Here is a 56,243-nt window from a genome sequence, read left to right as displayed (position 1 = left end):
TCAGCATCCGGCATTCATGTCGGTGGTTGACGCGCACACGGGGGAATCGCACGGGGGAGCCGCGTACGGGGAGGCCTCGGGGGAGCGCCGCTCGCTGACGGAGGCGGAGTTCACCGCCTACGTCCAGGAGCGCCGCGCCTCCCTGTACGCAACCGCCTACCACCTCACCGGTGACCGCTACGAGGCCGAGGACCTGCTGCAGAGCGCGCTGTTCTCGACGTACAGGGCGTGGGACCGGATCAGTGACAAGGCGGCGGTCGGCGGATACCTCCGCCGCACCATGACCAACCTGCACATCAGCGCCTGGCGGCGCCGCAAGCTCAACGAGTACCCGACCGAGGAACTGCCGGAGACGCCCGGCGACACGGACGCGATGCGCGGCACCGAACTGCGCGCGGTCCTGTGGCAGGCGCTGGCCCGGCTGCCCGAACTCCAGCGCACCATGCTGGTCCTGCGCTACTACGAGGGCCGCACGGACCCGGAGATCGCGGAGATCCTCGACATCAGTGTCGGCACGGTCAAGTCCAGCATCTGGCGGTCGCTCCGCCGGCTGCGCGAGGACGAGGTCCTCAGCTTCGGCCGTGACGAGGAATACGCCTTCGGGGAGCTGGTCGCCTGAAGGTGGGTGGGGGGAACGGGGGAGTTCCACCCGGGGGGAACAAGGGGAAACACGGGGGAAGCACGGGGGATCGGGGGACAGCGGGGAACTCCGTCACGGGGGACGTGGACGGAGTGCGGGACTGGAGGGCCGGGGGGTCCGTCCAGTCCCGCTTTCTCGTGTCCGGCTCCGTGCGCGTGCAGCGGGTCGGACGACAACAAGTGGTCTTCGCACTGCTGGACCGGATCGACCGTGGGCTGTCCGGGCGGCTGAGCCACCCGGACAGGCACGGCCAGTCCTCAGGCCGCCGTCGGCCGCGCCACGGCGCGGCCGGCCGCGGCCGCGGTGGCCAGCCGGCCCAGTGCCTCGTCGCGGTCGCACGCGTGGGCCCCCAGTGAGACCTGGCGGGCGACGATCGACCGCTCCGCCCGCATCAGCCGCCAGCCCCGGCGCAGCAGGAACGGCACCGACTTGCGGCCCTCCTTGAGGTCCCGCAGGAAGCGCCGCCGGAAGGTGGTGACCGGCCCGCGGGTCAGGCAGAGCGCGTCCGCCAGCATCCCGAGCTCACGGCAGCGGCCGACGATCTCGGCGGCGAAGATGCCCTCCGCGATGAACAGGGGGGTACGGCCGATGTGCAGCGTCTCCTCGCCGGTGCGGGCGCTCAGTGCGATGTCGTACACCGGTACGGACGTCGACCCCGTGGCGCACAGCCGGGCGATGGCCTCGACCGCGACGTCCGCGTCCCACGACAGCGGATGGTCCCAGTCGATGTCCGAACTCCCGTCCACCAGCGGCAGCGTCGGGTCGTCGCCCTCCTTGTAGAAGTCGTCGAGGCGCAGGACGGGGAGCCCGGAACGGGCGGCGACCAGTGACTTGCCCGAGCCCGAAGGGCCGCAGAGCAGCACGACACGGGCGGGGGACGGGGGATGAAGGCTCACGGAACACCAGTTTGACGCATGGTGGGCCCGCTGCCGACCCCGCGGGCCGGCTTTGGAGCGCGCGTCACACCGTAACCACCCTCCGCGTCGGCCGCATTACCCCGCGTACCGGAATATGGCGCCGCCGATGGCACGACACGCGCCCCCCCGCGATCCGCGGGGCGGCACGCCCTGATCGTCCTCGCGGCCACCGAAGCGGCCCTGGCGCGGGCGCGGCCCACGGCGTCCAGGTCGCTGACTTCCGGCCGGTGAGCCCGTAGTCGCCGACCGGGCCGGTGACCCGGGCGTGGTCGGTCGGTCGGCTCCGTGCCGGTGGTCCGGCAGGTCGCGGGTGCGCCCGGCGGTGGACGGGGCTGACGCCCGCGCGGCCGGCACCTCGTCGCCGCCCTTCCTCGGCGGAGGGGGCGCGGCTGCGTCTGCGCCGGCCGGGAAGGCCCTCGGTCGGTCGGGTCGGCGGCCGCGCGACGAAAGCCGCGCCTCTCCCGGAGGGGGAAGCGCGGCTCCCGTCTGTGCCGGCCGGCCGTCAGTAGGACGAGCCGGACGCGCCGAGCGACCCCGTCGGGTGCCAGACGGTCTTGGTCTCCAGGAACGCCGTCATGCGCTCGGTGCCCGGAACCGCCGACCAGTTGTCCACAGGCTGTGGACGTAGGACGCGCTTGAGGTTGTCCGCCGCCGCGATCTCCAGCTCCTTGGCCAGGGCCTCGTCGGCGCCCGCGAGGTCGATCGCGTTGACGTCCTGGTGCGCGGCCAGCGGCGCGGCGATCTCCGCCGTGCGGCCGGACAGGACGTTGACCACGCCACCGGGCACGTCGGAGGTGGCCAGCACCTCGCCCAGGGACAGCGCGGGAAGCGGGGCCTTCTCGCAGGCCACGACGACCGCCGTGTTGCCGGTCGCGATCACCGGGGCGACGACGGAGACCAGGCCGAGGAAGGACGACTCCTGGGGCGCCAGCACGGCGACCACACCGGTCGGCTCCGGGGAGGACAGGTTGAAGAACGGGCCCGCCACCGGGTTGCCGCCGCCGACCACCTGGGCGATCTTGTCGGTCCAGCCCGCGTACCAGACCCAGCGGTCGATGGCCGCGTCCACCTGGTCGGCGGCCCTGGACTTCGACAGGCCCTCCGCGTCGGCGACCTCGTGGACGAACTGCGCCCTGCGGCCCTCCAGCATCTCCGCGACGCGGTAGAGGACCTGGCCGCGGTTGTACGCCGTCGCGCCGGACCAGCCGCCGAACGCCTTGCGCGCCGCGACCACGGCGTCCCGGGCGTCCTTGCGGGAGGAGAGGGGCGCGTTGGCCAGCCACTTGCCCTGTGCGTCGGTCACCTCGTACACCCGGCCGCTCTCGGAACGCGGGAACTTCCCGCCGACGTACAGCTTGTAGGTCTTGAACACAGTCAAGCGGTCAGACATCGAGGTACGCCTCCAGGCCGTGGCGGCCGCCCTCGCGGCCGAAGCCCGACTCCTTGTAGCCGCCGAACGGCGAGGCCGGGTCGAACTTGTTGAACGTGTTGGACCAGACGACACCGGCGCGCAGCCTGCCCGCGACGGCCAGGATCCGCGACCCCTTCTCCGTCCAGATGCCCGCCGACAGCCCGTACTGCGTGTTGTTGGCCTTGGCGACCGCCTCGTCCGGCGTGCGGAAGGTCAGCACCGACAGCACCGGGCCGAAGATCTCGTCGCGGGCGATGGTGTGCGCCTGGGTGACGTTCGTGAAGAGCGTCGGGGCGAACCAGTAGCCGGAGGAAGGGAGTTCGCAGGCGGGCGACCAGCGCTCGGCGCCCTCTGCCTCGCCCTGGTCGGCGAGCGCGGTGATCCGGGCCAGCTGCTCGGCGGAGTTGATCGCGCCGATGTCGGTGTTCTTGTCGAGCGGGTCGCCCAGACGGAGGGTGGAGAGCCTGCGCTTGAGGGAGTCGAGGAGCTCGTCGTGGACCGACTCCTGGACCAGCAGGCGCGAGCCCGCGCAGCAGACCTGGCCCTGGTTGAAGAAGATGCCGGTGACGATGCCCTCGACGGCCTGGTCGACCGGTGCGTCGTCGAAGACGATGTTGGCGCCCTTGCCGCCCAGTTCGAGGGTGAGCTTCTTGCGGGTGCCGGCGACCGTGCGGGCGATCTCCTTGCCGACCGCGGTGGAACCGGTGAAGGCGACCTTGTTCACGTCGGGGTGCGCCACCAGCGCGGCGCCCGCGTCGCCGTACCCGGGAAGGATGTTGACGACACCCTTCGGCAGGCCGGCCCGGCGGCAGATGTCCGCGAAGAACAGCGCGGACAGGGGAGTGGTCTCGGCGGGCTTCAGCACGACCGTGTTGCCGGTCGCCAGCGCCGGGGCGATCTTCCACGCCAGCATCAGCAGCGGGAAGTTCCAGGGGATGACCTGGCCGGCGACGCCCAGCGGCCTGGGCGACGGTCCGAACCCGGCGTGGTCCAGCTTGTCCGCCCAGCCCGCGTAGTAGAAGAAGTGCGCGGCGACCAGCGGGAGGTCCGCGTCGCGGGTCTCCCGGATGGGCTTGCCGTTGTCCAGCGTCTCCAGGACGGCCAGCTCGCGGCTGCGCTCCTGGATGATGCGGGCGATGCGGAACAGGTACTTGGCGCGCTCCGGGCCGGGCAGCGCCGACCACTTCTCGAAGGCCTTGCGGGCGGCCCGTACGGCACGGTCCACGTCCTCGGAGCCGGCCCGCGCGACCTCGGACAGGACCTCCTCGGTCGACGGCGACACCGTCTTGAAGACCTTGCCGTCGGCCGCCTCGGTGAACTCGCCGTCGATGAACAGCCCGTACGAGGGCGCGATGTCGACGATCCGGCGGGACTCGGGGGCGGGTGCGTAGGCGAATGCCGGAGTCTGCAATTCCATGTCCATGGGGTCTCAGTCCACCGTCACGTAGTCGGGGCCGGAGTAGCGTCCGGTGGCCAGCTTCTGACGCTGCATCAGCAGGTCGTTCAGGAGCGAGGAGGCGCCGAAGCGGAACCAGTGGTTGTCCAGCCAGTCCCCGCCGACGGTCTCGTTGACCAGCACGAGGAACTTGATCGCGTCCTTGCTGGTCCGGATGGAGCCGGCCGGCTTCACGCCGACCTGCACCCCGGTCTGCGCGCGGAAGTCCCGCACGGCCTCCAGCAGGAGCAGGGTGTTGGCGGGCGTGGCGTTCACCGCGACCTTGCCGGTGGAGGTCTTGATGAAGTCGGCCCCCGCCAGCATGCCGAGCCAGCTGGCGCGGCGGATGTTGTCGTACGTCGACAGCTCGCCGGTCTCGAAGATCACCTTCAGCCGGGTGGAGGTCCCGCAGGCCTCCTTCACCGCGGTGATCTCGTCGTACACCTTCAGGTACCGGCCCGCGAGGAACGCCCCGCGGTCGATGACCATGTCGATCTCGTCGGCGCCGGCCAGCACGGCCTCGCGGACGTCGGCCAGCTTCACGTCGAGCGCGGCACGGCCGGCCGGGAAGGCGGTGGCGACCGAGGCGACCTTCACGCCCGATCCGGCGACGGCCTCCTTCGCGACGGCCACCATGTCGGGATAGACGCACACGGCCGCGGTCGCGGGGGTCGTACGGTCGGTCGGGTCGGGGCGGACGGCCTTGGCGCCGAGCGCCCGGACCTTGCCCGGGGTGTCCGCGCCTTCCAGCGTCGTCAGGTCGACCATCGAGATGGCGAGGTCGATGGCGTACGCCTTCGCGGTGGTCTTGATGGAACGGGTGCCGAGAGAGGCGGCGCGCGCCTCCAGGCCGACCGCGTCGACGCCGGGCAGCCCGTGGAGGAAGCGGCGCAGCGTGCTGTCGGACGCGGTGACGTCGGCGAGAACAGCGGGTGCAGTACTGGGCATGGTCACCAGCCGAGCATATCTACGCGCGTAGCGGCTGTATACCCCCGGGGTGCTCCTACGCGGCTCCTCGCTGCGGAGCAGCCCCGCGGAGGAACCGCGTACGAGCACCGCCGGGGGCGTCGTGCACAATCGGGACCATGACGACCCCCGACCACCGGTCACCCGCGCCGCAGCCCCCGGAGCCCACCGCCAAGGACCGGATCCACCGTTCCCCGATGGCGATCGTGGGCGGCGTCCTGCTGCTCGGCATCGGCGCGTGGCTCGGCATCGACGCGCTGGTCAAGGGGGACGGCCGCACCCCGTGGGTGGCGCTCGCCGGGCTCCTCCTCGTCGTCCCCCTGGTGATCGCCTTCACCCTGCGCCCGGCGGTCTTCGTCAACGACGACCGGCTGCGCGTGCGCAACCCCTTCCGCCTGATCACGCTGCCCTGGGGGCAGATCGCCGTCCTGCGCTCCGGTTACTCCCACGAGGCCGTCACCAAGTCCGGCGCCACGTACCAGCTGTGGGCCCTCCCCGTCTCCCTGCGCGCCCGCAAGAAGGCCACCCGGCGGCAGGCCCGGGCCGAGGCGGAGGGGCGCACGGGCGCCAGGCCCGAGGGGCCGGGCCGCGGTCGCGGCGCCGGCGGCCTGTGGGGCCCCACCCTGACGGACGGCCCGACCCGCGCCGAGAGCGACCAGATCATGGACGGCCTGCGCAGGCTCCAGGAGGACCGCGAGCGGGCGGAGACGGCCCAGGGAGAGGTCACGGTCCGCTGGGCGTACGAGATCGTGGCACCGGCGGCGGCCGGAGCGGTCCTGCTGGCGGTCCTGCTCGCGATGGGCTGACGGGGGCGGATCGGCGGGGCCCCTGCCCAGTGCCTCTGCCACTGATGGCAGAGGCATCGGTGGCAGAGGCACCGATGGCGGAGGCACCGGTTGCGGAGACACCCCGCCGGGCACGACGTGCGTACGGCTCAGATGCCGGCGGCCGCCGAGAGGTCGCGCTTGAGGGCCGCGAGCAGTTCGGCTGCCCGGATCCGCGCGGCCGGCAGTTCGGCGTGCGCGGCGACCGGCACGACGACCTCCAGGTAGCACTTCAGCTTCGGCTCCGTACCGCTGGGCCGGACGATGACGCGGGCGCCGTCGAGGGTGTACCGCAGACCGTCGGTGGGCGGCAGCCGGTCGGTGCCCCGGGTGAGGTCCTCGGCCTCGGTGACGGCGAGCCCGGCCAGCTCGCTCGGCGGCCGCTCGCGCAGGCGGCGCATGGCGGCGGAGATGACCGACAGGTCCTGCACCCGGACCGAGAGCTGGTCGGTGGCGTGCAGACCGTGCTCCACGGCGAGGTCGTCGAGGAGGTCGAGGAGGGTGCGGCCCTCCTCCTTCAGCCCGGACGCCAGCTCGGTGATCAGGAGCGCGGCGGTGATGCCGTCCTTGTCCCGTACGCCGTCCGGGTCGACGCAGTAGCCGAGGGCCTCCTCGTAGCCGTAGCGCAGCCCGTCCACGCGGGCGATCCACTTGAAGCCGGTGAGGGTCTCCTCGTACGGCAGGCCCGCCTTCCGGGCGATCCGGCCGAGCAGGGAGGACGACACGATGGACTCGGCGAAGGTGCCGGTCGCCCCGCGCCGCACCAGGTGGGCGGCGAGCAGGGCGCCGACCTCGTCGCCGCGCAGCATGCGCCAGTCGCCCCCGTCCTCGACGGCCACGGCACAGCGGTCGGCGTCCGGGTCGTTGGCGATGACGAGATCGGGCCGCGTCCGCCGGGCCTCGGCGAAGGCCAGGTCCATCGCGCCCGGCTCCTCCGGGTTGGGGAAGGCGACGGTCGGGAAGGCCGGGTCCGGCTCCGCCTGCTCGGCGACCAGCACCGGCTCCGGGAAACCGGCCCGCGCGAACGCGGCCAGCAGCACGTCCTTGCCGACGCCGTGCATCGCCGTGTAGACGGCACGGGCGGTCCGCGCGGAGCCCTCGGCCAGGACGGCGTCGGTACGGGCGAGGTAGGCCTCCAGGACGGAGTCGTCCAGGGTCTCCCAGCCGGACTCCGGCCGGGGCACGTCGTCGAGCGAGGCGACGCGGTCGATCTCCGCCGCGATCTCCGCGTCGGCGGGCGGCACGATCTGGGAACCGTCGCCCAGGTACACCTTGTAGCCGTTGTCCCGGGGCGGGTTGTGGCTCGCGGTGACCTCCACGCCGGCCACCGCGCCGAGGTGCCGTACGGCGAAGGCCAGGACGGGCGTCGGCAGCGGCCGGGGCAGCACGACCGCGCGCAGACCCGCGCCCGTCATCACGGCGGCGGTGTCCCGGGCGAAGTCCGCCGACTTGTACCGGGCGTCGTAGCCGATGACGACCACTTGGCCGGTCCGGCCCTGCTCCCTCAGGTACGCCGCGAGTCCGGCGGCGGCCCGGATGACCACGGCCCGGTTCATCCGCATCGGCCCCGCACCCAGCTCGCCCCGCAGCCCCGCGGTGCCGAACTGGAGCGTCCCGCCGAACCGCGCGGCGAGCTCCTCGACGTCGGCGGCGTCGAGCAGTCCGGCGAGTTCCTCACGGGTCTCCACGTCGGGATCCTCGGCGAGCCACGCCTTCGCCCGTGCGATGAGATCGTCGTGCACGTCGGGTCAACCTCTCGTTCGTGTCTGCTGGTCGCCGGGGGTTGTCGCCCCCGGACCCCCGCTTCGGCCCTGGACGGGCCGCGTCCTCGATCGCCGGACGGGGTGGAGAGGGCCCCACGGGCTACGAGGGGCGAAGCCCGACGGGGGTGCGGGGGCGGTGCCCCGCCGGGTTTGAGGGGGTCCTCGCCGGGGTGCCGGGGCGGAGCCCCGCGGGGTGCAGGGGACGCAGTCCCCGCCGGGGTCCGGGGGGAGCCCCAGTATGGGCGCACGTTCCGGTCGGCCCGCACGGGTGGGTGGGTGGAAAACCCCCGGGGTCCGGGGCGGAGCCCCAGAAGGCGGCAACCTTCCGGTCGGCCCGCACGGTCGGGTGGGTGGGAAACCCCCCTACAACCGCCCCAGCACGCGCGCGAGCAACGTACCCATCCGCGCCGCCGAGTCCCGCCCGGCCCGCAGCACCTCCTCGTGGTTCAGCGGCTCCCCGGTCATCCCGGCGGCGAGGTTCGTCACCAGGGAGATCCCGAGCACCTCCGCCCCGGCCTCCCGCGCCGCGATGGCCTCCAGCACCGTGGACATGCCCACGAGGTCCGCTCCGATCACCCGGGCCATCCGGATCTCGGCCGGCGTCTCGTAGTGCGGGCCGGGGAACTGCGCGTAGACGCCCTCCTCCAGGGAGGCGTCGATCTCCTTGCACAGCGCCCGCAGCCGCGGCGAGTACAGATCGGTGAGGTCCACGAAGTTCGCCCCGACGATCGGCGAGGTCGCCGTCAGGTTGATGTGGTCGCTGATCAGCACCGGCTGCCCGGGCCGCATGCCCTCGCGCAGACCACCGCATCCGTTGGTGAGCACCACGGTCTTGCAGCCCGCGGCCACCGCCGTACGCACGCCGTGCGCCACGGCGGCGACACCGCGGCCCTCGTAGTAGTGCGTACGTCCCAGGAAGACCAGCGCGCGCTTGTCACCGATGACGTAGGAGCGGACCTTGCCCCCGTGGCCCTCGACGGCCGGCGCCGGGAACCCGGGCAGCTCGGTGACCTGGAACTCGGCGTCGGGAGCACCCAGGGCGTCGACGGCCGGAGCCCAGCCGGAGCCCATCACGAGGGCGACGTCGTGGGTCCCGGCGCCCGTGAGCTCGCGCAGGCGGGCGGCGGCCGTGTCGGCGGCGGCGTGGGGATCGCCCTGGATGTCGTCCGGAAGAAGAGATGCGTTCACGCGGACGAGGGTAGCCGGTCCGGGCCTACGCGCGTAGATGACGGAGCGCACGGGAATGCGATCGTTGTCTTGTCGTTTCCGACGGGCCGGGCCGGCCCCCGCCCGGACACGGGGCGGGACACCGGGAGGAAGGGGCCACGGGCCGGGACGCCCGCTCGGCGAACCGCCTCAGCAGGGCCGCTTCCGCAGCTCCATCACGTAGTCGTGGGGCGCCCCCGCCGACTCCGCCGCGTCCGCGATCTCGCCGAGGTAGCGGGCCGACGGCAGCCCGCCCTCGTATCCGTTCAGCACGTACACCCAGGCCGACTCCGAGCCGTCCAGCGTGTGCACCCGTACCCGCATCCGCCGGTAGATGCCGAGGCCGACGCCCTCCCAGCGGTCCATGGACTCCTCGTCCATCGGCGCGATGTCGTACAGCGCCACGAAGACCTGCGAGATGGGGTCCTCGACGAGCGTCGCGAGCGCGCCCTCCCAGCCCAGTTGCTCGCCGCCGAACGTGAGCCGCCATCCGTTCAGCCAACCGGTGGCGCGCAGCGGCGAGTGCGGGGCGCGGCGGGACATCAGCCGCGCGTCGAGATTGCCGGCGTACGCGGCGTAGAGCGACGACATGGGTCGAGGGTACGGCAGTGGCAACTCCCGCCTCTGTCACCCCGGCAGCAACCACGCGAGCGGGTGCCGCACGCCCCCGGGCGGAAGCACCCGGGGGCGTGCGGGACAATGGGGTACGTGACTCGGATCGTGATCATCGGTGGCGGACCCGGCGGCTATGAGGCGGCGCTGGTGGCCGCGCAGCTCGGCGCGGAGGTGACCGTCGTCGACTCCGACGGTCTGGGCGGAGCATCGGTGCTGACCGACTGCGTGCCGTCGAAGACGCTCATCGCGACGGCCGAGGTGATGACCACCTTCGACTCGTCGTACGAGGAGCTGGGCATCATCGTCGCGGACGACACGCCGCCGCTGGAGCAGGCGGCCCGGGTGGTCGGGGTGGACCTGGGGAAGGTCAACCGCCGGGTGAAGCGGCTCGCGCTCGCCCAGTCGCACGACATCACCGCCTCCGTCACGCGGGCCGGCGCCCGGGTGCTGCGCGGGCGCGGCCGGCTGGAGGGCATGCAGGCCCTCGACGGCTCCCGGAAGGTCGTCGTGCGTGCCGCCGACGGCACCGAGGAGACGCTCACCGCCGACGCCGTCCTCATCGCCACCGGTGGTCACCCGCGCGAGCTGCCCGACGCCCAGCCCGACGGCGAGCGCATCCTCAACTGGACCCAGGTCTACGACCTCACCGAGCTGCCCGAGGAACTCATCGTGGTCGGCTCCGGTGTGACGGGCGCCGAGTTCGCCGGCGCCTACCAGGCCCTCGGCTCCAAGGTCACCCTCGTCTCCTCCCGCGACCGCGTGCTGCCCGGTGAGGACCCGGACGCCGCCGCCGTCCTGGAGGACGTCTTCCGCCGCCGCGGCATGAACGTCATGGCCCGCTCCCGCGCCCAGTCCGCCAAGCGCGTCGGCGACCGGGTCGAGGTCGCCCTCGCCGACGGCCGCGTCATCACCGGCTCGCACTGCCTCATGGCCGTCGGCGCCGTGCCCAACAGCGCCGGGCTCGGCCTGGAGGAGGCGGGGGTACGGCTGCGCGACTCCGGGCACATCCGGACCGACAGGGTGTCGCGGACCAGCGCGCCCGGCGTGTACGCGGCCGGCGACGTCACCGGTGTCTTCGCCCTCGCCTCGGTCGCCGCGATGCAGGGACGTATCGCCATGTACCACTTCCTCGGCGACGCGGTGACCCCGCTGAACCTCAAGACGGTGTCGTCGAACGTCTTCACCGACCCCGAGATCGCCACCGTCGGCCACAGTCAGGCCGACGTCGACGCGGGCAAGATCGACGCGCGGGTCGTGAAGCTGCCGCTGCTGCGCAACCCGCGCGCGAAGATGCAGGGCATCCGCGACGGCTTCGTGAAGATCTTCTGCCGTCCGGGCACCGGGATCGTCGTCGGCGGTGTGGTCGTGGCGCCGCGCGCCTCGGAACTCATCCACCCCATCTCGATCGCGGTCGACAACAATCTGACGGTCGAACAGATCGCGAACGCCTTCACGGTGTACCCGTCCCTCTCCGGCTCGATCGCGGAAGTGGCACGGCAGTTGCACACCCGCAAGACGGGGGCGGAGGCCTGACGGCCGGATCCAAGTCCCCGCTGGTCACGGTGAGTTGCCGACCATGCGGGTGGCATAGGCGGGACGGATAGGCCCTATACCACTTCCGGCCCTGCCGTGCGAACAACTTCTGTTATTCTGCGCAAACTCCTGAAACCAGACGTTCGCCCGCGTTACTGTCAGTTTCGTGTTCGCTGCAGAACGTCGCCAATTGATCCTCGAAATGGTGCGAGCGAACGGGGCCGTGTCGCTCCGTGAGCTCGCCCGCGTCGTCCAGACCTCAGAAGTGACCGTACGACGGGACGTGCGGGCACTGGAGGCAGAAGGACTCCTCGACCGCCGCCACGGCGGTGCGGTGCTGCCGGGCGGGTTCACACGGGAGTCCGGCTTCCCGCAGAAGTCCCATCTCTCGACCGCCGAGAAGACGGTCATCGCCGACTTCGCGGCGGGGCTCGTCGAAGAGGGCGAGGCCATCGTGGTGGGGGCGGGGACCACCACGCAGGAGCTGGCCCGCCGGCTCGCCCGGGTGCCCGGCCTGACCGTCGTCACCAACTCCCTCCTCGTCGCCCAGGCCCTCGCCCACGCCAACCGGGTGGAGGTCGTGATGACGGGCGGAACCCTGCGGGGCTCCAACTACGCCCTCGTCGGCTCCGGGGCCGAGCAGTCCCTTCAGGGGCTCAGGGTCTCCAAGGCCTTCCTCTCCGGGAGCGGCCTGACCGCCGAGCGCGGACTGTCCACGTCCAACATGCTGTCGGCTTCCGTCGACCGCGCGCTGGTGCAGGCGGCCGCGGAGGTCGTGGTCCTCGCCGACCACACCAAGCTGAGTACGGACACGATGTTCCAGACGGTCCCCACGGACCTCATCACCCGTCTGGTCACCGACGAGCCCCCCGCACACGACGAGCGTGCCGCCACCGAACTCCAGGCCCTCGCCGACCAGGGGGTGCAGATCGCCGTGGCCGGGGCGTCGGGAAGCCCGGGGGGTGACCAGGTCCCGGCGCGCCAGCAGCGCCGGGACGTCCCCCTCCCCGGTCCCCGCCGCAGCCAGGTCGCCGGCCCCGGGCTCCGCTCGGCCACCGCCCTGGGCACCGAACAGCCCACGACCGCGGACCGCCCCCGAGTGGCGGACCTGCGCCGCCGCTGACGGTGGCCGTGGGGCGGGCGATGGTTCCCCGCGCCGTGCGCGCCCGGGGGCTGCCTGGCCGCCGGCCGCCGTACCGTGGCGGGCGTTCCCCGCGGCATCCCGGCGGTGTGCCGGGATGCCGGCGGCGTGTACGCGCCGTCTGAGGCCGGTGTCCGTGCCGCCGTGCGCGTGCAGGTGCTCCAGGGGGACACGTGCCGGGGTGGTTCCGCGCGTCGCGGTGGGTGCGGGTGCCGGGGGAGGCCGGAGGCGGTCCGTTCGCCGCCGTGTCGCGTGTGGGTGCCGCCGTCGGGGGCGCTGCCGGCCTGCTGCCGCCGCCGTCGTGCGGGGCGTGTCGTGGTGAGGTGCGCGTGTTCGGGGGCCCGGGGCCCGTCTGCGTGCCGACGCGGGGGGCTCGTCTCCGTGCCTGGCCGGCGAGACCCCGGCCGGGTTCGTCCGCTACCGGGACAGCGCGGCTGAGCCGGACGGTGGACGGTCAACGGAGGTCCGCGCTGCGCACCGGACCGCCGGCTGCCGTACGCCGAGCCGACGAGTGTGTGCCGGGGGCAGGACTAACCCCTCAGGCCCTTGAGGGTCAGCCGTAGCAATCGGTCCGCCAGGTCGGGGTCGGCCGGGGATTCCTCGGCCGCGAGGGCGATGGCATGGGTCAGCTGGAGGAGATCGCCGATGGAGACGTCGGCCCGTACGGCGCCCGACTCCTGAGCCCGGGCGAGCAGCGCGCCGCCCGCCTCGCGGATCGGGGTGCTGCAGCGGGCCAGCGCGGAGGAGGGCTCGGCGGTCACCGCCATCAGCGCCCGCGCCAGGCCGCGGTACTCACCGGCGTGGGTGACCATCTCGCGCAGCCACGTCACCAGGGCGGCGCAGGGCTCGGGGGAGTCGAGGAGCTCACGGGCGCGGGTGAGGAGCGCGTCCACCGCGTCCTCGAAGACCGCGCTCATCAGGGCGGACCGGTTCGGGAAGTGCCGGTACAGCGTGCCGATGCCGACGCCCGCGCGACGGGCCACGTCCTCCAGGGAGGCGTCGGTGCCGTGCGCGGCGAACGCGGCGCGGGCCTCGGCGAGCAGCCGGTCGTGGTTCCGCCGGGCGTCCGCGCGCATGGCCCGCGCGGCGACGGGCGACGCCGCCGTCTCCCCGGCCCGGGCGGCCTCCTCGGCCCTCGCGCCCCCCATGCTCTTCACCTGCCCTCCCTCTGCCCTCTCCCGCGCCCCGACGCGCCTCCAGGATGCCACCGGGGCCACAGACGCGAGGCGCCCGGCGGACGAGTGCTTCGTCCGCCGGGCGCCTCGGGTCCCGTACACGTTCCGGCAGATCAGTCCTTGATCTCGCAGATGGCCGCGCCGGAGCTGATGGACGCGCCGATCTCCGCGCCGAGGCCCTTGACGGTGCCGGCCTTGTGGGCGTTGAGCGGCTGTTCCATCTTCATGGCCTCGAGGACGACGATCAGGTCGCCCTCCTTGACCTCCTGGCCCTCCTCGACGGCGACCTTGACGATGGTGCCCTGCATCGGGGAGGTGAGGGTGTCGCCCGAGGCGACCGGGCCGGACTTCTTCGCGGCGCGGCGCTTGGGCTTGGCGCCCGCGGCCAGCCCGGTGCGGGCCAGCGTCATGCCCAGCGAGGCGGGCAGGGAGACCTCGAGCCGCTTGCCGCCGACCTCGACGACGACCGTCTCACGGCCCCCGTCCTCCTCCGCCTCGGCATCGGCCGGAGCGGTGAAGGGCTTGATGTCGTTGACGAACTCGGTCTCGATCCAGCGGGTGTGGACGGTGAACGGGTCGGTGGAGCCGGTCAGCTCGGGGGCGAAGGCGGGGTCGGTGACCACCGCGCGGTGGAAGGGGATGGCGGTGGCCATGCCCTCGACCTGGAACTCCTCCAGCGCGCGGGCGGCCCGCTCGAGGGCCTCCTTGCGGGTGCGGCCGGTGACGATCAGCTTGGCCAGCAGCGAGTCCCAGGCCGGGCCGATCACGCTGCCCGCCTCCACGCCGGCGTCCAGGCGCACGCCCGGACCCGAGGGGGCGTCGAAACGGGTGACGGTGCCGGGGGCGGGCAGGAAGTTGCGGCCGGGGTCCTCGCCGTTGATGCGGAACTCGAAGGAGTGGCCGCGCAGGACCGGGTCGTCGTAGCCGAGGGCCTCGCCGTCGGCGACGCGGAACATCTCCCGCACCAGGTCGATCCCGGCGACCTCCTCGGTGACCGGGTGCTCGACCTGGAGGCGGGTGTTGACCTCCAGGAAGGAGATCGTGCCGTCCTGGCCGACCAGGAACTCGCACGTACCGGCCCCGACGTACCCGGCCTCCTTCAGGATCGCCTTCGACGCCGTGTACAGCTGGGCGACCTGCTCCTCGGACAGGAACGGGGCGGGGGCCTCCTCCACCAGCTTCTGGTGGCGGCGCTGCAGGGAGCAGTCGCGGGTGGAGACGACGACGACGTTGCCGTGGGTGTCGGCCAGGCACTGGGTCTCGACGTGGCGGGGCCGGTCGAGGTAGCGCTCGACGAAGCACTCGCCGCGGCCGAACGCGGCGACGGCCTCGCGGACCGCCGACTCGTACAGCTCGGGTACTTCTTCCAGGGTGCGGGCGACCTTCAGGCCGCGTCCGCCGCCGCCGAAGGCGGCCTTGATCGCGATGGGCAGGCCGTGCTGCTCGGCGAACGCGACGACTTCCTCCGCACCGCTCACCGGATCGGGCGTACCGGCGACCAGGGGCGCGCCGGCGCGCTGGGCGATGTGGCGGGCGGCGACCTTGTCGCCGAGGTCGCGGATGGCCTGCGGGGGCGGACCGATCCAGATCAGGCCCGCGTCCAGGACGGCCTGGGCGAAGTCGGCGTTCTCCGACAGGAACCCGTAGCCCGGATGGATGGCGTCGGCGCCCGACTCACGGGCGGCGCCGAGCACCTTGTCGATGTCGAGGTAGCTGGTGGCCGGGGTGTCACCGCCCAGAGCGAACGCCTCATCCGCGGCGCGGACATGCAGAGCGTCCCGGTCCGGGTCGGCGTAGACGGCAACGCTCGCGATACCGGCGTCCCGGCACGCCCGGGCCACGCGGACAGCGATTTCGCCACGGTTGGCGATGAGCACCTTGCGCACGATTGAGGCTCCCTCCTTGAAACAAGCCGAGTTTAGGGACTGCCGACACGGCACTTCGACCCGTCCCCAATGGTGAGCTTGCCCACACGGAGCGTGATTCGAGGCTCGCTCGACCCGCGAAAGCCCATGTCGCACCGAGGTGCGCAGGACTCCACCGGGAAACCCTAGTCCTGTCATGTGGTCAAGGTCTCTGTGAGAGCGTGCCGCGCCCCACTCGGTTTCTTTGTCGAGTTCCTACGAATGGCTCAACGTTTCTTTGCTGCCGACCGGACCCTTGTCCCCTGGTTTACCCGTTAGTAGCGTTCGCGTTGACTCGAACGTACTTCAGGTAACGGCAGCTCTGCTCGGGCTGTGGTCGAAAGTGGGTGGGGCCGGTGGTACGCAGACCGGTGGCGTGGGTGGTGGCGGTCGTACTTCTGGCCGAGGCGCTCGGTATCGCGGCACTGAACTGGTTCCTCGGAGTGGTGGTGGACCGTCAGGACATGTCCCTGGCCGGTCTCGACCCGGACAAGATGGCCCTGTCCTCGAAGCTCGGCGGAGTGCTCTTCGGCCTCTACTTCGCGCTGTGCGCCCTGGTCGCGGTGCTGGTCGCCGTCCGCGACCGCGCCCCGGCGGGCTTCGGCCGCGTCCTGCTGATCAGTGTGGCGGTGGTGCACGGACTGCTGGGCGCGTTCGCCTGGGGTCTGGTCGGCTGGCCCGCGTTCCTGTCCATGGTGGGGGTGCTCGCGCTGATCGTGCTGCTCCTGATGACGTACGACCGTCAGGAGGGCCCGGCCCGGCCGGTGGCCGTGGACCAGCCCGGCGCCGGCGGCGGGCCCGGCGGCGGCCCCGCTCCGGACCCGGCCCCGGAGCCGCAGGACGACGTGCCCCCCGCCCCGGTCACTCCGCCGGCGCCCACAACTCCGTGATGCCGACACCCAACTCGCTCAGCAGCCGCCGCACCAGGGGCAGGCTGATGCCGATCACGTTGCCGTGGTCGCCGTCGATGCCCTCGATGAAGGGCGCGGAACGTCCGTCCAGGGTGAAGGCCCCGGCCACGTAGAGGGGCTCGCCCGAGGCGACGTACGCGGCGATCTCCTCGTCGCTCGGCTCGCCGAAGCGGACCACGGTGGAGGCGGTGGCGGACACGTACCGCTCGGCTTCCGTGTCCCACACGCAGTGCCCCGTCTGGAGGGTCCCGGCCCGCCCGCGCATCGCCTTCCAGCGGGCGGTGGCCTCCTCGGCGTCCGCGGGCTTGCCCAGCGCCCGGCCGTCCAGCTCCAGCACCGAGTCACAGCCGATCACGAGGGCGCCCCGGACCTCCGGCCGGGCGGCGACCACGGAGGCCTTCGCCTCGGCCAGGGCCAGCGCCAGCTCCGCGGGGGTGGGCGCGGTGACGGCGTCCTCGTCCACCCCGCTCACGATCACCTCGGGTGCCAGCCCGGCCTGCCGCAGCAGACCGAGCCGGGCGGGGGACTGGGAGGCGAGCACGAGTCGCCTGCGCGGCTTGGCAGTCATGCGGTCAGATTAGCCACCCCGGTGTGCGGCCCTCACCTCAGCCCGATCACGACCATCGCCAGCACCATGGCCAGCGCTATGAGGAGGCCGAGCCGCCGCAGCATGTCCTGCATGTCGCGCAGTTCTTTCGGCGGCTCGTTCTCCGGGTCGGACCACAGCATCTCCCCATGGTCCGGCGCGGCGCCGGACCGGCGCCTGAGTACGCGTACTCAACTTGGGCGCGGGGAATCCGCCGGTACGGCTCACCCCGGCCAGTACGTGCGGGTCCACGCCGCCGGGCCCGGCCACGGCAGCCGGTGCGCGGCGATGCGGGCCGGGTCGGACCAGGAGTCGCGGGGTCCCTCCGCGCCGGACGGCGTGTCGGCCGCCGCCGCGGCGCGGGCCCGGACCACCGCCAGGGCGGCGGCCAGCTCCTCAGGGGTCGGATTGCCCCGTACGACCTTGATCGTCATGTCAGCTCCCAAGGGTTCCCCAGGCCTACAGCGGAATGTTCCCGTGCTTCTTCGGAGGGAGGGATTCCCGCTTCGTGCGCAGCTGACGCAGGCCCCGTACCACGTGCCCGCGCGTGTCGGACGGCATGATCACCGCGTCGATGTAGCCGCGCTCGGCCGCGACGTAGGGGTTGAGCAGGGCGTCCTCGTACTCCTGGATGAGCCGCGCCCGGGTGGCCTCCGCGTTCCCGGCGGCCTCCGCCTCGGCGATGGTGCGGCGGTGCAGGATGTTGACCGCGCCCTGTGCGCCCATCACGGCGATCTGTGCGGTGGGCCAGGCCAGGTTGAGGTCCGCGCCCAGGTGCTTGGACCCCATGACGTCGTACGCCCCGCCGAACGCCTTCCGGGTGATCACGGTGATCAGCGGGACGGTGGCCTCGGCGTAGGCGTAGATCAGCTTGGCGCCGCGCCGGATGATGCCGGTGTGCTCCTGGTCGACGCCCGGCAGGAAGCCCGGCACGTCGACGAACGTGATGACCGGGACGTTGAACGCGTCGCAGGTCCGCACGAACCGTGCCGCCTTCTCGCTGGCGTCGATGTCGAGACAGCCCGCGAACTGCATCGGCTGGTTGGCGACGATGCCCACGGGGTGGCCCTCGACCCGCCCGAAGCCGGTCAGGATGTTCGGCGCGAACAGCGGCTGGGTCTCGAGGAACTCGGCGTCGTCGAGGATGTGTTCGATCACCGCGTGCATGTCGTACGGCTGGTTGGCGCTGTCCGGCACCAGCGTGTCCAGCTCGCGGTCCTCGTCGGTGACGGCGAGGTCCGCCTCCTCCGGGAACACCGGGGCCTCGCTGAGGTTGTTGGACGGCAGGTACGACAGCAGCTGCTTGACGTACTCGACGGCGTCCTTCTCGTCGCCCGCCATGTGGTGCGCCACCCCGGAGGCGGTGTTGTGGGTCCGGGCCCCGCCGAGCTCCTCGAAGCCGACGTCCTCGCCGGTGACCGTCTTGATGACGTCCGGGCCGGTGATGAACATGTGCGAGGTCTGGTCGACCATCACGGTGAAGTCCGTGATGGCGGGCGAGTAGACGGCACCGCCCGCGCAGGGGCCCACGACGAGCGAGATCTGCGGGATGACGCCGCTGGCGTGGGTGTTGCGCCGGAAGATCTCCCCGTACGCGCCCAGCGAGGCCACGCCCTCCTGGATCCGCGCGCCACCGGAGTCGTTGATCCCGATGACCGGGCAGCCGGTCTTCAGGGCGAAGTCCATGACCTTGACGATCTTCTGCCCGTAGACCTCGCCCAGCGCCCCGCCGAAGACCGTGAAGTCCTGCGAGAACACGGCGACGGGGCGCCCGTCGACGGTCCCGTACCCCGTCACGACGCCGTCCCCGTAGGGCCGGTTCTTCTCCAGCCCGAAGTTGGTGGACCGGTGCCGGGCGAACTCGTCCAGTTCGACGAAGGAACCCTCGTCGAGAAGTAGTTCGATCCGCTCACGGGCCGTCAGCTTGCCCTTGGCGTGCTGCTTTTCGACGGCGCGTGCGGAGCCGGCGTGCGTCGCTTCCTCGATGCGGCGCTGGAGATCCGCGAGCTTGCCCGCGGTCGTGTGGATGTCGATCCCTTGGATCTCTTGACGCTCTTCCGGCTCGGACATCGGGATGCGGCTCCCTGCCTGCTCAAAAGGGGGGACGGTTACTCATCCGTAGCGTAGTGGCGGCCCCCTCGATCGGCAGTGCGGTCTTTGCCACACCTAGGGTGGCTTGCATGACGCCACGAGATGCAGCAGACGGCAGCCGCTGGTCCGACCTGGAGCGCCCGCCCCTGAACGCCGCGGCACTGCGGCGGGCGCTGGTGCGAGACGGCGGGCACGGGGGGCTCTACTGCGACGTCCAGGTCGTGCAGCGCACCGGCTCCACCAACTCCGACCTGGTGGCGCTGGCCGACGCCGGGAACGCCGACGAGGGCGCGGTCCTCGTCGCCGAGGAACAGACCGCCGGCCGTGGCCGCCTGGCCCGCCAGTGGACGGCGCCGCCCCGCTCCGGGCTGTTCTTCTCGGTCCTGCTGCGCCCCGCCGAGGTGCCCGTGCAGCGCTGGGGCTGGCTGCCCCTGCTGGCCGGGGTCGCGGTGGCCACCGGGCTGTCCCGGGCGGCGGGCGTGGACACGGCGCTCAAATGGCCCAACGACCTGCTGGTGACCGTCGACGGCGCGGAACGCAAGGCCGGCGGAATCCTGGCGGAACGGGCCGGGGAGGACGGGGTCGTCATCGGCGTCGGCATCAACGTCTCGCTGCGCGCCGGGGAACTGCCCGTCCCCCAGGCCGGTTCGCTGGCGCTGGCCGGAGCGGTGACCACGGACCGGGACCCGCTGCTGCGGGCGGTACTGCGGTCACTGGAGGACTGGTACGGCCGATGGCGGTCGGCCGGCGGCGATCCGGCGGCCAGCGGGCTGCAGGAGGCCTACGCGGCGGGCTGCGCCACGCTCGGGCGGACGGTACGGGCCGAGCTGCCGGGCGACCGGTCGGTCGTCGGGGAGGCGGTGGCGGTCGACGGCGACGGACGGCTGGTGCTGGCGACGGAGGAAGGGGTACGGCAGCCGGTGGGGGCGGGGGACATCGTGCACCTGCGGCCGGCGTGAGCAACCTCGCGGCGCCGGGCAGGCATGTCTGAGCCCAGGCCGAAAACGGGGCCCGGGGGCGGCGGCCCCGGCGGACGGCAACATCGGCAGGGGCCACCTCACCAGCGCCGGTCAACGGACCCCCGCCAAACCCGACGGAGTGAGCTGGCGCACACCTGCCGTAGAGTGAAGGCCGGTCGATACCTGACCGTTGCAGATCGGAAGGGCAGCAGGCGTGACCGTCGACGACACGGGCTCCGGCGCGGACGCGGACGGCCGGGTGGATCCCCACGCCGCCGACTCCGGTGAGGACAACCCGCTCGCCCTGCGCCTGGAACACCTCATCCTGGGCGCCGAGCGGCGCTACACCCCGTTCCAGGCGGCCCGCAGCGCCGGCGTCTCCATGGAGCTGGCCTCCCGCTTCTGGCGGGCCATGGGCTTCGCCGACATCGGCCAGGCCAAGGCGCTGACGGAGGCCGACGTCCTGGCCCTGCGGCGGCTGGCCGGTCTCGTCGAGGCGGGGCTGCTGAGCGAGGCGATGGCCGTGCAGGTGGCCCGCTCCACCGGGCAGACCACCGCCCGGTTGGCCGAATGGCAGATGGATTCCTTCCTGGAGGGGCTGACCGAGCCGCCCGAGCCGGGCATGACCCGCACCGAGGTGACGTACCCGATCGTCGAGCTGCTCCTGCCCGAGCTGGAGGAGTTCCTCGTCTACGTGTGGCGCCGCCAGCTCGCCGCCTCGGCGGGCCGGGTCGTGCAGGCCGCGGACGACGAGGAGATGGTCGACCGCAGGCTCGCCGTCGGATTCGCCGACCTGGTCGGCTTCACCCGACTGACCCGCCGGATGGAGGAGGAGGAGCTCGGCGAGCTCGTCGAGGCGTTCGAGACGACCGCCGCCGACCTGGTGGCCGCGCGTGGTGGCCGGCTCATCAAGACCCTGGGCGACGAGGTCCTCTACGCCGCCGACGACGCGGGCACCGCGGCCGACATCGCGCTGCGGCTGGTCGAGACGATGGCGAACGACGAGACGATGCCCGAACTGCGCGTCGGCATGGCGTTCGGCACGGTGACCACCCGGATGGGCGATGTCTTCGGTACGACGGTGAACCTCGCCTCCCGGCTGACCTCGATAGCCCCGCGCGACTCCGTGCTCGTCGACAGCGCCTTCGCCGAGGAGATCATCCGCACCGGCGAGGCACCCGCGTCGGAGGCGGAGGCGGCCGAGGCCGCGGCCGCCGCGGAGAAGGAGGGCGAGGAGCCGCCGACGTACCGCTTCGCGCTCCAGCCGATGTGGCAGCGTCCGGTTCGTGGTCTGGGTGTCGTCGAGCCGTGGCTGCTCACCCGGCGGGGCGGCGGGTGAGCGCTGTGCGGGAGGTGCCGCGGTGTGCCGTCGGTGTACGGCTTGGCGTTCCGGCCGAGGTGGCGGCGTCCGGCCCGCTCAGCCCGGTGCCCCGTCCACGCACACCCCGATGACCGGCACGCACACGCCCCCGGGCTGACGCGGCGTCGGCGCCGGGGTGCCGGTGTCCCGGCTCGGGGTCGGTGCGGGGGAGTGCGGCGGGGGCGGCGCGTGGGTGTGGGCCGGAGCCGGACCGGCGTGTGTCCTGGACGGGCCCGGCGCGGGCCCGCGGGCCGGGGCGTTCGCCCTGGTGGGGGCGCGAAGCGGTAGGGCGGTCGCGGCGTTCGCCGGATGCGGCGTCGGAGCGGCGGGGGCGGAGGCCGGGAGCGCCGTGGAGGACGCCGCGCCGGACGGCGTGGGGCTCCCGCCCGCCCCGCCCATGGCGGAGGTCGCCGAGGGCTGGGTTCCCGGTGCCGCGCCGCCGGGTCCTGCCGTGTGCGCCGGCCGGCCCGCGGCGCCGCCGGCGTCGAGCCGGAGTTCGGCCTCGGCGGTGCCCGGGGCGCCGGCCCCGGAGTCGGGTGCCGTCCGTACCAGGCTCAGGGCGCCGGCGGCCAGGACCAGGCCACCGGCGGCCAGCACGGCCCTGCGGGGACGTGGCTTGCGGTGGCGGCCCCGCCGGACGAGCGGTGCGGTGGGCGGAGCCGAGCCCGTACTCGTGTGCGCTCCCGTGTCTGTCATCGCATTCCCTCCCCGCGGCGCGCCCCCCGATGCGCCGCGCAGCGCACGTTATGCGCTCCCGTGGGCGGCCGGGCCGGGGTCCGGCGGGATGTCACTCGAACGGGGCAGCCGGGCCGCTCTTCCCCGGTCGGGTCCCGGCTGCGATGATCGGGGCGTCAGGGAGTTAACCCGCGTTAACCGGAGGGTGACATGAGCGAGGAGCGGTTCGGGGAGTTCGTGCTGGTGCGGCGGCACGGGCACGTCGCGGAGCTCGTGCTGGACCGGCCCAAGGCCATGAACGCCGTCTCGACCGACATGGCCCGGTCCGTCGCGGGCGCGTGCGCCGCGCTCGCCGCCGACCGGGACGCGCGCGTGGTCGTGCTGACCTCGTCGCACGAGCGGGCGTTCTGCGTCGGGGCCGACCTGAAGGAGCGCAATTCCTTCAGCGACGCCGACCTGCTGCGGCAGCGGCCGGTGACCCGGGGCGCCTACACCGGCGTACTGGAGCTGCCGATGCCCACCGTCGCCGCCCTGCACGGGTTCGCGCTGGGCGGCGGCTTCGAGCTGGCGCTGGCCTGCGATCTGATCGTGGCCGACCGCACGGCCGTGGTGGGGCTGCCCGAGGTGTCGGTGGGCGTGATCCCGGGCGGCGGCGGCACGCAGCTGCTGCCCCGGCGGGTCGGGGCGGCGCGGGCGGCGGAGCTGATCTTCACCGCGCGCCGGCTCGAGGCGGCCGAGGCGCACGAGCTGGGCCTGGTGGACCGGTTGGTGGAGGAGGGCCGGGACCGGGAGGAGGCCCTGGCGCTGGCCTCCCGGATCGCCGGGAACTCGCCGGTCGGGCTGCGGGCGGCGAAGCGGGCGCTGCGGCTGGGGCAGGGGCTGGACCTGCGGGCCGGGCTGGAGGTGGAGGACGCGGCCTGGCGGGCGGTGGCCTTCTCGGGGGACCGGGCGGAAGGGGTGGCGGCATTCAACGAGAAGCGTGAGCCGCGGTGGCCGGGTGAGTGAGCGGGCGGAGGGCCCGCGGCCGTGGGGCGCACCACGGCGCCGGATGCCTGTTCGGTGGGCACATATCCCGCTCGCGGGAATTTTCGGTGAAACGTCCCTAACCTGGAGTGATGGGTGAGGACAAGCGTCTCGCCGCCGTGGTCGGACTGGCACAGGGCATGGCGGCGGCGCACACGCCCCGCGAGTCCTGGCGGGCCGCGGCCCTCGGCGCCTGCCGGGCGCTGGACGGGAGCTTCGCCGCGCTGTCCGTGTGGGAGCGGGACCGCGGGCGGCTGCGGGTCCTGGTGAACGCGGGGGAGCGGGCCCCGGACGAGGAGGAGTTCCCGGACCGCGAGACCTATCCGGTGCACCAGTTCCCGGAGATCACCGAGTTCCTGCACGAGCGGTGGGCGGGCGGTGAGGGGCCGAGCGCCTGGGTCGAGACCTCCGAGGGCCCCGCCGCCGGCCGTCGGGGCTACTTCCACCAGCGGGTCACCGCACTGCGCCGTCGCGGGCGCGGGTGCTGCGTGGTGGCCCCGGTCCTGCTGTACGGCAGGGCCTGGGGTGAGCTGTACGTCGCCCGTGCGGCCGGGGCGCCCGTCTTCGACCGGGGCGACGCCGACTTCGCCACCGTGCTCGCGGCGGTCGTCGCCGCCGGGCTCGCGCAGACCGAACGGCTCCAGGAGGCCCGCCGGCTGGCGTTCACCGACCCGCTGACCGGGCTGGCCAACCGCCGTGCCGTCGACGTCCGGCTGGAGCGGGCGGTCGAGCGGCACCGGCGGGAGGGCGTGGTGGTCAGCCTGGCCGTGTGCGACCTCAACGGGCTCAAACGGGTCAACGACACCCTGGGGCACGCCGTCGGCGACCGGCTCCTCGAGCGCTTCGGTTCCGTGCTGTCGCTGTGCGGGGCGATGCTGCCGGGCACCCTCGCGGCGCGCCTGGGCGGGGACGAGTTCTGTCTGCTGGCGGTGGGGCCGCCGGCCGACGACGTGGTCGGGGCGGCGGACGAGATATGCCGCCGGGCGGCGGAGCTGGAACTGGGGGAGGGGGTGGCGTGCGGGGTCGCGTCCACGGCGGATCCCGTCGGGGAGGTGCGTTCCGCCCGCCGGCTGTTCCGGCTGGCCGACGCGGCACAGTACCGTGCGAAGGCGCTCCGCGCGGACCGGCCGGTGGTGGCCGGTCGGGAGGGCCCCGACGATCCGGTGGTCCGGCTCGCCGACGAGCCGTCGCCCGAGCGGGCCGAGCGCCGCCGCTTCCGCGGCCGTCAGCCGTGACCGGCCGTCCGTTCAGCCGTCCGGCCGTCCGGCGGAGTAAGGGTCGGCCCCGTTCTCCACTAGTGACATCATCGCATTCAATGCGTACGCTCCTGAATATGGATATGCACTCTGTGGTGGTGGGGACGACGGGTGTCACCGCGTCCGACGTTCTCGCCGTGGCGCGCGGCGGCGCCCGTGTCGAACTTTCGCCGGAGGCGGTGGCCGCCCTCGCGGCGGCCCGGGAGATCGTGGACGCCCTGGCGGCCAAGCCGGATCCGGTCTACGGCGTCAGCACCGGCTTCGGCGCCCTGGCGACCCGGCACATCAGCCAGGACCTGCGCACCCAGCTGCAGCGCAACATCGTCCGCTCGCACGCCGCCGGCATGGGTCCGAGGGTGGAGCGGGAGGTCGTACGGGCCCTGATGTTCCTGCGGCTCAAGACGGTCTGCTCGGGACACACCGGCGTCCGGCCCGAGGTCGCCCGGACCATGGCCGACGTCCTGAACGCGGGCATCACCCCGGTCGTGCACGAGTACGGCTCCCTCGGCTGCTCCGGCGACCTCGCCCCGCTGTCCCACTGCGCCCTGACCCTGATGGGCGAGGGCGACGCGGAGGGCCCCGACGGGACCGTCCGCCCGGCCGGCGAACTGCTCGCCGAGCACGGGATCGCCCCGGTCGAGCTGCGCGAGAAGGAGGGCCTCGCCCTGCTCAACGGCACCGACGGCATGCTCGGCATGCTGGTCATGGCCCTCGCCGACCTCGACCTGCTCTACAAGTCCGCCGACATCACCGCCGCCCTCAGCCTCGAGGCGCTGCTCGGCACGGACAAGGTGCTCGCGCCCGAACTGCACGCCATCCGCCCGCACCCCGGGCAGGGCGCCGCCGCCGCCAACATGCTGGCCGTGCTCAAGGGCTCCCGGCTCACCGGCCACCACCAGGACGGCGCGCCCCGCGTCCAGGACGCCTACTCGGTCCGCTGCGCCCCGCAGGTCGCCGGCGCCGGACGGGACACCCTCGCGCACGCCCGGCTGGTCGCCGAGCGCGAGCTGGCCTCGGCCGTGGACAATCCGGTGGTCCTGCCGGACGGCAGGGTCGAGTCCAACGGCAACTTCCACGGCGCCCCGGTCGCCTACGTCCTGGACTTCCTCGCCATCGCCGCCGCCGACCTCGGCTCCATCGCCGAGCGCCGCACCGACCGGCTGCTGGACAAGAACCGCAGTCACGGCCTGCCGCCGTTCCTCGCGGACGACCCCGGTGTGGACTCCGGGCTGATGATCGCTCAGTACACGCAGGCCGCCCTGGTCAGCGAGATGAAGCGGCTCGCCGTGCCGGCCTCGGCCGACTCCATCCCGTCCTCGGCGATGCAGGAGGACCACGTGTCGATGGGCTGGTCGGCCGCGCGCAAGCTGCGCACCGCCGTCGACAACCTGACCCGGATCATCGCCGTCGAACTGTACGCCGCCACGCGTGCCATAGAGCTGCGCGAGGGGCTCGCCCCGGCGCCCGCCTCCCGGGCGGTCATCGACGCCGTACGGGCCGCGGGCGTTCAGGGTCCCGGGCCGGACCGGTTCCTGGCGCCCGACCTGGCCGCCGCCGACGCCTTCGTCCGCGGCGGGGAACTCGTCGCCGCCGCCGAGACGGTCACCGGACCGCTGCGGTAGAACCGCCGCAGCGGCAGGAGAGGGCCCCGTCTTGGGACGGGGCCCTCTTACCTCCGGTACGTCACTTCAGCTTGGCCGCCTGGGCCTTGATGACCGGGGCCGACACCGTGTAGGCCTTCTCGGTCATCGTCGCACCGATGTTGATGGTGCTGTACGTCGCGAGGGTGTTCCCGTGCCGCACGACCTCGCCGTGCAGCGGAACCGGACCGTCGGGCGTGTCGTTGGTGGCGGTGAAGGCCACCGACTCGTCACCCGTGCCCGAGGACTTCTCCTTCGCGATCTTGGTGAACTTCCCCTTCTCGCCGTCCTGGTCGCCGGAGAAGCCGCCCGCGCACGCCTGCACCGCGTCGGAGACCGTCCGCACCGCCTGCTGGGCGCCGTCACCGTCGTACGAGGACAGGGTCACCACGGTGACGTCCAGGTCCAGCGAATCGCTGATCGCGTCCTCGAACTTGCCGTCGGCGAGGTCGTCCAGGGACGTGGCGTCGTCCGTGGGGTCCTTCTTGTCCTCCGTGGCCATGCGGCTGGTGTCCGTCGCGGGGGTGCCCGGCGCGATGCCGGTCAGGGCCCGGAGCAGCGGGTCGCACGTGGCGTCGTCCGCCTTGACCTTGCCCTTGGCGGGGATGCCCCCCTTGACGGCGCCGACCTTGAAACCGGGCACCTCGCCCTTGGCGATGATCAGCTTCTGCAACTCCGCGGCGCCCAGCGCCTTCGCGTCGGACGACGAGGCGTCGGATCCCTTGGCACCCTTGGCGCTCCCGGAGTCCTTCGACGCCTCCTCGGAACACCCCGTGACGAGGGCGAACGACAGCACGCTCACTGTGGCAGCGGCGCACAGACGCACGCCCGATGATCTCTTCATGGGCGGACTATGAAACGAAAGTCAAAGAAACGTCAAACTCATTAAAAGCCCAGGCGTTCCCGACGTACCGAATACACCACGAAACCGGCACCCACGGCGAGGAAGAACGTGCCGCCGACGACGTACGGCGTGGTGTCGGGGCTGCCGGTGTCGGCGAGTTCGGTGCCGTCCGCCTCGGCCTGGGCCGAGGTCGAGGTGGTCTCGGCGGCCGCCTCCGACGCCGCCCTGGCCTGCTGGGTGACTCGCGTCGCCGAGGTCTCCGCTCTCGCCGGGACCTCCTGCGTCGCGTTCGCGGACGGGACGAACCACAGGGCGCCCAGGAGGGTGCCCGCGGCGGTGGCGGTCAGCAGCGGACGGCGAACGGATGACACGGAATATCGATCCCCTTGTGACGCTGGCGAATTGGCCGTGTGGAGCGATGTTAGTGAAAGTCGCGGGTCACGGGAAAGTCACGGGAGGTTTCCGCCGTACGCTCCCGGCATGAGCACACCAGAGACATCACGTTTTGTCCGCCTTCGGGTGGAACTGGTCCTCGAGATCGAGGACGACGAAGCGGTCACCGGGGCCGCACTGCGCCGGCTCGCCGCGGATCCGGAGCTGCCGGACGAGGAACGCGTCCACGCCCGAACCGCTGTGACGGAAGACACCGCGGAGGCCCTCGCCTATCTCGTCGACCCGTTCGACCTGGTCGGCGAGGTGCCGGGGGTGGAACTCCAGCAGGCCTCCTGGTCCACCGAGCGGATCGACTACGACCCCGATGCGCCGGACTGGCAACTCGACGAGGATGATGTCGAGGAGGACGACGAACGCTGAAGCGGCGGCATCGGCTGAGCGTCGGGGGGAACGCGTGACCCCGGCCGGCAACCGCCGGCCGGGGTCGCGTCGTCTCAGGGGGCGCACGGCCAACTCCCGCACCACCCGCACCGCGGACGTGGTGTGTCCCACACCTGTCAGGGATGTGGAACGGGGCACACCGGTCGTAGCGTTGAAGATTCTCGACGGGGGACTCGGGGTTTTTGGGGATTCGGCAACCATGGAGAAGCGTGTGATGACGGACAGTAAGCGGCGCAAGGGTCTGATGGCTGCGTCCGCACTGCTCGGCGGTGTACTGGTGCTCTCGGCCTGTTCCGGCGGCGACGACAAGTCCGCCGGCAGCGGCGGCGGCGGTGACAGCTCGCAGGCCCAGGCCGACGAGGCGGCGGCCAAGAAGTCCTCCGAGGCCCAGATCACGATCACGCCCAAGGACGGCTCGAACAACGCGTCCATCAACAACTCCGCCGCCGTCGAGGTCGCCAAGGGCACGCTCACCGGCGTCACCATGACGACCGCCGACGGCAAGGCCGTCGCGGGCGAGCTGGCCGCCGACAAGAAGAGCTGGAAGCCCAGCGTCCAGCTGGAGCGCTCCACCACCTACAAGGTCGCCGCGGAGGCCAAGGACTCCGACGGTCGCGTCGCCCACGAGAACGCCTCGTTCACCACGGTCTCCCCGGCCAACAGCTTCATAGCCAACTTCACGCCGGAGGACGGCTCCACGGTCGGCGTCGGCATGCCCGTGTCGATCAACTTCGACAAGGCGATCACCAACAAGGCCGCCGTCCAGAAGGGCATCACGGTCACCTCCAGCAGCGGCCAGGAGGTCGCCTGCCACTGGTTCAGCGCCAACCGCATGGACTGCCGCCCGGAGGACTACTGGAAGGAGAACTCCACCGTCACGCTGAAGCTGGCGCTCGACGGTGTCGAGGGTGCCTCCGGTGTCACCGGCGTGCAGCAGAAGACGGTCACCTTCCACATAGGCCGCAACCAGGTCTCCTACGTCGACGCGAAGACCAAGAAGATGAAGGTCACGCAGGACGGCAGGACCGTCAAGACCATCCCGATCTCGGCCGGTTCGCCCGAGAACAAGACGTACGAGGGCATCATGGTGATGTCCGAGAAGTTCAAGCAGACGCGGATGAACGGCGCGACCGTGGGCTTCACGGACGACGACGGCAAGGGCGAGTACGACATCAAGGACGTGCCGCACGCCATCCGCCTCACCAGCTCCGGCACCTTCCTGCACGGCAACTACTGGGGCGCGAAGTCCATCTTCGGCAGCGTCAACACCAGCCACGGCTGCGTGGGCCTGTCGGACACCAAGGGTGCCAACGACCCCAGCACGCCGGCCGCGTGGATGTACAACCACTCGATCCTCGGTGACGTGGTCGTCGTGCAGAACACCGGCGACAAGACCGTCGCGCCCGACAACGGCCTCAACGGCTGGAACATGAACTGGGCGCAGTGGAAGGCCGGCTCGGCCGTCTGACGTCTTACGGCGCCGTCCGGCGCCGTCCGGCGTCCTCTGGCCCCTTTTCCCGTATTTGCCCCATGCTTCCCGCGTTTCTCCCACGCGTGACCGGTGCCGCCCCCAGGGGCGGCACCGGCGTTTCCGGGGTTTTTCTGGGGCCGGCCACAGGCTTCTCATGCTTCTCTTATTTCGGCCTTATCGAGTCATCACGGTCCGTCCCTACCTTGCGGCCATGTTCTTCACCTACCTGAGGCGCGAACTGCGCCGCCGCAGAAAGGCGGCCCTCGTCGTCGCCTCCGGACTCGCACTGGGCATCGCGCTGGTCATCGTGGTCAACTCCGTGTCCAGCGGCATGGGGAAGGCGCAGGACAAGGTCCTCCAGTCGCTCTACGGCCTGGGCACGGACATGACGGTCACCAAGGCGGCGTCGGCGTCCACCGGCGACGCGCAGCGGCCGCGCTTCCGGTTCGACGCGCAGAACGACGACGACTCCACCTCCCAGAGCAGCGACCGCGTCATGGTGCAGGGGTTCACCACCCTCGCGTCGTCGACCGTCACGAAGGTCGGCAGCCAGAAGGGCGTCTCGTCCGCCGTCGGCGGACTGAGCCTGAACGTGGTCAAGGTGAGCGGGGAGTTCACCCGCGGCCAGTTCCAGCAGAACCAGAACTCCGGCAGCGGCGGCCGGCCGGGCGGCCCCGGCGGCGGCAGCGGCCGGCCGCAGGGCGAGGTCCGGGGCGGTGGCGCCGATTTCGACATCAACCAGTACTCGGTCTTCGGCACCGACGTCACGAAGACGGCGCTCGGCCCGCTGACCTCCTCGAAGATCACCAGTGGCCGCGCCTTCCGGACCAGCGAGACCGACGCCAAGGTGGCCGTCGTCGACTCGGCCTACGCCAAGACGAAGAAGTACAAGGTCGGCTCCACCGTCACCATCAAGGGCGTCAAGTTCAAGGTGATCGGCATCGCGACCGCCGACAGCGGTGACTCGGCGGCCAACCTGTACATCCCGCTCAAGCGGGCGCAGACCCTGGCGGACGAGAAGAACAAGGTCACCACGATCTACGTCAAGGCGGCCGACTCCCAGCAGATCGGCTCCGTCAAGAACACCATCCAGAAGAACGTCTCCGGTACGACCGTCACCACCTCGGCCGACCTCGCCAAGACCGTCTCCGGTTCGCTGTCCACCGCCTCCAGCCTCGCCACCAACGTCGGCAAGTGGCTGTCCGTCGCGGTGCTGGTGGCCGCGTTCCTGGTCGCCGGGCTGCTCACCTCCTCGGCGGTGTCCCGGCGGGTGCGGGAGTTCGGCACGCTCAAGGCGCTGGGCTGGAAGTCGGGGCGGGTGACCCGTCAGGTGATCGGCGAGGCCATGGTCAACGGCCTGGTCGGCGGCGCCCTCGGTATCGCGCTCGGCCTGGCGGGCGCGTACGTCGTCACCGCGATCAGCCCGTCCCTGCAGGCGCAACTCGGCGGCACCGCGGGCGGCTCGGGCGGTCCGGGCGGCGGTCCCGGCGGCGGGGGCGGCTTCGGCGGTCCCGGCCGGCAGGCGGCCAAGACCCTCGACGTCGCGCTCACCGCGCCGGTCAGCGTCACGACCGTCGTCCTGGCCGTCGGACTCGCGGTGGCCGGTGGCCTGATCGCGGGTGCGTTCGGCGGCTGGCGGGCGTCGCGACTGCGTCCGGCGGACGCGCTGCGGCGCGTCGAGTAGCCACCGGCCGGCCCCCTCCTTCCCGTCCTTCCAGGAGTTGCACCCACCATGTACGAACTCAGAGGCGTCACCAAGCGCTACACCCGGGGCAAGGACACCGTCCACGCCCTCGACGGAGTCGACCTGAACATCGGCGACGGCGATCGGCTGGTCATCCAGGGCCCCACCGGCGGCGGCAAGTCCACCCTGCTGCAGATGCTCGGCGGTCTGGACCGGCCCAGCTCCGGCGAAGTCGTCCTCGACGGCACCGACCTGGCCAAGCTGTCCGAGGCCCGGCTGACGAAGGTGCGCAGCGAGAACATCGGCTTCGTCTTCCAGTCCTTCAACCTCATCCCGACGCTCACCGCGCAGGAGAACGTCGAGACCGCCCTGGTACCGCTCGGCGTGAAGGTGAAGGAGCGGCGCGAACGGGCCGCCGAGGCACTGAAGTCGGTCGGGCTCGGCGAACGGCTGGGGCACCTGCCGTCCGAGATGTCCGGCGGTCAGCAGCAGCGCGTCGCCATCGCCCGCGCGCTGGTGAAGCAGCCGAAGGTGCTGCTCGCCGACGAACCCACCGGCAACCTCGACGAGGGCATGCGCGACGAGATCATGGACGTGCTCGAACGCCTGTGGAAGGAGCACGGGTTGACCTTCATCATGGTCACCCACGACTCCGCCCTCGCGAAGAAGGCCCCGCGGCTGGCCACCATCCGCAAGGGGAGGATCACGGTGAAGGAGAACACCACCGCCTGAGCGTCGCGCCTATAACACCATTGCCCGACCCGTGACCTCGCGATTGAGTAACGGTGTTCCGCCCGGCGCGTAACAGTTCCCGGCAGCGCTTTCCCGCCCCCTCTCCTCTCTTGAGGCGTTTGATCACCCCCCGGCATACTGCGTGTTCCGGGGGGTTGACGCGCATGCGTACGAAAGTCCCCCCGGCCGGGTGAACGGGGAATTCGCCCGGTACTCCGTCTCCAGGGGGAGTCTTGCGCAGACAAGTGAAAAGGGCTGCTGCGGCCACCGTGGCCACCGCAGCAGCAGTCGCCCTCGCCGCGGGCATGACCAGCCCGGCGTCGGCGAAGCCCGAGCAGCGGTCGACCGCCGCTGCCGCATCGCTCACTTCCAAGCACCGCATCACCCTGATCACCGGCGACCGGGTCGCGGTCGACGCCAAGGGCCGGGTCGTCGGCCTGGAACGGGCCAAGGGCCGCGAGCACATTCCGTTCCAGATCCGCAAGGCCGACGGCCACACCCTCGTCATTCCCGCCGACGCCGCCCACCTGGTCACCTCCGGCAAGCTGGACCAGCGGCTGTTCGACATCACCGAGCTCGACAAGGCCGCCACCCGCACGTCCCAGAAGCACGGTCTGAAGGTCATCGTCGGCTACAAGGGCGCCGCCACGGCCGCCAAGTCCGACGTCCGCGACGCTGGCACCCTCCGCCACAGCCTCAAGACGCTGAACGCGGACGCCGTGCAGACCCCGGCCAAGGACGCGCCCGAACTGTGGGACGCGGTCACCGACGGCGCCCGGACCGCCTCCGGTATCGCGCACGTCTGGCTGGACGGCGTCCGCAAGGCCAGCGACGACACGTCCGGACCGCAGATCGGCGCGCCCACCGCGTGGGCGGCCGGCTACACCGGCAAGGGCGTCAAGATCGCCGTCCTGGACACGGGTGTGGACACCACCCACCCGGACCTGAAGGACCAGGTGATCGAGTCCAAGAACTTCTCGGCCGCCGCCGACACCACCGACCACTTCGGCCACGGCACGCACGTCGCGTCCATCGCGGCGGGCACCGGCGCCAAGTCCAAGGGCAAGTACAAGGGTGTCGCGCCCGACGCCAAGGTCCTCAACGGCAAGGTGCTGGACGACTCCGGCTTCGGTGACGACTCCGGCATCCTGGCCGGCATGGAGTGGGCCGCCCAGCAGGGCGCCGACGTCGTCAACCTCAGCCTGGGCGGCTACGACACGCCCGAGGTCGACCCGCTCGAGGCCGAGGTCGACAAGCTCTCCACCGAGAAGGGCGTCCTGTTCGCGATCGCCGCGGGCAACGAAGGCCCCGAGTCGATCGGTTCGCCGGGCAGCGCGGACGACGCGCTCACCGTCGGCGCCGTCGACAAGAAGGACAAACTGGCGGACTTCTCCTCCACCGGCCCGCGCGTCGGCGACAGTGCCATCAAGCCGGACGTCACCGCGCCCGGCGTCGACATCACCGCCGCCGCGGCCCCGGGCAGCGTCATCGACACGGACCCCGAGGTCCCGCACCCGGCACCCGGCTACCTGACCATCTCCGGTACGTCGATGGCCACCCCGCACGTCGCGGGCGCCGCCGCGATCCTGAAGCAGGAGCACCCCGACTGGGGCTTCGCCGAGCTCAAGGCCGCCCTGACCGGCTCCGCGAAGGGCGGCAACTACACGCCGTTCGAGCAGGGTTCGGGCCGCATCGCGGTCGACAAGGCGATCAAGCAGACCGTGATCGCCGACCCGGTGTCGGTGAGCTTCGGCGTGCAGCAGTGGCCGCACACCGACGACACGCCGGTCACCAAGCAGATCACCTACCGCAACCTCGGCACCGAGGACGTCACGCTCGACCTGGCGGCCACCGGCACCGACCCCAAGGGGCACGCGGCTCCGGCGGGCTTCTTCAAGCTCGACGCCACCAAGGTCACGGTCCCCGCGGGCGGCCAGGCGGCCGTCGGCCTGACCGTCGACACCAAGCTCGGCGGCACCCTCGACGGCGCGTACTCCGCGTACGTGACCGCGACCGGGGGCGGCCAGACCGTCCGCACGGCCGCCGCGGTGCAGCGCGAGGTGGAGTCGTACACGGTCACCCTCAAGCACACCGGCCGGGACGGGAAGCCGTCCGGTGCCTACGACACCGAACTGTTCGGCTTCACCGGCCTCGGCAAGGAGCACTTCTTCGCGGCCCGGCCCGACGACTCCGGCACCACGACCCTGCGCCTGCCGAAGGGCACGTACCTGCTGGACTCCGAGATCACCAAGAACCTCACCACCTGGGAAGGCGGCATCGACTGGCTGGTGCAGCCGAAGCTGAGCGTCACCAAGGACCTCACGGTGAACCTGGACGCCCGGACCGCCAAGGCGGCGGACATCACCGTGCCGGACGCACAGGCCAAGCCGGTCTCCGCGATGATCGACTACGTGTACGGCACGGCGTCCTTCGGTGTCGGCATCGGCATCCAGCTGGGCAGCTTCGGTGATCTGCGCATGGCGCACCTCGGCCCGGAGGTGGCGAGCGGACTGACCCAGACCTGGGGCGGCCAGTGGACCAAGGGCGGCAGCACCGAGTACGACGTGGCCACCACCGCGCAGGTCAAGAAGATCCAGGGCGGCAAGGTCCGCCACTTCAAGACCGGTGAGCTCGCCACCGTGAAGAACACCGTCGGCGCCTCCGCCCCCGGCAAGACCGGTTCGGTCGACGCCTGGGGTGCCGTGGGCGACGACGTGGTCGCCGGCGTACCGGTGGAGCAGAAGCTGCCCGGCACGCGCACGGTGTACGTCTCGACCGTCGACGGCGCCCGGTGGGGCTTCGACGTCACCCAGTACTCCGGACACGACGCCGACGGCTTCCCGGTCGCGGACGCCTTCTACACGCTGGGCGACCCGCAGACCTTCAAGGCGGGCACGACCTACAACAAGACGTTCAACACCGCGGTCTTCGGCCCGCACCTCAACTCCGAGTACGGCCTGTTCCGTGACGGCAACGAGATCTTCGGCGTCGTGCCGCTGTTCGCCGACAGCAGCAAGCACGCCGGTTCCTCGGACTTCACCGCGGTGACCACGACCCTGTACCGCAACGGCGCCAAGGTGGGCTCCAACGACGACCCGCTGTTCGGCGGGCAGACCTTCACGGTTCCCTCCGGTGACGCCGAGTACAAGCTGACCACCTCGGTGAAGCGGACCGTCAAGGTCGCGGCCGCCTCCACCCGGATCGACGCGAGCTGGACCTTCCACTCGAAGAAGCCGGCCGCCGGCGTCATGGCCACCCTGCCCGCCTCCACCGCCCACTTCGGCGCCAAGACCGGCCTGGACAGCCGCGTCGCGGCCGGAAAGACGGTCACCTTCCCGGTCACCGTGGAGGGCGCCGCCGCGGGCCGCAACCTGAAGTCCCTCGCGGTGTACGTGTCGTACGACTACGGCCAGACCTGGAAGAAGATCGAGGTCAAGCACGGCAAGATCACCGTGAAGAACCCGGCGAAGGGGAAGGCCGTCTCCTTCCACGCCAAGATCGCCGACAAGAAGGGCAACAAGTCGACGATCTCGATCTACAACGCGTACTACGGCAAGTAACCGCCGACGCGTCAGCGGCCTGCCCCGAACCCCGGGTTCCGGGCAGGCCGTCCGCGTACGGCAGACCGCCGGCGGGCCGGGGTCAGCCGCGGGTTCCCGCCCGGGTCGCGTCCGCTCCCCAGCTGGCCAGCAGGCGCAGGGACTCGGCCGACGCGGAGCCCGGCTCGGCGTGATAGACGACCAGGCTCTGGTCGTCGCCCGCCACCCTGAAGGACTCGAAGTTCAAGGACAGCGCGCCGACCAGCGGATGCCGCAGCCGCTTGACGCCGTGACTCTTCTCCTTGACGTCATGCGTCGCCCACAGCCGCCGGAACTCCTCGCTCTTGACCGAGAGTTCACCGACGAGGGCGGACAGCCGGGGGTCGTCCGGGTAGCAGCCCGCGTCCATCCGCAGGCCGCAGACGATGTCGATCGCCTTCTGCTCCCAGTCGACGTACAGCTCCCGGTACTCGGGCTTCAGGAACACCAGCCGCGCCCAGTTCCGCTCCGCCGCCGGCAGCTCCGCCCAGTCGCCGAAGACCGCCGCCGCCATCCGGTTCCACACCAGGATCTCCGAGCGCCGTCCGACGACGTACGCCGGCACCGCGTCCATCGTGTCCAGCAACTGGGCGATCGACGTCCGCACCTGCTGGGGACGCGCCGACGGCCTCTTCTTGTGCTGCTTGCCCTTGGCGAGGTGCGTGAGATGCGCCTGCTCGGCGTCGGTCAGCCGGAGCGCCCGCGCGATGGAGTCCAGCACCTCCGCCGACACGTTCTGCCCGTTGCCCTGCTCGAGCCGCGTGTAGTAGGCCACCGACACCCCGGCCAGCTGCGCCAGCTCCTCGCGGCGCAGCCCGGGCACCCGCCGGTGCCGCCCGTAGTCGGGCAGCCCCACGTCCTGCGGCTTCAGCCGGGCCCGCCGGGTGCGCAGGAACTCGCTCAGTTCGGCGCGCCGGTCCAGGGACGCTCCGGAGGGCTGGGGCTGTACGTCCATGGATCCAGTATTCACGGTCCTCCGCGGTCGTACGTTCCCGAGCCTGACCCCGCCAGTGGTAGGCACGGCAGGCGTACGCAAAGACGGCTCTGGGTGATGCCGCCGTCATGGGGCAGGCTGAATGCATGACCACTACTGTTGCCGCATACGCCGCCCCCGCCGCGAAGGCCCCGCTCGAGCGGACCACCATCGAACGGCGCGAGGTCGGCGAGAACGACGTACTGATCGACATCAAGTTCGCCGGTATCTGCCACTCCGACATCCACCAGGCCCGGGAGGGCTGGGGCAAGGCCACCTTTCCGATGGTCCCCGGCCACGAGATAGCGGGTGTCGTCTCCGAGGTCGGCCCCGGTGTCACGAAGTTCGCCGTCGGTGACCACGTCGGCGTCGGCTGCATGGTCGACTCCTGCCGCGAGTGCGAGAACTGCGAGGCCGGCCTGGAGCAGTACTGCCTCAAGGCCACGGTCTGGACGTACAACGACCACGGCAAGGACGGCGAGCCGACCTACGGCGGCTACTCGGAGAAGATCGTCGTCGACGAGAACTTCGTCGTCCGCATCCCCGAGGGCCTCTCCCTGGACGTGGCCGCACCCCTGCTGTGCGCCGGAATCACCACGTACTCCCCGCTCCGCCACTGGAACGCCGGCCCCGGCAAGAAGGTCGCCGTCGTCGGCCTCGGCGGCCTCGGCCACATGGGCGTCAAGATCGCGCACGCGCTCGGCGCCGAGGTCACCGTCCTCTCGCAGACCCTGCGCAAGAAGGACGACGGCCTGAAGCTGGGCGCCGACCACTACTACGCCACCGGCGACCCGGAGACGTTCGAGCAGCTCAAGGGCACCTTCGACCTGATCCTCAACACGGTCTCGGCGCCGGTCGACTTCGGCGCGTACATGTCCCTGCTGCGCCTCGACGGCGCGATGGTCAACGTGGGTCTGCCCGAGGAACCGGCCCGGATCACGCTCCAGTCGTTCTTCGGCGGGCGCCGCAGCATCAGCAGCTCCAACATCGGCGGCATCCAGGAGACCCAGGAGATGCTGGACTTCTGTGCCGAGCACGGGCTGGGCGCCGAGATCGAGGTGGTCCGCGCGGACCAGGTCAACGAGGCGTACGAGCGGGTGCTGGCCAGCGACGTCCGGTACCGCTTCGTGATCGACGCGTCGACGATCTGAGCCGTCTCCTCCCCGACGCCCGGCGGTGCCCGCCGGGCGGGCCAGCGGCCGGTGGACGGGATGCCGTCCGCGGCGCCGGCCCGCGCGGGCGGCGGGCCGCCGGGGGGCCGCCGGGGGGCGCCGGTGGGCGGGGACCGCTGAGAAGCGGGCCGCACCCGAGGCGCCTCAGAGGCGGCTGTACTTCCCGATGTCCTCGGTGAACTCCTCGATCGCCCGCGCGGTGAGCGTCGGCCGGGTGTCGGCGATGGCGGTCATGTAGTCCTCGGTGGTGGCCGGCCGGCCCTCGCGGTGCGTGACCTCGCGTTCGAACGCCGCCTGGGCGCCCTTGCGGGCGGCGAACTCGATGTCCGCCGGGGTGAACAGCTCGCTGGCCCCGACCAGCCGGGCGAGGTCCACGGAGCCGGCGGCATCCCTCAGGTAGCGCGCCCAGATCGCGGTGCGGGCGGTGGGGTCCGGGGGCCCGATGGGCAGCACGTAGTCGAACCGGCCCGGCCGCAGGAAGGCCGCGTCGAGCGAGCGGACCGAGTTGGTGGCGCAGACCAGCAGCCGCGCGTCCTGCTCGCGGAAGACGGGGATGAGCTTGAGCAACTCGTTGGTCACCCCGTGCCCGGGATCCACCGCCCTCCCGGACCGCGCGCCGGCGATCTCCTCGACCTCGTCGATGAAGAGCAGCACCGAGTCCAGGTCCGCCAGATCCGCGAAGGCCTCCCGCAGGGCCGCCGCCAGACCCTCGCTCGTGTCGGCCGCCAGCCGGGACGGGAAGAGTTCCACGAACGGCCAGCCGAGCCGCGAGGCGACCGCCTTGGCGAAGCTGGTCTTCCCGGTGCCGGGCGGGCCGAACAGGATGACCGCCTTGGGCGGCAGGACGCCGTAGCGGTCGGCCAGCGCCGGTTCCGTCAGCGGGAGCACGACACGGCGCTCCACGACCCGCTTCTCGCGCTCCATGCCGGCCATGGCGGCCCAGAGCCCGTCGGGCAGCATCCGGCCGCCCAGCGCCGCGAGGACATCGGCGTCGGCCGCGCCCGGTGGTTCGAATCTCTCGTAGTACGTCAGGTCGTCACGGCACCGGAAACCGGAGTTCCCCAGCGCCTTCGTGCCGGCCGCGCCCGCGGGCAGCAGCGCGCTGATGTGGCGCACGCCCAGCGCCCGCAGGCGTCGCTCCAGCTCGGCGAGGAGCGCACTGCCGATCCCGCGCTCCCGCCAGCGGGCGGCGAGCGCCACCTGGAGCACCCATCCGTGCTTGCCGTGCGCCTCGGCCACGGCCATCCCGACCAGTTCCCCGCCGACCTCCGCGACCACCGCCGGCTGACCGGCCTTGGCCGCCGCCATCACCTCCGACACCGGGAACACCGGTTGCTCGTCGGCACGGCGGCTCTGGTCCCAGATCTGGATGGCCTGGTCGAGATCGTCGTCGTGATAGTCACGCAGACGCCATGCGGGCATCGCCACCACCTCGCCCGTACCGGGAGTGCCATTGTCTCCCGCTCCCCGCCGGGCGACGAGCCGTGCGCCCACCGCGGTTGCCGGGCCCCGGCCGCGGTGATCTACTCGGTAGCAGGTCCGTCCGTACGGAGCATCCACCCTTGCCCGATACCCGACGAAGCACGGCGAACGACACGGTCCCGTCCCGCGCGGGGCGGGATCACACCGGGACCACGCCGGCATCACGTCGCCGACAGCAGTCGGCCGTCCGGCTGCCGGAGACGGTGGGACGCCGTGCTGCTCATCGAGGGGAGCACGGAAATGACCTCAGCAGCCGCGGGCAACCGGCCCATGCAACGACTGCGCCACCAACTCACGGGAGCGGCGTCCACCGTCGGCCATTCGGCGAAGGCGACCGGCAGGGCCACGGCGGACGCCGTGCGCCACCCGGGGACCACGGCCGAGCGCGCCCGCAAGGCGTCGCGGGCGCTGCCGCTGATGTGGCAGTCGGTGAAACCCGTGCTCACCGGCCACGTGGCCGACTGGCGCCGGGAGTACGCCTACACGCTCGGGGAGCAGGCCTTCGTCTATGGATTCCCGTACATCTACAACGCCGGACTCCGTCACCGGTGGGTGACCCGGAAGCCGGACACCGACACGACGCCGTACGCCGCCGTCAACCACTTCTGGCACGCCCAGCAGCTCTTCGACGCCTCCGACCGCGAGGGACTGGCCCCCAACAACGACACGCTGTACTCGTTCGCGTGGGTCGACCTGAGCGAGGAACCCGTCGTCCTCTCCCACCCGGAGATGGGCGACCGCTACTTCACCTTCGAACTGGTCGGCATCACCTCCGACAACTACGACTACGTGGGACAGCGCGCCACCGGACCGCACGCCGGTCACTTCGCGCTCGTCGGGCCGGGATGGGAAGGAGACCTCCCCGAAGGGGTGCGCCGTACGGCGACCGCCCCCAGTCCCTGGGTCCTGATCGTCGGCCGGACCCTCGTCGCGGGCGAGGACGACCTCGCGGACGTGCACGCGCTCCAGCGCCAGTACCGGCTGGCTCCGCTCCACCTGTTCGGCAAGGAGGGCGTACCCCTTCCGGAATCCCGCGACGTGCTCGAACCGGTCGACGCGGCGCGGGATCCGCTCGGGCCGTGGAAGACCCTGAACGCGATGCTCGCCGAGAATCCGCCGCCGCGCCACCACGAGGTCCTGCTCCAGCAGTTCGCCGAGATCGGTGTCGGTCCCGGACTCGACGTCGAAGCCCAGCCCGAATCCGTGAAGCAGAGCCTGATCCGGGCGGCGTCGACCGGCGCGGCGATGCTCGAACAGCAGCTGCTCAGTGGCGAATGGGCCCAGGTCGTCAACGGCTGGCGCTACCCGCCGCCACGGATGGGACGGTTCGGGGACGACTTCCTGAAGCGGGCCGCGGAGCAGTCCTTCGTCGGTGTCGCCGCCAACGATCCCGAGGAGGCGGTCTACCTCGCCGCCTTCCACGACGCGAACGGCGACAAGCTGTCCACGGGCCGCTACGAACTCCGTTTCGAGCCGGGCGGTCTGCCGCCTGTCGACGCGTTCTGGTCCCTGACCGTCTACGCCGAGGACAAGAACCTGGTCCCCAACCCGATCGGCCGCTACTCCATCGGCGACCGCACCCCGGGACTGCTCGCCGACGAGGACGGAAGCCTGACGATCCACCTCCAGCCCGACTCCCCGGGCCCCGCCCGGGAGCCCAACTGGCTGCCCACACCGGAAGACGGCATCTGGTTCATCGCCCTGCGCATGTACCTGCCACGTCCCGAGGTCATCGACGCCCAGTGGGCATGCCCGCCGGTCAACCGCCTCGGCTGACGTGACCCGCGGGTCGCGCCCACCGCGGATCCCCGGGCCGGACACCTCAGACCCGGGGATCCCTGCGGCGGGGCATCAGCAGGAAGGCCGGCACCGCCACCCCGAGCGGCAGCACGCTGACGAGCAGCATGGTGAGCCGTACCCCGTGGGCGAAGTCCAGCCCCAGGTGCAGTCCCGAAGCCTGCCGGAGCAGGTTCGGGTCGTAGCCGGCGCCGCCCGGGTTCTGCGCCATCCCGCTGCGCAGGGCATCCACGGCCTGCTCGGCCTGCCCGAAGCCAGGGAGAGCCCGAGGACGACCGGCAGGTACCGCGCGTCGGTGCGTGACCCGGCTCCCGGCACTGCGCCACCTCCCGCGGGTGTCAGTACGTGATCTCCGCCCAGATCGTCTTCCCCTGCGGATGGTGGCGTGTACCCCAGCGATCGGCGAACTGGGCGACGAGCAGCAGCCCGCGTCCGCCTTCGTCGAAGGTGCGGGCGCGCCGCAGGTGCGGAGCGGTGCTGTTGCTGTCGGAGACCTCGCAGACGAGCGCGGCATCGCGGATCAGACGCATCCGGATGGGGGGCTGCCCGTAGCGGATCGCGTTGGTGACGAGCTCGCTGATCACCAGTTCCGCGGTGAAGGACACCTCGGACAGCCGCCACTCCGCCAGCCGTGCCTGGACCGCCGCACGGGCGTCGGACACCTCGGCGGGGTCGGCCGACAGGTCCCAGGTGGCCACCTGACCGGCGTCCAGGGCGCGGGTGCGGGCGACGAGGAGCGCGACGTCGTCCTGCGGCTGCGCGGGGAGCAGGGTTCGGATCAGGTCGTCGCACACGGCCTCCGGCGACCGGGCGGGCAGTTCCAGACGCCGGCGCAGCAGTGCGAGGCCCGCGCCGAGGTCGTGGTCGGTTCCCTCGACGAGCCCGTCGGTGAACAGCGTGATGAGGCTGCCCTCGGGCAGTTCCCACTCCACCGTCTCGAAGGGGAGCCCTCCCACACCCAGCGGGGGCCCGGGGGGCACGTCGAGGAAGTACGCCGTTCCGTCGGGCGTGACGACGGCCGGGGGCGGGTGGCCCGCGGTGGCGGCCGTGCAGCGCCGTTCGACCGGGTCGTAGACGACGTACAGGCAGGTGGCGATGAGATCGGTGGAGGTGTCGAGGTCGCTCTCGGCACCGGATCCCTCGGTGGGGTCCTCCTCCATCGCCAGATGGGTGACGAGATCGTCGAGGTGGACGAAGAGCTCGTCGGTGGGCAGATCGACGTCGGCCAGGGTGCGCACCGCGGTCCGCAGCCGGCCCATGGTGGCGGAGGCACGCAGGCCGTGGCCCACCACGTCCCCGACCACGAGGGCGACCCGGGCGCCCGACAGCGGGATCACGTCGAACCAGTCGCCCCCCAGACCCGCCCGGGTCCGTGCCGGAAGGTAACGGTAGGCGGCCTCGACCGCCTCCTGAGCGGCGAACCGGCGGGGCAGCAGGCTGCGCTGCAGAGCCAGGGCGGTGGTGCGTTCGAGGGTGTAGCGGCGGGCGTTGTCCACGGCCACGGCGGCGCGCGCGGCGATTTCCTCCGCCAGCAGCAGGTCGTCTTCCTGAAAGGGCTCCTGACGCCGGTGGCGGACGAAGATGGCCACGCCGAGCGTGATACCGCGGGCGCGCAGCGGAACGACCATGATCGAGTGGACCTCGAAGGTCCCCACCACCTGTGACCGTTCCGGGTCGTTCTCCTGCCAGGACCTGATCGCCTGGTCGAGGGTGCGGTGGAGCGAGGCCCGGCCCGTGGCCAGACAACGTACCGGCGGAGAGAATTCCGGGTAGCAGTCTACGTCACCCGCCCGGATCACCGCCTCGGGCACACCGGGGAGCACGGACTGCTGCGCGGCGCGACGCAGGACGACGGCACCGGTCGCGGAAGGCCTCGGTTCCACACCCCGGACCAGCGAGTCCAGCAGGTCGACGGTGACGAAGTCGGCAAGCCGGCCCACGGCGACATCGGCCATCTCCTGGGCCGTCCGCATCACGTCCAGGGTGCTGCCCACCTGCGCGCTGACGTCGTTCAGCAGGGCGAGCCGCTCGCGGGCCAGGTGCTGTTCGGTGATGTCGAGCGCGGCGAGCTGGACGTGCCGTACACGGCCCCCAGGGGGCCTGAGCGGGGACACGGTGATGGACCAGACCCTGTCGTCCGCCGTGGGCCGGGCCCTGCCCCGCACGTGGAACTGCGAGGGCTCCGCCGTCTCGAACACCTGGCGCATGCCGTCCTCGACCGACCGGCAGAGGTGGGGCGGCATGATCTCGGTGACCCGCCGGCCGCACAACTGCTCCTCGTCGAGAGCGAGTTCACGCACGGCGCCGGCACTCGCCCGGACCGCACGCAGCTCGGAGTCGAACACCATCAGGGGCAGGGGACACTGCGTGAACGCGTCCTCCGCCGTCGCCACGGCGGGCTCCGCCTGCTCCGGCTGCTCCGCCGTCGCCACGGCGGGCTCCGCCTGCTCCGGCTGCTCCGCCGTCGCCACGGCGGGCTCCGCCTGCTCCGGCTGCTCCGCCGTCGCCACGGCGGGCTCCGCCTGCTCCGCCTGCTCCGCCTGCTCCGCCTGCTCCGCCTGCTCCGGCTGCTCCGGTGCGGTTGCCACGACGAGCCGCTGGGTGTTGCCTTCACCGTCGAGCGACGGATACGTGCGCAGCCGCACCTCCACCCGTCGGCCGTCCCGGTGGCGGAGCGAGGCGGTGCCGCCGCGGCGGCCGAGGACGGCGGGCCAGCCCCCGGCGGCCCCGGGTTCCGAACCGAGCAGACGGGCCGCGGGGCGCCCGACGACATCCTGGTAGGGATAACCGAGCAGTCGTTCGGCGCCCGCACTCCAGCCGGTCACGATCCCTCGCGCGTCGACGACCGCCGTGGCCGCGGCCGCTCGGTCCGGGAACGCGCCGGAGCCGTCACCCGTGGTGGCACCGTGCATGTCGATCATCGCCCATCTGGCCCGCGGAGACCGGAGCCCTGGGAGCGGCGGCCGAGCCCGCGGACCGCCCCCGGCCGCCCACGCCGCGCCGACCCCTCCCCCCACTTCTACCGTTCCCCGCGCGCGCTCGCAGGTCGGCTGGGTCCCTCACCCCGGCCTCCCTCCGGCGAGCCTGGGCCGCGGCAGCCTCTCAGCCTCCCTCCTCCCGTGCCCGCACGGCAGCCTCCTGATCGCGGTAGTACGAGCGCCAGATCAACCGGTGCACTCGCGTCCAGCGTGGGACGGACCGTACGCCCGGGATGAAGGGGACCAGCACCAGCCCCAGGCTGAGCAGCACCATCAGGCCCCAGATCAGGGCGTCCGCGTTGCCGGACGACTTGAAGGGTTCGATCTGATACCAGAACGTGTACAGCCACAGCCACGCCTGGCCCGGGTAGTTCCCGATCTCGTTCATCATCCCCCACTGGTCGCCGCCCAGGTGTTCGGCGCGGGCCAGGGTCTCCAGGTAGGAGCCGTCGGAGAGGAAGAGCAGGGAGCGGGTGTAGTCGGTCTGGTAGAACGTGCCGCCTTGCCGTAGCTCTCCGTCCAGGGCGCCCGCTCTGGCCAGGTCGAGCAGGCGCGCGGTGAGGACGGGAACCGGACCGTAGTCGCCCTTGGCGACCTTGGCGGGGTCGCCGCCGGGAGACTTGGACAGGGCCTCGGAGTAGGCCTTGGTCCAATCCTGGCGCCGGGAGACCGGAGCAGCGGCCCAGGCGGCCAGGGCAGCGCGGACGCCGGGTGGTTCCGGGGCGTTGGCCAGGGGGCGGAGTACGAAGTCGTCGGCGGTGTCCACCGGGATACGGACCCCGGCGGCGTTCTGCAGCCCGATCGGGCCCAGCTTCTGCGCCGCGCCGGGCGTGTGGTTGTACGGGGGCCCGTACTCGGCCGTTCCACTGGTGCCAGCGAGTTCGGCGACGGTGGTCGCCGTGAAATCCCCGCCGGCCGCCCGGGACCAGGAAGCCAGGGTCACCGGCTTGACGTCGGGCGAGGAGAAGACGGCGGCCAGCACGGCGGTGAGGAGCGCGACAGCCACCAGGGCCATCGTGAACTCCTTGATCAGGTCGTACGGCCGGGTGGGGAAGTCGGCGGGGTCCGGCACCGCGGACTTCCGGGATCGCCGGCCCGTCACAGCTTGTTCCCCGGCGCGGGCGACGCCGTGCCGCTGTCCGCGGGATCGGTCGCTCCGATGGGCGGCACGATTCCGCGCCACCGGACCAGCAGGATGTGCCCGGCGGTCAGCAGACCGAGGACGAACGGCAGCAGCACGATGTGCCACATCAGCATCTGCCCGAAGTCCAGCACATTGAAGAACGCGCCGATACCGACCGAGTTGAGCCCGTCCTTGGCCTGCGCCCCGATCCACTGCGAATCGAAGTTCTGCTGGACCAGGTAGCCGGTGAAGGCGGTGCCCATCGCGGTGAGGAAACAGACCACGCCGCTGACCCACGTCAGCACCCGGCGGCCGCGCCAGGCCGCCATGAAGAACTTGCCCCACAGGTGGATGGCCATGAAGAACATCAGCAACTCGACGCTCCACAGGTGCAGGCTGTTCACGTACCTGCCCGCCGTCGAGACGTGCCACCAGGCGGGCCCCTCCAGCGCGAGCAACCCGCCGCTGGTGAGGACCACGATCAGCGAGGCCAGGGTGAGTACGCCGAAGACGTAGATCCACGAGGCCATGTACGCCGGCTGCGCGTCCGGCAGGAGTTTGGCCGGGGGCAGGGCCGCGACCGCCCGTCGGCGGACCGCTCCGGTCCAGCCCCCGGTGGGGGACTCGGTCGTGTAGGGCCCGGTGACCGCCGGGCCCCCGTCCGGATCGCTCATCTGCGGCCTCCGGGGAAGGGCAGCAGGAGGGCGGCGACGAACACGATCACCATCAAGCCGATGACCACGAGGTTCGCGACGGACACCTGGATGAAGCCCCAGTGCACGTAGTGCCCGGTTCCGTTCAGATCGACGGGCGCGGCAAACGCACGCCCGCGCGACAGCAGTGATCCCGGCATCGTCACGCCCCGCCTTCCCGTCCCTCGCCCGACCGTTGACGACAAGCGAAGCGCCTCCCGGAGCCCTCGGCATCCGGGCTCCCGCGGACGATGGGCCGGAAGGCCCAATCGGAACATGCGTCCGCGGGACTCGGCAGGCAGTCCGCGACGGGAGGCCCGTCCTCCCCTGTACGCCGTGGGCCGCGACACGCGGGAACCGCTACCGCGCGTCGAACGGGGGCACGATCCGGACGATGATGATCAGTGGGTCACGCGGTGCCATCAAGAAGCAGAACCAGCCGCCGGCAGCGTCCCTGCGGCGCAGACCACCTGGCCGGGGGCCGTTTCCAGGTCGCTGACATCGATGCCTGTACTGGCAAGCTCGACGAGCTCGCCGGCCAGGCCGGCGCGACGCGGTGGGCCAAGCCCCCCCCCGCCGGAGCCGTCAGCCCTCCGCCACCACGACACCGATCGGGCAGGCCACCCCCGTCCCGCCGAGCCCGCAGTACCCCGCCGGGTTCTTGTCCAGGTACTGCTGGTGGTACGCCTCGGCCGCGTAGAAAGGGCGGCCCTCGGCCGGGAGGATCTCCGTGGTGATCGTGCCGTGGCCGGAGGCGGTCAGGACCTTCTGGTAGGCGGCGCGGGAGGCCTCGGCGGCGGCGGCCTGTTCGGGGGTGTGGGTGTGGATGGCGGAGCGGTACTGGGTGCCCACGTCGTTGCCCTGGCGGAAGCCCTGGGTGGGGTTGTGGGACTCCCAGAAGGTCTTCAGGAGGCGGTCGTAGGAGATCAGCCTCGGGTCGTAGACCACGCGGACGGCCTCCGTGTGGCCGGTCAGGCCCGAGCAGACCTCCTCGTACGTGGGGTTCTCGGTGTAGCCGCCCTGGTAGCCGACCAGGGTGGTCCACACCCCGGCCGGGAGCCGCCAGAACGTGCGCTCGGCGCCCCAGAAGCAGCCCAGGCCGAAGTCGGCGACCTCGAGACCCTCGGGGTAGGGGTCCTGGAGGGGGTTGCCCAGGACGGTGTGGCGGTCGGGGACCTCGAACACAGGTGCGGGTCGGCCCTTGAGTGCCTGCTCGGGGGTGGGCAGCCGGGGCGTACGGCCGAAGAGCATGGGGTCTCCCTGTCGGTCTGGGGACTGGAGCCACCGATTCTGCGGTGGCACCGCCTACAACATGCGGGCCGCCCCTGGCATTTCCGGCCGTGCGCAGGCCCGCGCGTCCACGGGGAGAGGAGAACGCCGACAGGGTCCCGGTCAGCTCGGCAGGGTCGCCGGGCTGCCGCCGTTCGCCTCGTACCCCGCCACCGCCAGGGCGCGGTGCAGGGCGAACTCGGCGGCCGGGTCGGCGGACAGGATCCAGGGGAGGGCGCCGACGTGGCCGTCGACGTGTATCAGCTGGTCCATGGCCTCCGCCCAGCGCTCGGCCCGCACCAGGAAGAAGACCAGCAGGTGGCGGACGTGCGCCTGCATGGGGTCGTCGGGACGCGCCGCGTGCACCGCGTGGAGCGCGCCGTGGATCGCCTTGGTCACGACCTCGCTCTGGTAGAAACTGCTGACCAGGTTCACCTCGGGGAGGTGCTCGAACACCGCGAACAGCGGCATCGCGGCCAGCAGGGAGCCCTGCGGGGCGCGGGCCGCGGCGGCCTCCGCGAAGGAGTACGCCAGCTCCCGGGAGCCGTGCCACTTCGCGCACCAGTAGTGCAGGGCCGCCAGATGCGCGCCCATGTGGACGGGGGCGCGATCCAGGATCTTCAGCCACAGCTTCTCGAACTCCGGCTGGGAGTAGGCCAGTCCGCGCGCCACCGACAGCTCCACGATGTGCGGCACCGGGTCGCCGGGGGCCAGCAGGGCCGCCTGGGCGCAGGCTTCCCGGGCCTCCTCCATGATGATCCGGAACTCGTCCGTGCCGGGTTCAGACGTGCGCCACGCCTGCTGCACCAGGAACTCCGCGTGCACGGCGGCGGCACCCGCGTCCTTGGGCTGCTCGGCGCGCCACACCCGCAGCCACTGCCCGCCGGGCGTCTCGTGCACCCCGCCGGGCCGCTGCCGCAACTCCAGCGCCGCCGCGCCCGCGAAGGCCTGCACGCGCTGCCAGCGCGACTCGCCCTCGGTCTCGGTGCCGGCCAGCAGCTGCGCCGCCGCACGGTAGTCCTGCGTGCGCTGCACCAGGTCCAGGACGTCCAGCAGGTCCTGGTCGGGGCCGGGCATCCGGACGTCCAGCTCCTCCTGGCGCACGAAACCGTAGTCCGCCGGGTCGGCGGCGTCCGGGTGGTCCGGAGGCACCTGCTCGATCATCCCGCGCCTGCGCCGCAGCGTCGGGAGCAGCACGAAGCTCAGCATGAGCAGCGCCATCAGGACCCAGAGAATCGCCATGCGTCAAGCGAACCAGACGCCGGCGACAATTGGCCAACCGGTTGCCCGGACCTGTGGAAAACCCCTCCGCGGCGCCGCCCGGGCCCCGGCGTCCGTCATCGGCCCCGCGGGCGCATTACGCTCGGTCCCCATGAGCGACAGGCACATCAGTCAGCACTTCGAGACCCTCGCGATCCACGCGGGCAACACCGCCGACCCCCTGACCGGCGCGGTCGTCCCGCCGATCTACCAGGTCTCGACCTACAAGCAGGACGGCGTCGGCGGTCTGCGCGGCGGCTACGAGTACAGCCGCAGCGCCAACCCGACCAGGACGGCCCTGGAGGAGAACCTCGCCGCCCTGGAGGGCGGTCGCCGGGGCCTGGCGTTCGCGTCCGGGCTGGCGGCCGAGGACACCCTGTTGCGTACGCTGCTCAGCCCCGGCGACCACGTCGTCATTCCCAACGACGCCTACGGCGGTACGTTCCGCCTGTTCGCGAAGGTCGTCACCCGGTGGGGAGTCGAGTGGTCCGTCGCCGACACCAGCGATCCGGCTGCCGTACGGGCCGCCATCACGCCGAAGACCAAGGCCGTCTGGGTGGAGACCCCCTCCAACCCGCTGCTCGGCATCACCGACATCGCCGCCGTCGCCCAGGTCGCCCACGACGCCGGCGCGAAGCTCGTCGTGGACAACACCTTCGCCACGCCGTACCTCCAGCAGCCGCTCCCGCTCGGCGCGGACGTCGTGGTGCACTCCCTCACCAAGTACATGGGCGGCCACTCGGACGTGGTCGGCGGCGCGCTGATCACGGCGGACGAGGGGCTGGGCGAGGAGCTGGCCTACCACCAGAACGCGATGGGCGCGGTCGCCGGGCCCTTCGACTCCTGGCTGGTGCTGCGCGGCACCAAGACGCTGTCGGTGCGCATGGACCGGCACAGCGAGAACGCCACGAGGATCGCCGACATGCTCACCCGGCACGCGCGCGTGACGAGCGTCCTGTACCCGGGTCTGCCCGAGCACCCCGGTCACGAGGTCGCCGCCAAGCAGATGCGGGCCTTCGGGGGCATGGTCTCCTTCCGGGTCGAGGGCGGCGAGGAGGCGGCCGTCGAGGTGTGCAACCGGGCGAAGGTCTTCACGCTCGGCGAGTCGCTGGGCGGTGTCGAGTCCCTGATCGAGCACCCGGGGCGCATGACCCACGCCTCCGCGGCCGGCTCGGCCCTGGAGGTCCCCGCCGACCTGGTCCGCCTCTCCGTGGGCATCGAGAACGTCGAGGACCTCCTCGAGGACCTCAAGCAGGCCCTCGGCTAGTCCCGGTTCGGCTAGTCCCGGTTCCGGTCACCAGCCGGTCAGTGGTGGAGTCGTCGCACGCGGCGCACAGCAGCAGCCACAGCAGGCGGCGGGCCGCGGCCCTGCGGCGCAGCAGCCGGACGCCGCGCCGCACCGCGTCCGCGTACAGCTCCGGCGGCACCGGCGGCGGCGTCTCCTCCATCATCCGCCGTACGGTGGCCTCCCGCTGGGACCGGTTCACCCGTGCCCCCCGTCACCGCGCCGGCGCATGAGGGGCATGACGGAGCCACCGTCCGTCGCTACGGAGCCACCGGTAGTCATGACAGAGCCACCGACCGTCACGACGGAGCCACCTTCGCCTCCGGCACCGCGGGCGACCGCTTGCGGGGCGGGTGCAGCACGGTGGCCGTAGCGCGGTCGCAGATGGTGTGGACCCGTTCCAGGGACAGCCCGAGCAGCGCCGCCACCTGGTCGTCGGTCACCCCTTCGTACAGCCGCAGCACGACGATCAGGCGCTCCTGGGGCGTGAGGACGGCCAGGGCGCTGCGCGGGTCGGGGCGGGGCCGGGCGAAGCCGCCGTACTCGTGCCAGGCACCGCGGGCGAACCGTGTGGCCAGGTACTGGCGGGCGCGGTCGTAGGGGTCCTCACCGCGCAGCCGGTCCCAGCACGCGTACGTGTGCGCGAGCGCCAGCGTCAGCAGGCGCCGCGCGCGGGGGGTGTCCTGCGGAGCCTCCCCGGTGAGCAGGGTCGCGGCATGCAGCAGCCGCCCGCCCGCACCCGCGACGAACGCCTCGAACTCCCGGGCACGGCGGGCGTGTCCGGACGCCTGCCGTTCTCGCACCGCGCCTCCCCACGGGCCGTCTGGGGGCCCGCCGGCCCACGGCACACGAAAGCCGTGCGCGACGAGGGCCCGGTCTCATATGAGGCCTGTGGCGGCCCCGCGGTCAAGAGCCGTGCGGCACGCGCGTGTGCGGACCCGCTCCCTCCGGGGGCGGCGCGGGGGAGCTCAGGAGGCCGGCGGCGTCTCCGGCGCCGGCATGCCCTGGACCGTCATGCGCGCGGAGAGGGCGCTGTTGAAGCGCGTCAGGAGCGTGCAGAACGTCTCGCGCTCCTCCGGTGCCCAGTCGTGCGTCAGCTCGGCCATCAACTGGCGCCTGGACGAGCGCACTTCCTCCAGGCGGGACAGGCCGCGCGGGGACAGTTGCAGCACCACCGCGCGTCCGTCCTCGGGGTGCGACGTGCGCTTGACGAGCCCGGTGTCCACGAGTGGAGCAACCTGCCGGGTGACCGTCGAGGAGTCGATCCCCATGCTCGCGGCGAGCGCCTTGACCCCCATCGGGCCTTCCTTGTCGAGGCGGTTGAGCAGCAGGTATGCGGCGCGGTCCATGGAGTTGCGCACCTGCCCGACGCCGCCGAGCCGGGTCTGTTCGGCACGGCGGGCGAACACCGCGACCTCGTGCTGCAGCGTGTCGAGGAGACCGCTGTCACCGACGGTCGTCATGTCCATCGACATTTCAGGTGTTGTGGGCATGGCCGGGGGCTCACTTCATGAAGGGGGTGCTGGGTTGGGGGACAGGGTACGCGGCCGGGAGGCGGGCCGTACCGGCGCTGCGCAAACCGGATCTCGGAGCTTGGTCACACCGGTCGCCCACGACTGTGAACTGCGAGACTGGAGTCATGAGCTACCGCACGGCTGACTCCTTCCGGCCCGTGACCCTCGACGACGTGCGCGGCGCGCAGAAGATGCTGTCGGGAGTGGCCCGGGTGACCGCGATGGAGGGCAGCCGGCACCTGTCCCAGCTCGTCGCCGCGCCGGTGCTCCTGAAGTGCGAGAACCTCCAGCGGACGGGTTCGTTCAAGCTGCGCGGGGCGTACGTGCGGATCGCCGGACTGCTGCCCGAGGAGCGGGCCGCCGGGGTGGTCGCCGCGAGCGCCGGCAACCACGCGCAGGGCGTGGCGCTGGCCTCCGCCCTGCTCGGGGTGCACGCCACCGTGTTCATGCCGAAGGGCGCACCGCTGCCCAAGATCAGCGCCACCCGTGACTACGGCGCCGAGGTGCGCCTGCACGGTCAGGTGGTCGACGAGACCCTGGCCGCCGCCCAGGAGTACGCGGCCGAGACCGGCGCGGTGTTTATCCACCCCTTCGACCACCCGGACGTCATCGCGGGCCAGGGCACGGTCGGCCTGGAGATCCTGGAGCAGTGCCCGGAGGTGGGCACGATCGTCGTCGGCATCGGCGGCGGCGGGCTCGCGGCCGGCATCGCGGTGGCGGTCAAGGCGCTCCGGCCGCAGGTGCGGATCGTGGGCGTGCAGGCGGAGGGCTCGGCGGCCTACCCGCCCTCGCTCGAAGCCGGGCGCCCCGTGGCGATCGAGAACCCGGCGACGATGGCCGACGGCATCAGGGTCGGGCGGCCCGGCGACGTGCCGTTCGGCATCATCGACGAGCTCGTCGACGAGGTCCGCACGGTCGGTGAGGACGAGCTGTCCGCGGCGCTGCTGCTGTGCCTGGAGCGGGCCAAGCTGGTCGTCGAGCCGGCCGGCGCCAGCCCGGTCGCCGCGCTGCTCGGCGGCCCCGGCGCCTTTCCCGGGCCGGTCGTCGCGGTGCTCTCCGGCGGCAACGTCGATCCGGTGCTGCTCCAGCGCGTCCTGCGGCACGGCATGGCAGCGCAGGGCCGCTACCTGGCCGTTCGGCTGCGGCTCACCGACCGTCCCGGCGCCCTCGCCACGCTCCTCGGGGTGTTGTCAGTGGTGGACGCTAACGTCCTCGACGTGAGCCATGTACGGACCGACCCCCGGCTCGGGCTCACGGAGGCGGAGGTGGAGCTGCACCTCGAGACGAAGGGACCGGCGCACTGCGTCGAGGTCGGCCAGGCGTTGCGCGAGGCGGGTTACACGGTCATCGCCTGAGGCAGCGGCCTCGGGGTCACTCGTTCGAGTAAATCCATTGAGAGACGCGATACATCGCGTTAGTGTGTGTGGCGGATTTCTCCGAAGCATCCCCGACGACGTGGAGACTCACATGCCAGGCGCCATCTACGCCGAAGGTCTGGTGAAGACTTTCGGCGACGTAAGGGCATTGGACGGCGTCGACCTCGACGTACCCGAGGGCACGGTCCTCGGCCTGCTCGGGCCGAACGGCGCGGGCAAGACGACGACCGTCCGCTGTCTGACGACGCTGCTGCGCCCCGATCGCGGCCGGGCGGTCGTCGCGGGCATCGACGTGCTCAGACACCCCGACGCCGTACGCCGCTCCATCGGCCTCTCCGGCCAGTTCGCGGCCGTCGACGAATACCTGACCGGCCGGGAGAACCTGCAGATGGTCGGCCGGCTGTACCAGATGAAGGCCAAGGCGGCGAAGACCCGGGCCGAGGAACTGCTGGAGCAGTTCCACCTCACGGACGCCGCCGACCGGCCCACCAAGACCTACTCCGGGGGCATGCGCCGCCGGCTCGACCTCGCGGCGGCCCTCGTGGTCTCACCGCCCGTGATGTTCATGGACGAGCCGACGACCGGCCTCGACCCGCGCAACCGGCAGCAGCTCTGGGAGGTCATCAAGCAGCTGGTCTCCGGAGGGACGACCCTGCTGCTCACCACCCAGTACCTGGAAGAGGCCGACCACCTCGCCCACGACATCGCGGTCGTCGACCACGGCCGCGTCATCGCCCAGGGCACCTCCGACCAGCTCAAGGCCCGCACCGGCGGCGAGCGCGTCGAGGTCGTGGTGCACGAGCGCGAGCACATAGCGACCGCGACGGAGGTGCTGCGCGGCTTCGGCAAGGGCGACACCACGGTCGAAGAACACACTCGCAAGATCACCACGCCCGTCACCGGTGGCGCCAAGCTGCTCGCCGAGGTCATCCGGGAGCTGGACACCCGCGGCATCGAGATCGACGACATCGGACTGCGCCGCCCCACGCTCGACGACGTCTTCCTGTCCCTGACGGGACATGTGGCCGAGGCGAAGGACGAGGACACCGGCGCTGCGAAGCCCGGCACCGGGACTGGCACCAAGACCGGCACCAAGACCGACAAGGAGACCGTGAAATGAGCGCCGTCACCGACACCGCGCCGGTCGCGGCACCCCGCAACCCCGTCGGCCAGTCCGTCCGGGACTCGCTGATCGTCGCCCAGCGGAATCTGATCCGCATGTCCAGGATCCCCGAAATGGTCATTTTCGGGCTCATCCAGCCGATCATGTTCGTGGTGCTGTTCACCTACGTCTTCGGCGGCTCCATGCAGATCGGCGGCAGCACGAGCGCGACCGCCTACAAGAACTTCCTCATGGCCGGCATCTTCGCGCAGACCGTCACCTTCGCCACCGCCAGCTCCGGGGCCGGCATCGCCGACGACATGCACAAGGGCCTCATCGACCGCTTCCGCTCCCTGCCCATGGCACGCGGCGCGGTACTCACCGGGCGCACCCTCGCCGACCTGGTGCAGACGGCGCTGACCCTGCTCGTCCTCGCCGTGGTCGCCCTGCTGGTCGGCTGGCGCGTCGGGTCGGACGGGAGCACCAACGCGGCCAAGGTCCTGGCCGCCTTCGGCCTGCTGCTCCTGCTCGGGTACGCGTTCACCTGGATCGGTGCCCTGATCGGCCTGTCCGTGCGGACCCCCGAGGCGGCCACCTCCGGTGGGCTGATCTGGCTCTTCCCGGTGACCTTCATCTCCAACGCGTTCGTCGACACCGGCAACATGACTCCGTGGCTGCGTCACATCGCGGAGTGGAACCCGTTCAGCGCCACGGTCCAGGCGGCCCGCGTCCTGTTCGCCAACCCCGGTCAGTCCACCTCGGAGGCCTGGCCCATGCAGCACCCGGTGTGGGCCTCGCTGATCTACTCGATCCTGATCATCGTCATATTCCGGACCCTCGCGGTGCGCAAGTACCGCTCCGCGACGGCATGACACTGCCCCCGGCGTCGCGGGGACGCCGGGGGCAGCTCAGGAATCGTCGGCCGGACAGGCCCGGCCGCGCCAGGACGTCTCAGTCCGAGTACGGCTCGGCCTTCAGGATCCGCACCGAGGCCTTCTTGCCGTTGGGCAGCTCGTACTCCGCGTCCTCGCCGACCTTGTGGCCGATGACGCCGGAGCCCAGCGGAGACTGCGGGGAGTAGGTCTCGATGTCGGCGCTCGCGTACTCGCGCGAGGCGAGCAGGAACGTCAGGGTGTCGTCCTCGTCACCGTCGAAGGCGATCGTCACGACCATGCCGGGCGCGACCGCGCCGTCGGCCGAGGCCGGAGCCTCGCCCACCTTGGCGTTCTCCAGGAGCTGGGTCAGCTGGCGCACACGGAGCTCCTGCTTGCCCTGCTCCTCCTTGGCCGCGTGGTACCCGCCGTTCTCGCGCAGGTCGCCCTCCTCGCGCGCGGCCGCGATCTTGGCTGCGATCTCCGTGCGCGCAGGACCAGTAAGGTACTCAAGCTCATCCTTGAGCTTGTTGTACGCCTCCTGGGTCAGCCAGGTGACGTTCTCGCTGGTCTGGGTCACAGGGTGCTCCTCGTCGGTACTGGGAATACAAAGCATCGCCCTACCCAGAAGAATGTTCCTCCATGGATGGGCGAAACCACGAGCCTAACAATTCAAGCGCCGAAGGGGGAGGACATAAGCCTCCAGATTCCTGTCAGCGCAGCTCAGAGCCGACGTATTCCCGATGGCGTCAGTCGGCGTGGCAGCCGAGCAACTCGGCTGTGGTGCCCTTGGCCGTCGTACGGAGCGTGACCACCCGGTCGATCCGTGTGGCGGATCCGGAGAAGCGGAAGTCCGCCCGGCCTACCTCGCCGCCGTCGGCGGCCTGGGAACGCAGGGTGCAGTAACCGGAGACGCCGGAGTCCTTGTGGACCTCCAGATGCGCCTTGACCGCGTCGTCCGAGGCCTGGAAGGTGATCACCTGGGCGCTGATCTCGTTCTGGGCGACGTAGTGGTAGGCGAAGTAGCCGATCAGCGCCAGCAGAGCCGTACCGAAGACCACCGCGGCGACCCTGAGCCTGCGGTCGGCGCGCTCGTCCGAGGAGCGGCCGTAGCGGCCCTCGGGGAGCCGCGTGCTCGCCGTGCTCATGATCGTCCTCTCCGTGGAATTATTCGCCCGCCGTTTCGGTCACTATAGAAGCCGCCCGCCCGCCACCCGACCGCCGCCCCGCAAGGATGTCCCCGCGGGACGGCACCTGTTGGATCGCACCCGCAGACACGGGCGCCGAGTTACGAGGATTGAGTCTTGACTGACCAACTGCGACTGATGGCCGTCCACGCGCACCCCGACGACGAGTCGAGCAAGGGCGCGGCCACCATGGCGAAGTACGTGTCGGAGGGGGTGGACGTGCTGGTGGCGACATGCACCGGCGGGGAGCGAGGCTCCATCCTCAACCCGAAGCTCCAGGGCGACAAGTACATCGAGGAGCACATCCACGAGGTCCGCAAGAGGGAGATGGACGAAGCGCGCGAGATCCTCGGGATCAAGCAGGAGTGGCTCGGCTTCGTCGACTCCGGCCTGCCCGAGGGCGACCCGCTGCCCCCGCTGCCCGAGGGCTGCTTCGCCCTCGAGGACGTCGACAGGGCGGCCGGTGAGCTGGTCAAGCAGATCCGCTCGTTCCGCCCCCAGGTGATCACCACCTACGACGAGAACGGCGGCTACCCGCACCCCGACCACATCATGACCCACAAGATCTCGATGGTGGCGTTCGAGGGCGCGGCGGACACCGAGAAGTACCCGGAGGGCGAGTACGGCCCGGCGTACCAGCCGCTGAAGCTGTACTACAACCAGGGCTTCAACCGCCCGCGTACCGAGGCCCTGCACAAGGCGATGCTCGACCGGGGACTGGAGTCCCCCTACGGCGAGTGGCTCAAGCGGTGGAACGAGATGGAGCGCAAGGAGCGCGTGCTCACCACGCACATCCCCTGCGCCGACTTCTTCGAGATCCGTGACAAGGCGCTCATCGCGCACGCCACCCAGATCGACCCGGACGGCGGCTGGTTCCGCGTCCCGATGGAGGTCCAGAAGGAGGTCTGGCCGACGGAGGAGTACGAGCTGGCGAAGTCCCTCGTCGACACCTCCCTCCCCGAGGACGACCTCTTTGCGGGCATCCGC

Annotated in this window: 52 protein-coding genes (2 of these 52 only partly in view); 22 read left to right on the top strand and 30 right to left on the bottom strand. The window is 71.8% G+C overall.

Annotation, left to right across the window (positions count from 1 at the left end; genetic code table 11):
- Positions 1–619, top strand: the 3' portion of a protein-coding gene (locus ABZX30_RS00540; RefSeq protein ID WP_355926949.1) for a SigE family RNA polymerase sigma factor. It extends 155 nt beyond the left edge of the window; 619 of the gene's 774 nt are visible here — the last part of the coding sequence; the start codon falls outside the window, past its left edge; it ends in the stop codon at positions 617–619.
- Between the two features lie 278 nt (positions 620–897).
- On the opposite strand, the gene ABZX30_RS00535 is transcribed toward ABZX30_RS00540, so the two are convergent.
- The 4 genes from ABZX30_RS00535 to deoC form a co-directional block, all read right to left on the bottom strand.
- Positions 898–1,536, bottom strand: a complete 639-nt coding sequence (locus ABZX30_RS00535) for a uridine kinase (protein ID WP_355926946.1) — start codon at positions 1,534–1,536, stop codon at positions 898–900.
- Between the two features lie 523 nt (positions 1,537–2,059).
- The gene (locus tag ABZX30_RS00530) at positions 2,060–2,947 is read right to left on the bottom strand and encodes an aldehyde dehydrogenase family protein (protein ID WP_355926943.1); all 888 of its coding nucleotides are present in this window, start codon (positions 2,945–2,947) and stop codon (positions 2,060–2,062) included.
- Complete coding sequence (locus ABZX30_RS00525) at positions 2,940–4,385, bottom strand: aldehyde dehydrogenase family protein (RefSeq protein ID WP_355926941.1); 1,446 nt, start codon at positions 4,383–4,385, stop codon at positions 2,940–2,942. The genes ABZX30_RS00530 and ABZX30_RS00525 overlap by 8 nt, the downstream gene beginning before the upstream one ends.
- A gap of 12 nt (positions 4,386–4,397) precedes the next feature.
- Positions 4,398–5,351: a deoxyribose-phosphate aldolase gene (gene deoC / locus ABZX30_RS00520; protein WP_355926939.1), complete on the bottom strand. Its 954-nt coding sequence runs from the start codon at positions 5,349–5,351 to the stop codon at positions 4,398–4,400.
- 137 nt (positions 5,352–5,488) lie between these two features.
- Here deoC and ABZX30_RS00515 point away from each other — a divergent pair, with 137 nt between their 5' ends.
- Complete coding sequence (locus ABZX30_RS00515; protein WP_355926936.1) at positions 5,489–6,175, top strand: PH domain-containing protein; 687 nt, start codon at positions 5,489–5,491, stop codon at positions 6,173–6,175.
- A gap of 128 nt (positions 6,176–6,303) precedes the next feature.
- Here the strand turns inward: ABZX30_RS00515 and ABZX30_RS00510 are convergent, their stop codons facing one another.
- From ABZX30_RS00510 to ABZX30_RS00500, 3 genes are all read right to left on the bottom strand, one after another.
- Positions 6,304–7,935, bottom strand: coding sequence for a phospho-sugar mutase (locus tag ABZX30_RS00510; RefSeq protein WP_355926934.1), 1,632 nt, complete (start codon positions 7,933–7,935; stop codon positions 6,304–6,306).
- Between the two features lie 384 nt (positions 7,936–8,319).
- Complete coding sequence (locus tag ABZX30_RS00505; protein WP_355926931.1) at positions 8,320–9,144, bottom strand: purine-nucleoside phosphorylase; 825 nt, start codon at positions 9,142–9,144, stop codon at positions 8,320–8,322.
- Between the two features lie 168 nt (positions 9,145–9,312).
- Positions 9,313–9,753, bottom strand: a complete 441-nt coding sequence (locus ABZX30_RS00500) for a gamma-glutamylcyclotransferase (RefSeq protein ID WP_355926929.1) — start codon at positions 9,751–9,753, stop codon at positions 9,313–9,315.
- Positions 9,754–9,861: 108 nt separating this feature from the next.
- On the opposite strand from ABZX30_RS00500, the gene ABZX30_RS00495 reads away from it, so the two are divergent.
- Positions 9,862–11,310 (top strand): NAD(P)H-quinone dehydrogenase, encoded by a 1,449-nt coding sequence (locus ABZX30_RS00495; protein WP_355926927.1) that lies wholly within the window; start codon positions 9,862–9,864, stop codon positions 11,308–11,310.
- A gap of 166 nt (positions 11,311–11,476) precedes the next feature.
- On the top strand, positions 11,477–12,433 hold the full coding sequence (locus tag ABZX30_RS00490; protein ID WP_355926924.1) for a DeoR/GlpR family DNA-binding transcription regulator: 957 nt from the start codon (positions 11,477–11,479) through the stop codon (positions 12,431–12,433).
- Between the two features lie 548 nt (positions 12,434–12,981).
- On the opposite strand, the gene ABZX30_RS00485 is transcribed toward ABZX30_RS00490, so the two are convergent.
- Both ABZX30_RS00485 and ABZX30_RS00480 read right to left on the bottom strand, forming a co-directional pair.
- The gene (locus ABZX30_RS00485) at positions 12,982–13,527 is read right to left on the bottom strand and encodes a TetR/AcrR family transcriptional regulator (RefSeq protein WP_355927368.1); all 546 of its coding nucleotides are present in this window, start codon (positions 13,525–13,527) and stop codon (positions 12,982–12,984) included.
- Positions 13,528–13,739: 212 nt separating this feature from the next.
- The gene (locus ABZX30_RS00480; RefSeq protein WP_355926922.1) at positions 13,740–15,512 is read right to left on the bottom strand and encodes a biotin carboxylase N-terminal domain-containing protein; all 1,773 of its coding nucleotides are present in this window, start codon (positions 15,510–15,512) and stop codon (positions 13,740–13,742) included.
- Between the two features lie 374 nt (positions 15,513–15,886).
- On the opposite strand from ABZX30_RS00480, the gene ABZX30_RS00475 reads away from it, so the two are divergent.
- Complete coding sequence (locus tag ABZX30_RS00475; protein ID WP_355926919.1) at positions 15,887–16,420, top strand: hypothetical protein; 534 nt, start codon at positions 15,887–15,889, stop codon at positions 16,418–16,420.
- On the opposite strand, the gene ABZX30_RS00470 is transcribed toward ABZX30_RS00475, so the two are convergent.
- From ABZX30_RS00470 to ABZX30_RS00455, 4 genes are all read right to left on the bottom strand, one after another.
- Complete coding sequence (locus ABZX30_RS00470) at positions 16,392–17,009, bottom strand: nucleoside triphosphate pyrophosphatase (protein ID WP_355926918.1); 618 nt, start codon at positions 17,007–17,009, stop codon at positions 16,392–16,394. The genes ABZX30_RS00475 and ABZX30_RS00470 overlap by 29 nt on opposite strands.
- Before the next feature lie 32 nt (positions 17,010–17,041).
- The gene (locus ABZX30_RS00465; protein WP_355926916.1) at positions 17,042–17,170 is read right to left on the bottom strand and encodes a hypothetical protein; all 129 of its coding nucleotides are present in this window, start codon (positions 17,168–17,170) and stop codon (positions 17,042–17,044) included.
- Positions 17,171–17,251: 81 nt separating this feature from the next.
- Entirely contained in the window at positions 17,252–17,461 is a 210-nt protein-coding gene (locus ABZX30_RS00460) for an acyl-CoA carboxylase epsilon subunit (protein ID WP_355926913.1), read from the bottom strand.
- 25 nt (positions 17,462–17,486) lie between these two features.
- Positions 17,487–19,097: an acyl-CoA carboxylase subunit beta gene (locus ABZX30_RS00455; RefSeq protein WP_355926910.1), complete on the bottom strand. Its 1,611-nt coding sequence runs from the start codon at positions 19,095–19,097 to the stop codon at positions 17,487–17,489.
- A 110-nt stretch (positions 19,098–19,207) separates the two neighbouring features.
- On the opposite strand from ABZX30_RS00455, the gene ABZX30_RS00450 reads away from it, so the two are divergent.
- Complete coding sequence (locus tag ABZX30_RS00450) at positions 19,208–20,077, top strand: biotin--[acetyl-CoA-carboxylase] ligase (RefSeq protein ID WP_355926909.1); 870 nt, start codon at positions 19,208–19,210, stop codon at positions 20,075–20,077.
- Positions 20,078–20,291: 214 nt separating this feature from the next.
- Positions 20,292–21,416, top strand: coding sequence for an adenylate/guanylate cyclase domain-containing protein (locus tag ABZX30_RS00445; protein WP_355926906.1), 1,125 nt, complete (start codon positions 20,292–20,294; stop codon positions 21,414–21,416).
- Positions 21,417–21,494: 78 nt separating this feature from the next.
- Here the strand turns inward: ABZX30_RS00445 and ABZX30_RS00440 are convergent, their stop codons facing one another.
- Positions 21,495–22,133 carry a hypothetical protein gene (locus ABZX30_RS00440; RefSeq protein WP_355926903.1) on the bottom strand — a complete coding sequence of 213 codons (639 nt, stop codon included), beginning with the start codon at positions 22,131–22,133 and terminating at the stop codon, positions 21,495–21,497.
- Between the two features lie 189 nt (positions 22,134–22,322).
- Between ABZX30_RS00440 and ABZX30_RS00435 the strand changes: the two genes are divergently transcribed.
- From ABZX30_RS00435 to hutH, 3 genes are all read left to right on the top strand, one after another.
- Complete coding sequence (locus ABZX30_RS00435; RefSeq protein ID WP_355926901.1) at positions 22,323–23,117, top strand: enoyl-CoA hydratase-related protein; 795 nt, start codon at positions 22,323–22,325, stop codon at positions 23,115–23,117.
- 110 nt (positions 23,118–23,227) lie between these two features.
- Positions 23,228–24,370 carry a GGDEF domain-containing protein gene (locus ABZX30_RS00430; RefSeq protein WP_355926899.1) on the top strand — a complete coding sequence of 381 codons (1,143 nt, stop codon included), beginning with the start codon at positions 23,228–23,230 and terminating at the stop codon, positions 24,368–24,370.
- A 104-nt stretch (positions 24,371–24,474) separates the two neighbouring features.
- The gene (hutH, locus tag ABZX30_RS00425) at positions 24,475–26,013 is read left to right on the top strand and encodes a histidine ammonia-lyase (RefSeq protein ID WP_355927366.1); all 1,539 of its coding nucleotides are present in this window, start codon (positions 24,475–24,477) and stop codon (positions 26,011–26,013) included.
- A gap of 61 nt (positions 26,014–26,074) precedes the next feature.
- Here the strand turns inward: hutH and ABZX30_RS00420 are convergent, their stop codons facing one another.
- Positions 26,075–26,875 carry a hypothetical protein gene (locus ABZX30_RS00420; RefSeq protein ID WP_355926897.1) on the bottom strand — a complete coding sequence of 267 codons (801 nt, stop codon included), beginning with the start codon at positions 26,873–26,875 and terminating at the stop codon, positions 26,075–26,077.
- Positions 26,876–26,916: 41 nt separating this feature from the next.
- On the bottom strand, positions 26,917–27,246 hold the full coding sequence (locus ABZX30_RS00415; protein WP_355926895.1) for a hypothetical protein: 330 nt from the start codon (positions 27,244–27,246) through the stop codon (positions 26,917–26,919).
- Positions 27,247–27,355: 109 nt separating this feature from the next.
- Between ABZX30_RS00415 and ABZX30_RS00410 the strand changes: the two genes are divergently transcribed.
- From ABZX30_RS00410 to ABZX30_RS00390, 5 genes are all read left to right on the top strand, one after another.
- Positions 27,356–27,688: a hypothetical protein gene (locus tag ABZX30_RS00410; protein WP_355926893.1), complete on the top strand. Its 333-nt coding sequence runs from the start codon at positions 27,356–27,358 to the stop codon at positions 27,686–27,688.
- 235 nt (positions 27,689–27,923) lie between these two features.
- Complete coding sequence (locus ABZX30_RS00405; RefSeq protein ID WP_355926891.1) at positions 27,924–29,177, top strand: Ig-like domain-containing protein; 1,254 nt, start codon at positions 27,924–27,926, stop codon at positions 29,175–29,177.
- A 214-nt stretch (positions 29,178–29,391) separates the two neighbouring features.
- Positions 29,392–30,864: an ABC transporter permease gene (locus tag ABZX30_RS00400; protein ID WP_355926889.1), complete on the top strand. Its 1,473-nt coding sequence runs from the start codon at positions 29,392–29,394 to the stop codon at positions 30,862–30,864.
- A gap of 48 nt (positions 30,865–30,912) precedes the next feature.
- The gene (locus ABZX30_RS00395) at positions 30,913–31,596 is read left to right on the top strand and encodes an ABC transporter ATP-binding protein (protein WP_355926887.1); all 684 of its coding nucleotides are present in this window, start codon (positions 30,913–30,915) and stop codon (positions 31,594–31,596) included.
- 245 nt (positions 31,597–31,841) lie between these two features.
- Complete coding sequence (locus ABZX30_RS00390; RefSeq protein WP_355926886.1) at positions 31,842–35,156, top strand: S8 family serine peptidase; 3,315 nt, start codon at positions 31,842–31,844, stop codon at positions 35,154–35,156.
- An 82-nt stretch (positions 35,157–35,238) separates the two neighbouring features.
- On the opposite strand, the gene ABZX30_RS00385 is transcribed toward ABZX30_RS00390, so the two are convergent.
- The gene (locus tag ABZX30_RS00385; RefSeq protein WP_355926884.1) at positions 35,239–36,129 is read right to left on the bottom strand and encodes a helix-turn-helix transcriptional regulator; all 891 of its coding nucleotides are present in this window, start codon (positions 36,127–36,129) and stop codon (positions 35,239–35,241) included.
- Positions 36,130–36,254: 125 nt separating this feature from the next.
- On the opposite strand from ABZX30_RS00385, the gene ABZX30_RS00380 reads away from it, so the two are divergent.
- Entirely contained in the window at positions 36,255–37,298 is a 1,044-nt protein-coding gene (locus tag ABZX30_RS00380) for an NAD(P)-dependent alcohol dehydrogenase (RefSeq protein WP_355926882.1), read from the top strand.
- A 165-nt stretch (positions 37,299–37,463) separates the two neighbouring features.
- On the opposite strand, the gene ABZX30_RS00375 is transcribed toward ABZX30_RS00380, so the two are convergent.
- Positions 37,464–38,741, bottom strand: a complete 1,278-nt coding sequence (locus ABZX30_RS00375; RefSeq protein ID WP_355926879.1) for a GNAT family N-acetyltransferase — start codon at positions 38,739–38,741, stop codon at positions 37,464–37,466.
- A 300-nt stretch (positions 38,742–39,041) separates the two neighbouring features.
- On the opposite strand from ABZX30_RS00375, the gene ABZX30_RS00370 reads away from it, so the two are divergent.
- Positions 39,042–40,577 (top strand): DUF1254 domain-containing protein, encoded by a 1,536-nt coding sequence (locus tag ABZX30_RS00370; protein WP_355926878.1) that lies wholly within the window; start codon positions 39,042–39,044, stop codon positions 40,575–40,577.
- Between the two features lie 46 nt (positions 40,578–40,623).
- Here the strand turns inward: ABZX30_RS00370 and ABZX30_RS00365 are convergent, their stop codons facing one another.
- The 7 genes from ABZX30_RS00365 to ABZX30_RS00335 form a co-directional block, all read right to left on the bottom strand.
- Complete coding sequence (locus tag ABZX30_RS00365; protein ID WP_355926875.1) at positions 40,624–40,809, bottom strand: hypothetical protein; 186 nt, start codon at positions 40,807–40,809, stop codon at positions 40,624–40,626.
- A 127-nt stretch (positions 40,810–40,936) separates the two neighbouring features.
- Positions 40,937–43,510, bottom strand: a complete 2,574-nt coding sequence (locus tag ABZX30_RS00360; protein ID WP_355927363.1) for a SpoIIE family protein phosphatase — start codon at positions 43,508–43,510, stop codon at positions 40,937–40,939.
- 190 nt (positions 43,511–43,700) lie between these two features.
- On the bottom strand, positions 43,701–44,648 hold the full coding sequence (locus ABZX30_RS00355) for a hypothetical protein (protein WP_355926873.1): 948 nt from the start codon (positions 44,646–44,648) through the stop codon (positions 43,701–43,703).
- A gap of 26 nt (positions 44,649–44,674) precedes the next feature.
- Entirely contained in the window at positions 44,675–45,373 is a 699-nt protein-coding gene (locus ABZX30_RS00350; RefSeq protein WP_355926870.1) for a cytochrome b N-terminal domain-containing protein, read from the bottom strand.
- Positions 45,370–45,558, bottom strand: a complete 189-nt coding sequence (locus ABZX30_RS00345; protein WP_355926869.1) for a hypothetical protein — start codon at positions 45,556–45,558, stop codon at positions 45,370–45,372. Before ABZX30_RS00345 ends, ABZX30_RS00350 begins: the two co-directional genes overlap by 4 nt.
- A gap of 418 nt (positions 45,559–45,976) precedes the next feature.
- Complete coding sequence (gene msrA / locus ABZX30_RS00340) at positions 45,977–46,642, bottom strand: peptide-methionine (S)-S-oxide reductase MsrA (RefSeq protein ID WP_355926866.1); 666 nt, start codon at positions 46,640–46,642, stop codon at positions 45,977–45,979.
- A 141-nt stretch (positions 46,643–46,783) separates the two neighbouring features.
- Entirely contained in the window at positions 46,784–47,902 is a 1,119-nt protein-coding gene (locus tag ABZX30_RS00335) for a hypothetical protein (RefSeq protein ID WP_355926864.1), read from the bottom strand.
- A gap of 130 nt (positions 47,903–48,032) precedes the next feature.
- Between ABZX30_RS00335 and ABZX30_RS00330 the strand changes: the two genes are divergently transcribed.
- Positions 48,033–49,187, top strand: coding sequence for a cystathionine gamma-synthase (locus tag ABZX30_RS00330; RefSeq protein ID WP_355926862.1), 1,155 nt, complete (start codon positions 48,033–48,035; stop codon positions 49,185–49,187).
- On the opposite strand, the gene ABZX30_RS00325 is transcribed toward ABZX30_RS00330, so the two are convergent.
- The 3 genes from ABZX30_RS00325 to ABZX30_RS00315 all read right to left on the bottom strand — a co-directional run bounded on the left by ABZX30_RS00325 (position 49,168) and on the right by ABZX30_RS00315 (position 50,680).
- Positions 49,168–49,407, bottom strand: a complete 240-nt coding sequence (locus ABZX30_RS00325) for a hypothetical protein (protein ID WP_355926859.1) — start codon at positions 49,405–49,407, stop codon at positions 49,168–49,170. The two genes, ABZX30_RS00330 and ABZX30_RS00325, sit on opposite strands and share 20 nt — an antisense overlap.
- A 97-nt stretch (positions 49,408–49,504) precedes the next feature.
- Entirely contained in the window at positions 49,505–50,008 is a 504-nt protein-coding gene (locus ABZX30_RS00320; protein WP_355926856.1) for a sigma factor-like helix-turn-helix DNA-binding protein, read from the bottom strand.
- Positions 50,009–50,173: 165 nt separating this feature from the next.
- Positions 50,174–50,680: a MarR family transcriptional regulator gene (locus ABZX30_RS00315; protein ID WP_355927360.1), complete on the bottom strand. Its 507-nt coding sequence runs from the start codon at positions 50,678–50,680 to the stop codon at positions 50,174–50,176.
- A 164-nt stretch (positions 50,681–50,844) separates the two neighbouring features.
- On the opposite strand from ABZX30_RS00315, the gene ilvA reads away from it, so the two are divergent.
- From ilvA to ABZX30_RS00300, 3 genes are all read left to right on the top strand, one after another.
- Positions 50,845–52,074 (top strand): threonine ammonia-lyase, encoded by a 1,230-nt coding sequence (gene ilvA / locus ABZX30_RS00310; RefSeq protein WP_355926854.1) that lies wholly within the window; start codon positions 50,845–50,847, stop codon positions 52,072–52,074.
- A 112-nt stretch (positions 52,075–52,186) separates the two neighbouring features.
- Entirely contained in the window at positions 52,187–53,215 is a 1,029-nt protein-coding gene (locus ABZX30_RS00305; RefSeq protein WP_355926852.1) for an ATP-binding cassette domain-containing protein, read from the top strand.
- Positions 53,212–54,069: an ABC transporter permease gene (locus ABZX30_RS00300; protein ID WP_355926849.1), complete on the top strand. Its 858-nt coding sequence runs from the start codon at positions 53,212–53,214 to the stop codon at positions 54,067–54,069. Before ABZX30_RS00305 ends, ABZX30_RS00300 begins: the two co-directional genes overlap by 4 nt.
- A gap of 79 nt (positions 54,070–54,148) precedes the next feature.
- Here the strand turns inward: ABZX30_RS00300 and greA are convergent, their stop codons facing one another.
- Complete coding sequence (gene greA / locus ABZX30_RS00295; RefSeq protein WP_355926846.1) at positions 54,149–54,649, bottom strand: transcription elongation factor GreA; 501 nt, start codon at positions 54,647–54,649, stop codon at positions 54,149–54,151.
- 169 nt (positions 54,650–54,818) lie between these two features.
- Positions 54,819–55,217 carry a DUF4307 domain-containing protein gene (locus ABZX30_RS00290; RefSeq protein WP_355926844.1) on the bottom strand — a complete coding sequence of 133 codons (399 nt, stop codon included), beginning with the start codon at positions 55,215–55,217 and terminating at the stop codon, positions 54,819–54,821.
- A gap of 156 nt (positions 55,218–55,373) precedes the next feature.
- Here ABZX30_RS00290 and mca point away from each other — a divergent pair, with 156 nt between their 5' ends.
- On the top strand, positions 55,374–56,243 hold the 5' portion of the coding sequence (gene mca, locus ABZX30_RS00285; RefSeq protein ID WP_355926841.1) for a mycothiol conjugate amidase Mca. It continues 12 nt past the right edge of the window; only the first 870 of its 882 coding nucleotides appear in the window; the start codon lies at positions 55,374–55,376; the stop codon falls past the right edge of the window.

The sequence above is a fragment of the Streptomyces sp. NPDC004542 genome, assembly GCF_040610035.1.
In the GTDB taxonomy this organism is placed as follows: domain Bacteria; phylum Actinomycetota; class Actinomycetes; order Streptomycetales; family Streptomycetaceae; genus Streptomyces.
The sequence above is the reverse complement of the archived record's forward strand: the minus strand, read 5'-3'. Positions and strand labels throughout refer to the sequence as shown.

Excerpts from the sequence above, each read along its gene's own strand:
- ABZX30_RS00375 (WP_355926879.1), bottom strand. The coding sequence starts at position 38,741 with ATGCCCGCATGGCGTCTGCGTGACTATCACGACGACGATCTCGACCAG.
- msrA (WP_355926866.1), bottom strand. The coding sequence starts at position 46,642 with ATGCTCTTCGGCCGTACGCCCCGGCTGCCCACCCCCGAGCAGGCACTC.
- ABZX30_RS00470 (WP_355926918.1), bottom strand. The coding sequence starts at position 17,009 with ATGACTGCCAAGCCGCGCAGGCGACTCGTGCTCGCCTCCCAGTCCCCC.
- ABZX30_RS00455 (WP_355926910.1), bottom strand. The coding sequence starts at position 19,097 with ATGTCCGAGCCGGAAGAGCGTCAAGAGATCCAAGGGATCGACATCCAC.
- ABZX30_RS00350 (WP_355926870.1), bottom strand. The coding sequence starts at position 45,373 with ATGAGCGATCCGGACGGGGGCCCGGCGGTCACCGGGCCCTACACGACC.
- ABZX30_RS00410 (WP_355926893.1), top strand. The coding sequence starts at position 27,356 with ATGAGCACACCAGAGACATCACGTTTTGTCCGCCTTCGGGTGGAACTG.
- ABZX30_RS00330 (WP_355926862.1), top strand. The coding sequence starts at position 48,033 with ATGAGCGACAGGCACATCAGTCAGCACTTCGAGACCCTCGCGATCCAC.
- ABZX30_RS00365 (WP_355926875.1), bottom strand. The coding sequence starts at position 40,809 with ATGGCGCAGAACCCGGGCGGCGCCGGCTACGACCCGAACCTGCTCCGG.
- ABZX30_RS00435 (WP_355926901.1), top strand. The coding sequence starts at position 22,323 with ATGAGCGAGGAGCGGTTCGGGGAGTTCGTGCTGGTGCGGCGGCACGGG.
- ABZX30_RS00495 (WP_355926927.1), top strand. The coding sequence starts at position 9,862 with ATGGGGTACGTGACTCGGATCGTGATCATCGGTGGCGGACCCGGCGGC.
- ABZX30_RS00515 (WP_355926936.1), top strand. The coding sequence starts at position 5,489 with ATGACGACCCCCGACCACCGGTCACCCGCGCCGCAGCCCCCGGAGCCC.
- ABZX30_RS00300 (WP_355926849.1), top strand. The coding sequence starts at position 53,212 with ATGAGCGCCGTCACCGACACCGCGCCGGTCGCGGCACCCCGCAACCCC.
- ABZX30_RS00305 (WP_355926852.1), top strand. The coding sequence starts at position 52,187 with ATGCCAGGCGCCATCTACGCCGAAGGTCTGGTGAAGACTTTCGGCGAC.
- ABZX30_RS00500 (WP_355926929.1), bottom strand. The coding sequence starts at position 9,753 with ATGTCGTCGCTCTACGCCGCGTACGCCGGCAATCTCGACGCGCGGCTG.
- ABZX30_RS00380 (WP_355926882.1), top strand. The coding sequence starts at position 36,255 with ATGACCACTACTGTTGCCGCATACGCCGCCCCCGCCGCGAAGGCCCCG.
- ABZX30_RS00400 (WP_355926889.1), top strand. The coding sequence starts at position 29,392 with ATGTTCTTCACCTACCTGAGGCGCGAACTGCGCCGCCGCAGAAAGGCG.
- ABZX30_RS00525 (WP_355926941.1), bottom strand. The coding sequence starts at position 4,385 with ATGGAATTGCAGACTCCGGCATTCGCCTACGCACCCGCCCCCGAGTCC.
- ABZX30_RS00405 (WP_355926891.1), top strand. The coding sequence starts at position 27,924 with ATGACGGACAGTAAGCGGCGCAAGGGTCTGATGGCTGCGTCCGCACTG.
- ABZX30_RS00395 (WP_355926887.1), top strand. The coding sequence starts at position 30,913 with ATGTACGAACTCAGAGGCGTCACCAAGCGCTACACCCGGGGCAAGGAC.
- ABZX30_RS00315 (WP_355927360.1), bottom strand. The coding sequence starts at position 50,680 with ATGTCGATGGACATGACGACCGTCGGTGACAGCGGTCTCCTCGACACG.
- deoC (WP_355926939.1), bottom strand. The coding sequence starts at position 5,351 with ATGCCCAGTACTGCACCCGCTGTTCTCGCCGACGTCACCGCGTCCGAC.
- ABZX30_RS00360 (WP_355927363.1), bottom strand. The coding sequence starts at position 43,510 with ATGCACGGTGCCACCACGGGTGACGGCTCCGGCGCGTTCCCGGACCGA.
- ABZX30_RS00450 (WP_355926909.1), top strand. The coding sequence starts at position 19,208 with ATGACGCCACGAGATGCAGCAGACGGCAGCCGCTGGTCCGACCTGGAG.
- ABZX30_RS00440 (WP_355926903.1), bottom strand. The coding sequence starts at position 22,133 with ATGACAGACACGGGAGCGCACACGAGTACGGGCTCGGCTCCGCCCACC.
- ABZX30_RS00460 (WP_355926913.1), bottom strand. The coding sequence starts at position 17,461 with ATGACGATCAAGGTCGTACGGGGCAATCCGACCCCTGAGGAGCTGGCC.
- ABZX30_RS00385 (WP_355926884.1), bottom strand. The coding sequence starts at position 36,129 with ATGGACGTACAGCCCCAGCCCTCCGGAGCGTCCCTGGACCGGCGCGCC.
- ABZX30_RS00420 (WP_355926897.1), bottom strand. The coding sequence starts at position 26,875 with ATGAAGAGATCATCGGGCGTGCGTCTGTGCGCCGCTGCCACAGTGAGC.
- ABZX30_RS00465 (WP_355926916.1), bottom strand. The coding sequence starts at position 17,170 with ATGCTGTGGTCCGACCCGGAGAACGAGCCGCCGAAAGAACTGCGCGAC.
- ABZX30_RS00485 (WP_355927368.1), bottom strand. The coding sequence starts at position 13,527 with ATGCGCGCGGACGCCCGGCGGAACCACGACCGGCTGCTCGCCGAGGCC.
- hutH (WP_355927366.1), top strand. The coding sequence starts at position 24,475 with ATGCACTCTGTGGTGGTGGGGACGACGGGTGTCACCGCGTCCGACGTT.
- ilvA (WP_355926854.1), top strand. The coding sequence starts at position 50,845 with ATGAGCTACCGCACGGCTGACTCCTTCCGGCCCGTGACCCTCGACGAC.
- ABZX30_RS00335 (WP_355926864.1), bottom strand. The coding sequence starts at position 47,902 with ATGGCGATTCTCTGGGTCCTGATGGCGCTGCTCATGCTGAGCTTCGTG.
- ABZX30_RS00430 (WP_355926899.1), top strand. The coding sequence starts at position 23,228 with ATGGGTGAGGACAAGCGTCTCGCCGCCGTGGTCGGACTGGCACAGGGC.
- ABZX30_RS00290 (WP_355926844.1), bottom strand. The coding sequence starts at position 55,217 with ATGAGCACGGCGAGCACGCGGCTCCCCGAGGGCCGCTACGGCCGCTCC.
- ABZX30_RS00530 (WP_355926943.1), bottom strand. The coding sequence starts at position 2,947 with ATGTCTGACCGCTTGACTGTGTTCAAGACCTACAAGCTGTACGTCGGC.
- ABZX30_RS00370 (WP_355926878.1), top strand. The coding sequence starts at position 39,042 with ATGACCTCAGCAGCCGCGGGCAACCGGCCCATGCAACGACTGCGCCAC.